This window comes from Pseudomonas sp. W5-01 (assembly GCF_046540435.1).
GTDB classification, from domain to species: domain Bacteria; phylum Pseudomonadota; class Gammaproteobacteria; order Pseudomonadales; family Pseudomonadaceae; genus Aquipseudomonas; species Aquipseudomonas graminis_B.
Genome location: NZ_JAXCIP010000005.1, coordinates 1 through 55,717, shown reverse-complemented (window position 1 = coordinate 55,717; position 55,717 = coordinate 1). Strand labels below are relative to the sequence as shown.

The window sequence follows — 55,717 nt, the reverse complement described above, 5'->3', positions numbered from 1 at the left end:
GCCGGGCCTTGCCGGAACGGTTCTGCTTGGCTTTGGCCTTTGCACGCTGGGCGCGTTTTTGCTGTTTGTCGGGGGAGGCCATGACGGCGGTTCCTTGTGCGGTGCAGCCATTCGCATGGCCCAGGATCATCGGGCGCGTATTGTATTCAGTCTTGCGCCGGTTCGTCGTGCTTGTTGCGGTCGATCCCCAGCATCTCCATCGTGGATTCCATCTCGATCTCGTCGAGAATCGCGCGGAAGGCCTCGTAGAAATCATCGTCGTGAATGCGCGCCCTGACGGTAGCCTCATCCAGTCCGTGGGCCCACATCAAGTAAGCGCCAAGCGTGTTCACCAGCACGTCGAGGTAGTCGTCGAAGTCGATGTCGTAGAAAGCGTGGGCGGCTATGGGACCTCTGGCAAAGGCATCGAGCAGATCGAGGAACCCTTGCTGCTCGGCAAGCTTGAGCACTTCGTAATGCGCGAGTCGCTGCTCCTGAGACGGCTCTGGCGCAGGGGAGTGATACACCTCCGCTATCAGCATTTCGTCCTCAGTGATCGACATCTCGTCGGACTCGCCTCTTATCACCGCCGCCATCGCCTCCCGCTCTTCTTCGTCCATGGTTTCAAGGATGTCCGGCTCTACGAAATTTCTTCAGCAGGGTATCGTCGTCCAGCAGCGCTGCGTCGTCGTCCGAGACGAAATCAGGCATGAAGTAATCCGGGACGATCGGGTTGGGAGTCTGCGGATGCTGGCGAGCGACACGCTGCTCTTTGGCTTTGGTCTTGGCGCGCTTGGCTCGTTTTTGTTGCTTGCTGACAGATGCCATCACGAAGCTTCCTTGGTTAGCTCAAGCCTGCGATGTTAATAAATTGCGCCCAATAAAAAACCCCTGAATCTTTCGATGCAGGGGTTTTTCGGTATTTATGGTGCCCAGAGACGGAATCGAACCGCCGACACGGGGATTTTCAATCCCCTGCTCTACCGACTGAGCTATCTGGGCAACGGGGCGCATTAAACGTGTTTTTCAGAAGGTCGTCAAGCGTGGTGTCGAAAAAAATCTGAATTATTTCCTCCGCTTACGACGACCACTGTCTGCGAAGGCTTATTCGGATGGGGGAACGTAGCCGTCGGCCTTGGCGTATTCCTCGCCGGACAGGTATTTGTCCATCTCGGTCTGCAGGAATTTGCGATCTTCGGCGTTCATCATGTTCAGACGACGCTCGTTGATCAGCAGGGTCTGGTGTTTCTGCCAGTCGCCCCAGGCTTTCTGCGAGACGTGGTTGTAGATGTCTTCACCTTTGGCGCCCGGATACGGCGGACGGTCCAGGCCAGGCAATTCTTCTTTGTATTTGCGGCACATCACGGTGCGGGTCATGAGGACTCTCCTGCATTCAATACGTCGGCTGCGTTTTTCAGCAGTTTCTTCACCGGGGCGGCAAGGCCCAGGCGCGGCGGGGTGGCGAGGTTATACCAGAGCCAGTCGTCCTCGGCCACGTGATGGGCGGACGCGCGGACCCGGACCAGCCAGGGTTCGATGCTCAGCTGAAAGTGGCTGAACGTGTGGATCAGGCCCGGCAAGGCTTGATGCTCGCCCAGCTCAAGGGCGTGCTGGTTGGCCAGATGCTGCATGTCGTTGAAGTCGTCCAGTTCCGGCAAGCTCCACAGCCCGCCCCACAGCCCGGTCGAAGGGCGGCGATACAGCAGAATCGCGCCTTCGTCGTTGGCAAAGATCGGCATCAAGGTGCGCTTCTGCGGCACGACCTTGCGCGGCTTAGGAATTGGATAACGGGTTTCCTGGCCCAGCATGTGGGCTTCGCAGCCACGCTCGAGGGGGCAGAGCAGGCAACTGGGTTTGGTCCGGGTGCAGAGCGTGGCACCCAGATCCATCATCGCCTGAGTGTAGTGATTGACTCTGCTGTGCGGCGTGTAGCGCTCGGCCGTGGTCCACATCTGCTTCGCCACTTTGGGCTCGCCGGGATAGCCTTCCTGGGCGGTGAAGCGGGCGAGTACGCGCTTGACGTTGCCATCAAGGATCGGCGCGCGCAGGCCCATGCTGATGCTGGCAATCGCTCCGGCCGTTGAGAGGCCGATACCCGGCAGCTCGACGAGCTTTTCCACGTCGCGGGGGAATTCTCCGCCGTGCTCGGCCACCACGATTTTCGCGGCCTTCTGCAGGTTGCGCGCGCGAGTGTAGTAACCCAGCCCGGTCCACAGATGCAGAACCTCATCTTCCGGCGCGTCGGCCAGAGCCTGCACGGTAGGCAGCGCTTCCATGAACGTGTCGAAATAGCCAAGCACCGTGCTGACCTGGGTTTGCTGCAGCATGATTTCCGACACCCACACGCGGTACGGGGTGATGTCGTGTTGCCAGGGTAGATCGTGACGGCCGTGGCGGTCGTACCAGTCGAGAACGGCGGAGGAGAACTGCTCGGGTTGCATCAAGGGTTCCGGTGATCAAAGAAGTTGGGTTGCTATATCCGCAGCCAGACGCCGCGCTGTCGGCGACCAGTCAAAATGAATGTGGGAGTGTGCTCACTCCCACCACTTAACTGCGCGGCGCCTGTTAGTCAGGCTTAACGCTTGAACAATCCCTTGATCGCGTCCTTAAGCTCGGGACTGACCTTGTCCCCCAGCTTTTCATCGATCTTGTCGCCAATCCGGTCGCCTGCCAGCTTTGCAGCGACCTTGCCCAGGCCGTCGTTATCCAGACGACAGGCCTTCGCGCCCATTTCGAGCGGGCCACGGCAGAGCACCGGCCATTCGATGCCGACAAAGCGCGGGTTCACTTCGCAGGCAGGGTCCGGCATATCGCTCTTGTCGCCTTCGATGATCACCCCGACGCGATAGTTCATGCCCATGACGCGCAGGTCGATGTCGCCATCGCCGTTGACGGTCAGGCCCGGGGTGCGGACTTTCAGGTCCGGGTTGCTGGCCACGCCGTTGCGGAACACCAGATTGCCATTCAACTGCTGGAAGGGCGTGTCCTTGCCACGCGGCTCGCCGCTCAAGCTCTTGCGGTTGAGCGTCGAGATGCCGCGGCAGAGCTGCTGCTCGAGGTTGGCGTTGACCAGCACGCCGTCGTTCAGCGCAAAACTGGCAGTACCGTTGAGGCTCTCGACCAGCGCCTTCTCGCTGTTGCCTTTGGCGGTCACATCGCTGTTGAGGTTGAGCAGGCCGCGCAGAGGCGGCGTGGTGCCCTGGCTCTGAATGAAGTGTTCCACCGGCACTTTGGCGATGTGCGTCTGCACGCTGGCCAACGGCACCTCGGGACGCGCGTCGAGATTGCCCTTGACCTCGAAATTACCGCTGTACAGATCGCCGCGCAGGCTGTTGACGGTTATCACGCCATCGAGCGCCGAGGTTTTCAGCGCCGCATTCTGGATCGGCAGTTTCTCCAGGGTCAGTTTGCCGAAGCTCAGATCGGCGTCGACATCCAGCTTGCGCAGGCGCTCAAGCGGCAGCAGCTTCGCGTCGCTCCAGGCGCCTTGGGTCGGCTGATTCGGCAGAGGCGAGGTGCCTGAGGCCACCATGGCTTCGGCCTCGGCGCCCTGAACTTCGGCTCTGCGAGCGGCGCCCGCGCTCTTCGCCTGCTCGCCTTCTGGCTTGCGATAGCGGTCGGCGTCGAACGTGTCGGCCTTGAGTTGCAGGCGCAGGGATTGCTTGGCGAAGTCCTCCACGGCGATGTGGCCGCTGATGGTGCTGTCGTCGAGTTTCACCGTGAGGTCGTCCAGCGCCACGCTGTTCGGCGTCGCCGCGATGCGGGTGACCAGTTCCAGTTTGTTCAGGCTGCCGTCACCAAGGGTCGGCGCAGGCTGGCCGATGTTGTCGAGGAAGTCGCGCAGGTTGAACTGCGCAATCGAAATGCCCCCCGTGATCTGCGGGGTCTTGTCCAGGTCACGCACATGCAGCTCGCCGATGGCGCGCAGCTGGTTGGCGGACAGCTTCAGGTTGGTCCATTCCGCGACGTTGGCGGACATGTCCGCCAGCAACTGGCCCTGGGCCGAGAACGTCAGCGTCTTGCCCTGAAGTGGATCGCCCGTCACATCACCCGAGAAACGCATGTCGTCGAGCTGATAACGCTTGAGGGCGCGATCAAAGCGCAGCTTGCCCGTCAGTTCGGTTTTGGTGCGCACGACGGGTTGATTGGTGCTGAGGAATGCGGTCAGTTTCAGCGGGATATCGGTCGCGTTGTGGATCGGGCCGGTGCTCAGCTGAATGCTCTCGGCGGTGAACTGCCGGGCCTTGGGAATATCGTTGAAATCGATCCGCGCGTTGTTCACGGTCAGGCTGTCGATGTCCAGCTTGAGCGGCTGCCACGGCTTGTCGGGCTTGGCCGACGCGGTATCAGTTGGCGCTTCCGGCGTGGCGGGGGGCTGGGCTGGATTGGCCGCGGTCGCGGGTACTTTGCCGATGTCTTCCCAGTTGCCGTGGCCGTTTTCATCGCGGGTCAGCGTCAGATTCAGGCCCTCGACGCGCACGTCGCTCATCTGAACTTCTTTGCGCAGCAGCGGCAGCACGCGCACGGACAGCCCGAGCATCTGCAAGTCGGCGAAGGGTTTGGTCGGCTCGCTCAAGGTGGCAACGCTGGCGTCGTGCAGCTCCAGGCCAAGCCATGGAAACAGGCTCCAGCCGATGTCGCCATTGAGCGTCAGCTCGACATGGGCGCGATCGCGAACCAGTTTTCGAATCTCGTCTTTGTAGTCGTTGGGATCAAAAAAGTGGGTCAGGGCAAAGCCAAGAGCCACGATGATCAGCAACAGCCCGAGAAGGGTGAGCCCCAGGATTTTGCCGAACGCTTTCATGGGCGAGTCCTTGTGTCGAGTCGTTCAAAATTTAGCCCGCGAGTATAGCGTTCTCACGCAAGCACCGGGTTTTGGATCGCCATAGACGTTGCCGATCAAGTTGGCGGCGACCTGCACAGTGACAGACGGCACTAAAAAGGTAGTAGCAGAATGCTTTCTTTTAGGCCGCAAATGGTAATCTCGCGCCATTCGCCAGCCGTGCTGCGTCGAATTGTCACGTAAAGAGATGTCCTGCCGATAAACCACCGAGGCCTGCGTGCTTTAAGAGTGGTGGTGGGGCTATGTCGCTGTTCTTGCGGGATACAACTATAAATTGGGGGCAACAATAAGATGACTACGAGCACTGCTCTGGGCGGTACTGCCGCTCAGCCTGCGTTCTTGTCCAAAGAGCGCATTATCGCCAAGCGCGGTTTCAACCGTTGGCTGGTTCCGCCAGCTGCATTGGCAATCCACTTGTGTATCGGCATGGCCTACGGCTTCTCGGTGTTCTGGCTGCCGCTGTCCAAGGCAATCGGCATCAAGACCGCTGTCGCCTGCCCGGCTGACATGGGTTTCTTCGAGCAAGTCATTTCGTCCAGCTGTGATTGGCCGATCTCCATGCTCGGCTGGATCTATACCCTGTTCTTCATTTTCCTGGGTTGCTCCGCAGCGATCTGGGGCGGCTGGCTGGAACACGCAGGCCCGCGCAAGGCCGGTGTTGTATCGGCACTGTGCTGGTGTGGTGGTCTGCTGATCTCGGCGCTGGGCGTTTATACGCACCAGATCTGGCTGATGTGGATCGGCTCGGGCGTGATCGGCGGTATCGGTCTGGGCCTGGGTTATATCTCGCCGGTCTCGACGCTGATCAAGTGGTTCCCGGACAAGCGCGGCATGGCGACCGGCATGGCGATCATGGGTTTCGGCGGTGGCGCGATGGTTGGCGCTCCGCTGGCAACCGCACTGATGAGCCACTTCGCCACGCCTGACAGCGTCGGTGTCTGGCAGAGCTTCGCGGTGATGGCGGTGATTTACTTCGTCTTCATGATCGGCGGTGCACTGTCCTATCGCGTTCCGCCGACCGGCTGGAAACCTGAAGGCTGGACCGCTCCTGCGAAGAAAGCCAACAGCGCGATGATCACCAACCGTCACGTGCACGTCAGCGTTGCGTGGAAGACTCCGCAGTTCCGTCTGGTCTGGCTGGTCCTGTGCCTGAACGTTTCGGCAGGCATTGGCATCCTCGGCATGGCTTCGCCCCTGCTGCAGGAAGTGTTCGGCGGCAAACTGCTGGGCAACGATCAGCCTTTCGGGCAGTTGGATGCCTCGCAACTGGCGGCCATCGCGGCCATCGCAGCCGGCTTCACCGGTCTGCTGAGCCTGTTCAACATCGGCGGACGTTTCTTCTGGGCATCGTTCTCGGACTACATTGGCCGTAAAGCCACCTACTTCGTGTTCTTCGCGCTGGGCTTTTTGCTCTACGCATCGGTACCGACACTGGGTCACCTGGGCAGCGTTGCGCTGTTCGTGGCGGCGTTCTGCGTCGTGCTGTCGATGTACGGCGGTGGTTTCGCAACCGTTCCGGCGTACCTGGCCGACCTGTTCGGTACGCAAATGGTCGGCGCGATCCACGGTCGTCTGCTGACCGCCTGGGCTGCCGCTGGCGTGCTCGGTCCGGTGCTGGTGAACTACCTGCGTGAGTATCAGCTGAGCCACGGCGTTGCACGCGCCGATGCTTACGACATCACCCTGTACATCCTCGCGGGTCTGCTGGTATTGGGCTTCATCTGCAACCTGCTGGTGCGTCCGGTGGCCGACAAGTACTTCATGACTGACGAGCAATTGAAGGCTGAGCAAGCTTTCGGTCACGATGTCGGCGCCGATCACAGCACTTCGCTGGAATGGAAAGCCGATCCAAGCACCAAGCCACTGGCGATTCTGGCCTGGCTGGCAGTGGGCATTCCGTTGGCGTGGGGCGTGTGGATCACTCTGCAGAAGACTGCGGTGTTGTTTCACTAAAAGCTGATCGAGGCAGCCTGAGATGTATCAGGCTGACCTGAAACCTGTGGGCGCGACCGGGGTGGCGATCCACCTTGCTCGCGAAGACGGTCTAACAGTCGACAGAGATGTTGAACGTCAGGGTCTATTCGCGAGCAAGCTCGCTCCCACATTTTTTTTTGCCTGAATGTATTCGCTTGTACACACATGTCTATCGCATGCGGCCGGCATTTCCCTCGGTCCGGCATTGCTCGCTTCATGTTTCTGTTTCCCCGCCACACGCCTATAATGGCCGCCTTTTCGCCCAATGATTTAGCGGAGCTGGTGATGGCCGAACGTATGGTGTTCGTCGAGCGCGACACCCTGGAAACCCAGATCAAAGCCTCGATCAACCTGGATGGCACCGGAAAGTCCCGATTTGATATCGGCGTTCCTTTTCTTGAACACATGCTCGACCAGATCGCCCGTCACGGGCTCATCGATCTGGACATCGAATGCAAAGGCGACCTGCATATCGACGATCACCACACCGTGGAAGATGTCGGCATCACGCTGGGTCAGGCGTTCAGCAAAGCCATCGGCGACAAAAAGGGCATCCGTCGCTACGGCCACGCCTACGTCCCGCTGGATGAAGCGCTGTCGCGCGTGGTCATCGACTTCTCCGGTCGGCCTGGCCTGCAGATGCACGTCCCGTACACCCGCGCCACCGTCGGCGGCTTCGATGTTGACCTGTTCCAGGAGTTCTTCCAGGGCTTCGTCAACCACGCCAATGTCACGCTGCACATCGACAACCTGCGCGGCCACAACACACACCACCAGATCGAAACCGTCTTCAAGGCGTTCGGCCGTGCATTGCGCATGGCAGTGGAGCTTGATGACCGCATGGCTGGCCAGATGCCGTCTACCAAAGGCGTGCTGTAATGCAGACCGTCGCTGTTATCGACTATGGCATGGGCAATCTGCACTCGGTGGCCAAGGCGCTGGAGCACGTTGGCGCCGGTCGAGTGCTGATCACCAGCGACGCCGACGTCATCCGTGAAGCCGACCGTGTCGTGTTTCCCGGGGTCGGCGCGATTCGCGACTGCATGGCTGAAATCCGTCGCCTGGGCTTCGATGCCCTGGTGCGTGAAGTCAGTCAGGACCGTCCGTTTCTCGGCATCTGCGTGGGCATGCAGGCGCTGATGGAGCGCAGCGAAGAGAGTGGCGGCGTCGATTGCATCGGCGTATTGCCCGGTCAGGTGCGCTTTTTCGGCAAGGATCTTCACGAAGACGGCCAGCATCTGAAAGTCCCGCACATGGGCTGGAACGAGGTGGCGCAGGCCGTGGATCATCCGCTCTGGGCCAACATTCCGGACATGGCGCGGTTCTATTTCGTACACAGTTACTACATCGAATCGCCCAACCCGCAGCAGATTGTCGGACGTGGCCATTATGGTCATGACTTCGCCGCTGCCTTGGCCGATGGCTCACGTTTCGCCGTGCAATTCCACCCCGAGAAGAGCCATACCCATGGCCTGCAGTTACTGCAGAACTTCGCGGCGTGGGACGGCAGCCGGTAATGAGCAAGAAGACCAAACCGCCGATCCTGACCCTCACTCCCGAGCAGGAGAGCGAGGCGTGCCACACGATCAAGCGGTTCATGGAAGACCGTTTCGAGCTGGACCTGGGTTCGTTCGAGGCGGCTGAGATTCTGGAATTGTTCACCCGCGAGATCGCACCGCATTACTACAACCGGGCGATCTTCGATGTTCAGACGCACCTCAAGGAGCGTTTCGAAAGCATCGAAAGCGACCTGTGGGCGTTGGAGAAGAGCAGCTAGAAGCGTCAAGCCTCAAGCTGCAAGAATTAGTAGAGATGCGACTTGCAGCTTATGGCGTGCGGTTCGCGGCTTTTAGACGAAGGAAAAGCTGATGCTCATTATTCCCGCGATCGACCTTAAAGACGGCGCATGTGTACGTCTGCGCCAGGGTCGGATGGAAGATTCCACGGTGTTCTCCGATGATCCGGTGAGCATGGCTGCCAAGTGGGTCGAGGGCGGTTGCCGTCGCTTGCACCTGGTTGACCTGAACGGCGCATTCGAAGGCCAGCCGGTCAATGGTGATGTCGTGACCGCGATTGCCCGCCGTTACCCGAACCTGCCGATCCAGATCGGCGGCGGTATCCGCTCGCTGGACACCATCGAGCACTACGTCAAAGCCGGCGTAAGTTACGTGATCATCGGCACCAAGGCGGTCAAGGACCCTGACTTCGTCGCCGAAGCCTGCCGCGCGTTCCCGGGCAAAGTGATCGTGGGCCTGGATGCCAAAGACGGCTTCGTCGCCACCGACGGCTGGGCTGAAGTCAGCACCGTGCAGGTGATCGACCTGGCCAAGCGCTTTGAAGCAGACGGCGTCTCGGCCATCGTTTATACCGACATCGCCAAAGACGGCATGATGCAGGGCTGCAATGTCCCGTTCACCGCCGCGCTGGCTGCCGCGACCCGCATTCCGGTGATCGCTTCGGGCGGCATTCATAACCTGGGCGACATCAAGGCGCTGCTCGACGCAAAAGCACCGGGCATCATCGGCGCAATCACCGGCCGTGCGATCTATGAAGGCACGCTGGATGTGGCCGAGGCTCAGGCGTTTTGTGACAGCTACGCAGTCAGCTCCGAGCAGTAAGCTTCAAGCTGCAAGCTGACCTCGATCCGCTTCTACTTGCAGCCTAAAGCTTGAAGCTTGCCACTTAAGGACTAACCATGGCCCTCGCCAAACGCATCATCCCTTGCCTGGACGTCGACAACGGCCGCGTGGTCAAGGGCGTGAAGTTCGAGAACATCCGCGACGCCGGTGATCCGGTCGAGATCGCCCGGCGTTATGACGAGCAGGGTGCCGATGAGATTACCTTCCTCGACATCACCGCCAGCGTCGACGGCCGCGACACCACGCTGCACACCGTCGAGCGCATGGCCAGTCAGGTGTTCATCCCACTGACCGTGGGTGGCGGCGTGCGCACGGTGCAGGACATCCGCAATCTGCTCAACGCCGGTGCCGACAAGGTCTCGATCAATACCGCTGCGGTGTTCAACCCCGAGTTCGTCGGTGAAGCTGCTGCGCGGTTCGGTTCGCAGTGCATCGTCGTGGCCATCGACGCCAAGAAGGTTTCGCTGCCCGGCGAAACACCACGCTGGGAAATCTTCACTCACGGCGGTCGCAAGCCGACCGGCTTGGACGCGGTGATGTGGGCGAAGAAGATGGAAGACCTCGGTGCCGGCGAAATCCTGCTGACCAGCATGGACCAGGACGGCATGAAGAGCGGCTTCGACCTGGGCGTGACCCGGGCGATCAGCGATGCCCTCGGCATCCCGGTCATTGCTTCCGGTGGCGTCGGCAATCTGCAGCATCTGGCAGATGGCGTGCTGGAAGGTCATGCCAGCGCGGTGCTGGCGGCGAGCATTTTCCACTTTGGCGAATACACCGTGCCAGAGGCCAAGGCGTTCATGGCCAGGCAAGGGATTGTGGTTCGCTGACCCTGATGCGCTGGCTGACCATAGCCTGGTCAGCCAGCGCCACTTCCGTGATCCAGCTTACCCGGCGACTCTCCGATCAGGGCAGCAACAGATCGGTGCGCGGCGACGATGCCTGACTGGCCATGTCGTAGGCCTTGGAGCACAGCTTCATCGGTGATGGTGTCGCCTCGATGATCATCACCTCGTCGAATTCAGGTCTGTATCCCTGCGGGTCATCGCACTGCACCGTGTCAGCCGGGCCGGATTTGAACGTGTACACCCAAAGCGTCGGGTTGGAGTAGTACGGCATCACTTTGTAGCCGCCATCGGCCATGTGCTCGATGGTCAGTTCCGGCATTCGGGTCGGACCCGGCGGCGCGATTTCCATTGCCACAATCACCGGCTTGTTCATCATCTCTTGCGCGGGTCGCTGGTCAGGGGAGTCCACACCGATGATGCACAGAAAATACAGGCCGGCCTCCGGGCCTACGCGATCATCGATCAACGCCTGCGTGGCGCCCTGGGCGTTGCTGTAGTGATGCGGGCTTTCACATTCCGTCGGCGTGCGAACGGCTTTGTAGCGGTAGAGAGGGGTGTCCAGCGAGAACGGCCACGACCACGTGGGCAAAACGGTACGGCCCTGATCGTCGAGGGTTACCCGGCTATAGGGGTTTGGCGAGTAGCTCGCCCCCAATGTCATCTTGAGCGTCGATTGCAACGTGCATTCAATGTCCAGCGGGTTGAATACGCCTTGGCTGAAGCAGGTCTTGAGGCCCAGCGCCGGGCTGGAATAAGAGGTGTCTGGGGATAGCACCGGTACCCCGTTGTTGATCTCGCAGGGCGCGTTCGGCTGGCAGCGATTTTCCTCTTTGACGCCCTTCGTGGACGTGCTGAGTACGCCAACGATCTGATTGGAAACCCGGTCCAGGACGGGGCTCCCCGAACTTCCCGGCGCCACACCCTGACAGCGATGTTTATGAAATCCGCGGAAGACATACACATCCTCCAGCAGGTCCGCGCTACCTTCCAGTGGGCATGCCGACAGGCGTAATGCAGGTGCGTCTTCGTGGCCTGAAGGGACGCCGACGATCACCAGATTCACGCCGTTGCCAGGTGCATGGGTACTGATGCTCAGTGGCTCGATGCCTTTGTCGAGCAGCGACTGCAGCGATGTGTCCAGCTCGATAATGGCCAGGTCTGCACCACGTGTGGTCGCTCGCACCAGTCTTTTCAACCGGGAACGCTCGGTGTTTTGCAGGTTGCCCAGGAAGTAATCGAAATCGATATGGCCATCCAAAGGGATGTCGCTCGAGATATTCATGGCATCCTGACTCACGCAATGGCCACTGGTGAGGATGTAAGCAGGCCCTGATGCAACCGGACTGCCGTTGCGTGAATCAATCAAGGACGCGCTGCAATGGATGTCGGGCCTCTCTTTGCTGGGTTGCAGACGGCCTACCGCCCTCCATGGGGCGTGACGGTTTTGCGCGTTATCGAGAGGGATGGCCGCCGAGTCATTCTCCAGTCCCTGGCCATAATCGTTTGCCTGGGTAACGCCTGCGCCCATGAGGCTGATGAGCGCGACGCTGCACACAGCATGTGTGAGATTTTTCATTGAATACCTGTCTGGTCTGTTGGCGCCCGCGTCTGGTGCGGGCGGTTGGAAAGAGGCCGTCAGGTAGTCAGATAAAATGCGCTCGGGTCACATACATATTTATGGCTTCAGCGACAAAGCACGGCTGCCGGCCGAAGCCTCTGGACAACGGTGCGGAGGGCCTGCACCCTGTGCGAAGTCATGGATAGAGATGAGTCAAATGCTGAGAATTTCAGCTTTTCTTTTTGCGCTGTTCGGTTGTGTTGCAAGCGCAGTGATTCATGCAGAAGAGCTGAACGGCTCTGCTGGCGGAAGCACGCGGGCGGACACCTCGTTTGTCCTGCTGACAGAGAACTTCCCGCCTTACAACATGGCCACGGACGGGAAAAACTTCGCCCAGGAAAGCAACATCAAGGGCATCGCCGTCGAGGTGGTGCGCGAGACCTTCAAGCGCGCCGGTATCGGCTACAACCTGACCCTGCGTTTCCCCTGGGATCGCATCTACAAACTGGCGATGGAAAATCCCGGCTACGGCGTGTTCGTGACCGCGCGATTGCCCGAGCGCGAAAAGCTCTTCAAGTGGGTCGGACCGATCGGCCCGGACGACTGGATTCTGCTGGCGCGGGCTGACAGCCCAATCCAGCTGAGCACGCTTGAAGCCGCGCGGTCTTATCGAATCGGCGCCTACAAGGGCGACGCCATTGCGATGGAGCTTGCGCGTCAGGGCATGAAGCCGATCACGGTGCTCAGCGACAAGGACAACGCCCGGAAGCTGGTCGACGGTCAGCTCGACCTGTGGGCCACCGGCGATCCGGCGGGCCGCTACCTGGCGCGGCAGGAAGGCATCACGGGATTGAAAACCGTGCTGCGCTTCAACAGCGCCGAACTGTTCCTGGCATTGAACAAAGACACCCCGGATGCAGTAGTCCAGCGGCTGCAACGTGCGCTGGATCAGCTGCGCAAGGAAGGTGTGGTCGATTCGATTTTCGCCGAATATCTCTAAGGACTGCCAGCACCTCTGGCGAAGCGCCTTCGGCCTAGCGATAACGCCCGTTCTTGCCATGGCCGGCCATCGCCTCATTTCCGCGCTCAGTGACCATGTGGCGGATCTCGATCAGCTCTATACCTTGGGATTTAAGCTTGGGCAGCTCGCGCTCAAGCACGTCGAGCGTCACCGGATAGGGGTGGCCGATCATCACGGCCGAGCCCTGCTTGTGCGCCAGTTTGATCGCCGTCTGGAGCTGGCCGCTAATGGCCTCTGCGGTGCGCTCGTCGTCCAGGAAGACGTCGCGGGACACGCTGGCGAGACCGATCTTCTGCGCCTCGGCAGCGGCAACGGTTTTGGCGCTGGTGCGGCTGTCGACCAGAAACAGATGGCGGCGCTGCAACTCCCCTACCAGCCAGCCCATGGCCACCGGCTCTGCCGTCATGCGGCTGCCCATGTGGTTGTTGATGCCAGCGGCAAAAGGGACTTTCAGCAGCGCTGCGTTCAGACGCGATTCGAGTTCGGGGAGTGGCAGTTCGGGATGCCAGGCGTACGGCCCGGTCGCGGGGTCCATGGGCATGTGCAGCATGACGGTCTTGCCAGCCTTGTGCGCCTGACGGGCAAACTCGGTGGCGTGGGGCGTGTCAGGCATGATTGCCAGCGTCACGGGGCCGGGAAGGGCCAGCGCGCGGCTGTCCCGATCAGGGTTCTGTCCGAGATCGTCGATGATCAAACTGAGATAGGCGACCTTCGGCGCTTTGCCGAAGGTAGCTGAGGACTCGGCGGGCGCCGCATGTGCAGCACCCGTTGTGAAGGCAAGGGCGCAGATCAGCCCGGTCAACCAGACGCGCATCTCAGTTGCCGCGCGTGACACTCAAACCCTTGAGCAAGCTGAGGGCCTGGTTCATCTGGTAGTCATCGTCCTGCGGACGCGCCTTGCCAGCCTTCGCCTTGGTGGTCGGCTTGTCCGCGCCGCCGTTGCCGTTGCCCAGGTGGCCGAGCAGATCAGCCTCTTTGTAGTTGTCGCCATCGGCTTCGGCGGTGAGCTTGGCGCGTTTGACTTCGATGTCCGGGTTGATCCCCTGCGCCTGAATCGAGCGACCGTTAGGCGTGTAATACAGCGCGGTGGTGATCTTCAGCGCACGGTCGTTGGCCAGCGGCAGAACGGTCTGCACCGAGCCTTTGCCGAACGTATCGGTACCCATCAGGATGCCGCGCTTCTGGTCTTGCAACGCGCCGGCGACGATTTCAGACGCCGAGGCGCTGCCGCCGTTGATCAGCACAACCAGAGGCACGCCCTCGCTGGCGTCGGCCGGGTCTGCCGAGAAGCGCAGTTCGGAATTGGCGATGCGGCCTTTGGTGTAGACGATCAGGCCCTTGGTCAGGAAGTGGTCAGCCACTTCAACTGCCGCCTGCAACACACCGCCCGGGTTGTTGCGCAGGTCGAGGATCAGGCCGCTCATCTTCTTGCCGTTGTCTTTGCGCAGCTTGGCCAGTGCCTTGCCGACTTCTTCACCCGTTTTGACTTGGAATTGGGTGATGCGGATATAGCCGTAACCCGGCTCCAGCATCTGCGCTTTCACGCTTTTGACCTGGATGGTGGCGCGCGCCAGTGTCACGTCGAACGGATTGCCGCCGTCACGCACCAGCGTCAGGGTGATTTTCTCGCCCAGCTTGCCGCGCATCTTGTCCACGGCTTCCTGCATCGTCTGGCCCTGGGTCGGCGTGCCGTTGATCTTCACGATCAAGTCTCCAGCCTCGATACCAGCCTTGGACGCAGGGGTGTCATCGATGGGGGAGACGACTTTTACAAAGCCGTCTTCGACGCCCACTTCGATACCCAGCCCGCCGAACTCGCCGCTGGTGCTTTCCTGCAGCTCCTGGAAGTCTTCCGGGCCCAGATAAGCGGAGTGCGGGTCGAGGTTGCTGAGCATGCCCTTGATGGCGTTTTCCAGCAGAGTCTTGTCATCAACGGGCTCGACGTAAGCCGCTTTGATCCGGTCCATGACCTCGGCGAAAGTGCGCAGCTCGTCGAGCGGCAGCGGCGCCTTGATATTCGCGGCGTTGGCGGGCGCAGTGGCGGCAGGCACAGCAGCCGGGGTGGCGCCGGCAGCCTGGGCCAGAGGAGCGCCGATAACCACGGCGATAGTCAGGGCCAGCGAGGTGAGGCGGGACGAAAACAGCATGTCTTACGAACTCCTGAGTGAGGTGTCGACTTATCCTTGAGTGCGACACCATTGGGCCGGATCACTGGGGCGACCCTGCTGACGAATAGCGAAATACAACGCCGGAGTGTCCTGACCGCCACCACTGTTACCGACAGTGGAGATCGCTTCTCCGGCTTTTACGACGTCACCGGCCTCTTTCAACAGGCTCTGGTTGTGACCGTACAGACTCAAATAACCATTGCCGTGGTCGAGGATGACCAGAAGCCCGGCGCCGCGCAACCAGTCGGCGAAGACCACCCGACCACCGTGCACCGCGCGGACCTGGCTGCCTGCAGCCGCACTGATCAACACACCGTCCCACTTGGTGCGCTCGTCATCGCCACGGCTTTCGCCGAATCGCGCCAACAATCGACCATCGACGGGCCAAGGAAGTTTTCCCCTTGCTTGCTCAAAAGCGCCGCCGTAAGACTGACCGGCACTGGAAACCATCGCGCCGGGCGCCTTGGTCGGGCGCCGAGGGGCCACATCGCTGTCGTCCTTCGCGTCGTCTTTCGCGCGGTTTTTCGCCAGCGCTTCCTGCTCGCGTTGCCGTTTCTCGGCTTCTTGCTGCGCCAACAGCGCTTTCTGACGCGCCTCTTCGGCTTCGCGGGCCTGACGGGCAAGGGTTTCTTCAATGGTCTTGAGGACCTTGGTCAGGTCGGCCTGATCCTGCTGCCGCGACTGCAGCTTCTGGTCGCGGGCTTTGTAATCCTGATTCAGCTTGGCCAGCGCCACTTGACGTTCCTGGCGTACGGTCTCGAGCTGGGCCTTCTGGTCATCCAGCGAACTCTTCTGCACCAGAAGCTGCGCTTGCTGCAGGTCGATGTCTTTCTCGACGCCGGCCAGCTGGCGCAGGGTTTCGTTGAAGCTGCGCAACTGCTCCAGGCGGGCCTTGCTCAGGTAATCGTAATAGGTGAGGGTGCGGGCAAATTTTTCGGGGTTCTGCTGATTGAGCAGCAGTTTGAGGTATTCCTGGCGGCCGCTCTGATAAGCAGCGCGGGCCTGGATGGCGATCAATCGTTGTTGTTCAACGCGTGCGCTCTGGAGTTTTTTTTTCTCCTGGTCGAGCCGTTGCAGCTCGCTTTCACTCTTTTTTAGTTCCTTTTGCAGGGCCTCCACCTGCTTTTCCAGCTTGCCCATCTCGGTTTCAGTGGAGCGCAGGTCTTTCTGGACCCCGGACTTTTCTTCTTGCAACTGGCCCAGCGCTTTCTTCAGTTCGGTGATGTCCTGACGCGTGGCATCCAGCTGTTTCTGCGTTTGTGCGCGATCATCGTCGGCGAAGGCCGGATTGAGCAGACAAATCAAGGCGAGGGTGATCAGGGCGCGAAGCATGAGGTTGGGCGATACCAGGAGTAAAGACGGGCCTAGTATGCCCGGCGGTGGCTGCAAAAAAAACGCTCGGACGACGTGGCCGTCAGACATTTCATACAAAACCGGCCCGCCAGCGACTGGCGGGCCGGTTCAAGAGGCTTACTTGGCGACCAGAATCGGGGTGCCGGTCATCTCTTGCGGGATTTCCATGCCGAGCAGCATCAGCATGGTCGGTGCCACGTCGGCCAACACGCCGCCTTCGCGCACCTTCAGGTCACGCTTGCCTACATAAACGAAAGGCACCGGCTCAGTGGTGTGAGCAGTGTGAGGCTGATGGGTCTCCTCGTTGGTCATCTGTTCGACGTTGCCGTGGTCGGCCGTGATCAGCGCTTCGCCGCCGACTTTTTCCAGCGCCTGGGTGATGCGCCCGACGCAGACGTCCAGGCACTCGACTGCCTTGACCGCTGCTTCCATGATCCCGCTGTGGCCAACCATGTCGCCGTTGGCGTAGTTGACGACGATCACGTCGTAACGCTGATGCTCGATGGCGTCGACGATTCGGTCGGTGACTTCCGGCGCGCTCATTTCCGGCTGCAGGTCGTAGGTCGCGACTTTCGGGGACGGGATCAGGATGCGTTCTTCGCCGGGGAAGGGTTCTTCACGGCCGCCCGAGAAAAAGAACGTCACGTGGGCGTACTTCTCGGTTTCGGCGATGCGCAGCTGCGTCTTGCCGTTGTTCGAGAGGTATTCGCCGAGCACGTTGTGCAGGCCGGCTTTTTCGAACGCCGCGGGTGCGTCGATGTTGGCGGCGTACTTGGTCAGCGTCACGAAGCCGGCCAGTCTGGCCTGACGACGACGGGCGAAGTCTGCGAAATCGTCTTCGACAAACACACGGGTCAATTCGCGGGCACGGTCGGAGCGGAAGTTCATGAACACCACCGCGTCGCCGTCCTCCACTGTCACCGGCGCGCCAATGCGGGTGGCTTTGACGAATTCGTCGTTTTCGCCGCGCTCATAGGCAGCGTCCAGCGCGGCCTTGGCGGTGTCGGCGTGGAATTCCGACGTGCCGTCAACGATCAGGTTATAGGCCGACTCGACACGGTCCCAGCGATTGTCGCGGTCCATGGCGAAGTAGCGGCCGATGATCGTGGCGGTGCGACCTTTGCCCAGGCGCGCGTAAGCGGCTTCCATGGTGGCGAGGTATTGATGGGCGCTGCGCGGTGGCGTGTCGCGGCCATCGAGGAAGGCGTGCAGGTAGATTTTGTCGGCGCCGCGCTGGGCAGCCAGCTCAACCATCGCCACCAGGTGATCTTCATGGCTGTGAACGCCGCCGTCGGACAACAGGCCGAGGATGTGTACGGCCTTGCCAGCGCCCACGGCCTGATCGACGGCTTTGCAGATGGCGGGATTTTCGAAGAACTCGCCGTCGCGGATCGCTTTGGTCACGCGGGTGAAGTCCTGATACACCACTCGGCCGGCGCCCAGGTTCATGTGGCCGACTTCGGAGTTGCCCATCTGCCCGTCAGGCAGACCGACATCCATGCCGGACCCGGAGATCAAGCCGTTTGGCATGGTCTGGTACAAGCGATCGAAGACCGGCATCTTCGCTGCGTAGACCGCATTGCCGTGGTGGCTGTCGCTGTGACCGAAGCCGTCCAGGATGATCAGAACCAAAGGTTTAGGCGTGGTAGTCATGAATCCCACTCTTGGCTAATAGGTGAAGTAGAAAAAAGATCGACAGTTTAGGGACAAGTTCAAATCAGCGACAAGCTAAACGGAGTGACTGCCGTACGGGCTTTGGCCCACCTTGGGGGCTGTGTATACTGGCCGACATTTTAACGCCCTGGAACCTGATGATGGTTGCTCACCTGATTGAATTTGCCACGAATCACTATTTGCTGACGGGTGCTTTCGTCATCCTGCTGGGCCTGCTGATCGCAACGGAGCTTAGCAAAGGTGGCCGCAGCCTGAGCACCGGTGAACTGACCGCCATGGTCAACCGCGATAAAGCCGTTGTTATCGACGTGCGCGCCAAGAAAGACTTCACGGCTGGCCACATCGTCGGTGCCGTGAATTTCCCTCAGGACAAAATCCTGACCCGCACTGCGGAGCTGGAGAAATTCAAGCCTAAAACCCTCATTATCGTTGATGCCGCTGGCCAGCACGCCGGCCACACTGCCCGTGAGCTGCTGAAAGCGGGCTTCAACGCCGCCAAGCTGTCCGGTGGTGTCTCATCATGGCGCGGCGACAACCTGCCGTTGGTGAAGTGACATGACCGACGTCGTCGTCTACTCCAGCGATTACTGCCCATATTGCTCCCGCGCCAAGTCGCTGCTGGCGGGCAAGGGCGTCGGCTTCCAAGAGATCAAGGTCGACGGCAAGCCACAGATTCGCGCTGAAATGACCAAAAAATCCGGGCGTACCTCGGTTCCGCAGATCTGGATCGGCTCGGTCCATGTGGGCGGTTGCGACGACCTGTTCGCCCTGGAGCGCGCCGGCAAGCTGGATAAGCTGCTGAGCGCCTGAATTCGAGCCGGGGTGTGGAAGCGATGGTTCGTCGCACAGCCCGGAAGCCTACAAGACCTCAATGTAAGGATTTGAGATGACTGATCAACCGAATAACGGCGCCATTTCCAACGAAGAAGAAGCACCGCAGTTTTCCCTGCAGCGCATCTATGTTCGCGACCTGTCGTTCGAAGCGCCAAAAAGCCCGGCGATCTTCCGTCAGGAATGGACCCCGAGCGTCAGCCTGGACCTGAACACCCGCCAGAAGCAGCTGGAAAATGACTTCTACGAAGTCGTGCTGACCCTGTCAGTCGAAGTGAAGAACGGCGAAGAAATCGCCTTCATCGCTGAAGTGCAGCAAGCCGGTATCTTCCTGATCAAGGGCCTGGATGCCAGCTCGATGAGCCACACCCTGGGCGCGTTCTGCCCGAACATCCTTTTCCCGTACGCTCGCGAAACCATCGACAGCCTGGTTGTCCGTGGCTCGTTCCCTGCGCTGATGCTGGCCCCGGTGAACTTCGACGCCCTGTATGCGCAAGAACTGCAACGCATGCAGGAAAGCGGCGAAACGCCAACGCCTACCGTTCAGTAAGCGTTGTCGCTGCAATGAAAAGCGCCCGTGAGGGCGCTTTTTTGTGGGCGTCTGTTCTGGGCTGGATGACGACGGCCTAGTTATCTATTTACCGGTATTCTCAGGTATTCGAATTAATTACCACGGTGTTTCCAGGTTTCTGGCTAGTCGCAATTACAGTTGACTTGTTTATTTCGATTTGGTCTTTAAGAACGCTTGTATTGTTGATGACCTCTTTTACTATTAGGCAGGGCACGATTTTCTGCCCTTTCCTAACAGTCACATGGATGAGTGGTTATGAACAGTGAGAAAGATGGCGCAGTTGATGCAGACGTGGAGGGGTGCAGTAATCCAGTTTTTCAGTTCTATACAAATACTGGCTATGTTAACTATCAAAGTTTACAGGAAGGAAAGCTAAGTTTTGGCTGGTCGAAGAGTGACTGGTTGGTTAATCATCCTCGAGGAAAAGTGAGCGTTGAGTTCCGTACACGCGCAAGCGGCAGCTTTTCTAGCGCCGCTGCTGGGTTCCAGAACGAAAACACAGATACAGCAACGAGTGTGCTCACCCAGGATATTGCACTTGAGCTCAGCAAAGAGGCGACTACCCCATTGATCAACGGATATATAACCTTCAACTCCAAGGTGCAGGGGGAGGAGGGTTATAAGGCTTACTCGGAAGAGAGGGTGCTATTCTTGATTGACGATCAACTGCCCGCGCTGAGCTGCGACAATATCGTTGCTGATAAAGCGGAGTTTGATCTTGATGCGACGCCTTCCGAGGATCTGGTTTTTAGACAGGCAACGCCTGATGGTAGATCAGGTACTGTGGCCCCAGTGGTGGTTTTCGGTAGTACGACTTTGTCGGTGATGCCCGTGGCTTTCAATGAGAAGTATGGAAGGATCCGGGGAGCGTTAAACATCACAATGGCTAAGAGATATTTGCGCTACTGGGTAGGTGAGGAAGTATTCGTTGGGTGCAAGTGGAGTTTTGGGCAAGGGAGCAAATACAAAGAGTACTATTCCGAAATGCAGAAGTTGAAAGTTACAGGCACCCCGGCCTGAGTGTTTATAGCTATCGTGCCGGCCCCCGGTGTTAGCCGGGGGCTTTAGCATTTACCGGAACCCCAACTGCCGCCAGCCCTCATACACCGCAACCGCGACAGTATTCGACAGATTCAGACTGCGGCAGCCTTCGCGCATCGGCAGGCGCAGGCGTTGATCGCTCGACAGCGGATCCAGCACCTCCGGTGGCAGGCCTCGGCTTTCCGGGCCGAAGAGAAAGGCATCACCCTCCTCAAATTGCGCATCGTGGAAAACCCGTGAGCCCTTTGTGGTAAAAGCGAACAACCGCGGATGGCCGATGCTTTCAAGGCAGCTCGGCAGGTCAGCGTGACGATGCAGCGTGGCGTATTCGTGGTAATCAAGGCCGGCTCGACGCAGGCGCTTGTCATCCAGCTCGAAGCCCAGCGGCTCGATCAAATGCAGGCTGCAGCCGCTGTTGGCGCAGAGCCTGATGATGTTGCCGGTATTCGGCGGAATTTCTGGTTGAAAAAGGATCACGTGAAACATGCACGGCTCCGAACGAAAGGACGGGATGCATTCTACCCCTGAAGAAGACCCCAGACCGAAGCTGTGGCCCAAGTTTCTGGGCTCGGTGGCGATCGTCGGCGTCATGGTCGGGCTGATGATCGGCCGCGTGACGACCCCGGACCCCATTCAGCTGCAAAGCATCGAAGTGTTACCCAGCGGCGTTGCCGTGTGGTTCAACCGCGAGCCGCAGCTCCACGGTGAACACATCGATGGCGCGGTGGCGTTGCTGTTCAACGCCCAGGGTCAGCCGCAGAAGGGCGAACTGAAGCTCAACGGCAAAGACGTGCGCTGGAGGGTGCAACGAAGCGATAAGGGATTGTTGCTGAACCTGCTGGCTGCCCGTCCTCTGCACGGCGACTGGCGCGGTGCAACCCAGGACGGGCGCTGGAGACTGGAGGTCAGTCTCCGAGAGGAATAAAAGAGGGGAATCCCCGGCCTGCCTGTACCAAGGTCCCCAAAACTGGTGATGTATAACCTATTGCAGCCTGCGTGCCAGTTTTGAGAAAAGTCTGTAGGAATATTCGTAATGTCCCGCAGGCGTCGGGTTTAGGGCCTTGGAGACCGTGCCTTTTCAATGCCTGCATCGAGCTAAGGTTCGAATCGGCTTTCGGAGTTGGACGTTTGATGAGCGTTTTTGCACGCTATTCGCGCATTTACCCGTGTCGAGTGACCAAAGTGATGCACGCCCTAAATCAGCCGCAAATCTATAGCGCACTCACCGGCCTCTTCCCGGCTGAAGCCGGTCCCGCTAAAAGCATCAGCGCATCTGCCGGCCTTTTATCAGAACGGCGCATCACCCAGGATCGTCGCACGGTGCATCACACGGCGCTGCGGGCGGTAATCGTCCACCGCGTAATGCTGGGTCACGCGGTTGTCCCACATGGCCACGTCGTTTGCCTGCCAGCGCCAGCGCAGGGTGAACTCCGGTCGCGTCCCATGGGCGAACAGCAACTTCAGAATCGCCTCGCTTTCAGCAGCTCCCAGTTCATTGATCCGGGTGGTGAAACCGTCGTTCACGAACAACGCCTTGCGACCGCTGACCGGGTGCGTGCGAATGACCGGGTGCGACAGCGGCGGGTTCTTACGGCGCGTCTCCTCCCAGCGCGCGAGGTCTTCAGCCGTGTTGCCAAAACGCTCCAGCGGAAATGACCGGGTGAAGTCATGGGTCGCGGTCAAGCCGTCGAGCAAGGTCTGCATCGGCCCGGACAGCGCTTCGAACGCGGCGATGCCGCTCGCCCACAACGTATCCCCACCGTAAGCCGGCACCTGCTTGGCGCTGAGCACCGCACCCAGCGCAGGCGTTGGCAGAAAGGTGACATCGGTGTGCCAGATGGCGTTGTCGCGCACGTCGGTGACCGCGGTGTCGAGAACCAGCACTTCAGGCTGTTCCGGCACGTTCGGGTAGATCGGATGAATGTGCAGGTCACCAAAGTTGGCGGCGAAGCGCGCTTGCTGCTGCGGCGTGATCGGCTGGTCGCGGAAGAACAGCACCTGATGATCAAGCAGCGCCTGTTCGATAGCGTTGCGTTGTTCGCCGGTCAGGTCGTGGCTGAGGTCAACGCTGCTGATCTGTGCGCCCAGTGCCGGGCTGAGCGGGTGGATGTCGATGCTCATGATGGTCTCGAGTGTGCTCGTGTGTTCGGCGCCTAGGTGTCGGCGTAGTCAGTCATAAGGTTGTCGATTCAGTGGTTCTGGCCATGCCAGGGCACGAGCTTGCGTTGCAGCGCGCGCAGGCCCATTTCCAGCGCGAAAGCGATCAGCGCGATGACCAGAATCCCCAGCACTACCACGTCGGTCACCAGAAATTGCGCGGCTGACTGGACCATGAAACCCAGGCCACTGGTGGCGGCGATCAGCTCGGCGGCCACCAGCGTCGACCATCCCACGCCGAGGCCGATGCGCACGCCGGTGAGGATGTCGGGCAGGGCGCTGGGCAGAATGACGTAGCGAATGAGCTGCCAGCGGGTGGCACCCAGGGATTGAGCCGCGCGCAGTTTTGCGCTGTCGACCGTGCGCACACCGGTCGCGGTGGCAATGGCGATCGGCGCGAAGATCGCCAGATAAATCAGCAGGACTTTGGAGAATTCGCCAATGCCGCACCAGATCACGATCAACGGCAGGTAGGCCAGCGGCGGCACCGGACGATAGAACTCGATCAGCGGGTCGAAAATGCCTCGCGCGATTCGGTTGTGACCAATGGCGATGCCGATGGGGATGGCCGTCAGCACGGCGAAAAAAAGCGCCAGGCCGATGCGCTGCAAACTCGCGCCCAAGTGCTGCCAGAGCGTGGAGTCCATATAGCCCTTGGTCATCAGCAACCAGGCTTTTTCCAGCACAGCGGCGGGCGGCGGCAGAAACAGCGGTTCGACCCACTCAAAGGCTGTGACCACCCACCAGCCGCCCAGCAGGACGGCGAGGGTAAGGGCGCTGATGGTGCGCGTGCTCAGATAAAAAGAAGAGGGCTGATGGCGCGCGTTGTTTGTCGGCGCGCGGGTGAGCGCCGGCTCCGGCGATTGATAAAGACTCATGCCCGTTGCTCCCGAACGCTCTGCCGCTGGGAAAATACCCGCGCCAACACGTGCTCGCGGGTTTCGATGAAGCGTGGGTCGGACTTGATGGCGCGGGCCGATTCACCTGCGCTGTAACGCTGACCGAAGTCGAGCTTCAGGTGCTCGAAGATGTGACCGGGGTTAGGCGCAAGCAGAATCAGATCGGTCGACAGGAACACCGCTTCCTCAATGTCGTGGGTGATAAGGAAGACCGGCTTGGCGCTGCGTTGCCAGACCTGCAGCAGCAGCTCTTGCATCTGTTCACGGGTAAAGGCGTCCAGCGCGCCGAAAGGCTCGTCCATCAGCAGCACACGTGGGTCGGCCGCCAATGCGCGGGCGAGGCCCACACGTTGCTTCTGCCCGCCTGACAATTCCCAGATACGCCGCTTCTCGAAGCCGGCGAGATCGACCAGCGCCAGCATATCGCGCGCTTTGGCCTCGCGTTTTTCACGGGCGATGCCCGCCAGCTCCAGCCCGAATGCGACGTTGGCCAGTACATCCTGCCAAGGCAGCAGAGCGTCATCCTGAAACACGACGCCACGCTCGGCGCTCGGCCCGCTCATCGGCACGCCATCGAGGGTAATGCGGCCTGCGCTTGGCGCGACGAACCCGGCAATCAGGTTCAGCAACGAAGTCTTGCCGCTGCCGGATGGGCCCAGGGCAACCAGCAGTTGCTGCGGACCGAGGGTCAGGGAAATATCCGACAGCACCGGCGAGGCCGCACCGGGATACTGTGCGCTGATGCGCTCCAGTTGTAACAGGGCCATGGCATGGACTCCGCTTCTGATAGATGTGCATGAACGGCCATGGCTGTCGAAGCCGGCGCGGTACCCGGATGACGCTTGCGCTTACGGGGTGACGAACTTCGCGCTCACATAAGGGCTGTAATCGGCCAGCACGGCGTCGACCTTGCCCTGTTCCTTGAGAAACGCGGCGGTCTTGGTGATCGCGTCGGTGGTTGGCGCGCCCAGCTCACTGACCTGATCGGCCGCCAGTGGGTAGACGTTGCCCTGCAACAGGCCGGGGATGTCGCCCGGTTTGGCGCCGGACAGCTTCACCAGCTTGTCGACGTTGCTCGCGTTGGCCAGCCAGGCCGCTGGATCCTTGCGGTAGGCGGCGTAGGCGTCCAGGGTGGTTTTGGCGAAGGCTTTGACGACCTCAGGATGCTTGTCGGCGAAGTCTTTGCGCACGATCCACGCATCAAAGGTCGGCGCGCCGACCTTCGCCAGCTCGCCCGACGTGATCAGCACTTTGCCTGTCTCCTTGGCGACGCCGAGTGCCGGGTCCCAGACGTAAGTGGCGTCGATGTCACCGCGTTTCCACGCCGCCGCAATGGCCGGTGGGGCGAGGTTGAGAATGGTCACTTTTGCCGGGTCGATCTTCCAGTGCTTCAGGGCGGCGAGCAGGCTGTAGTGGCCGGTCGACACGAACGGCACGGCGATCTTCTTGCCGATCAAATCCTGTGGGCTGTTGATGCCGGAGCCATTACGCGCAACCAGCGCCTCGGCAGCGCCGATCTGGGTGGCAATCAGGAACGTCTCCACGGGTACTTTACGCGTTGCCGCTGCGGTGAGAGGGCTGGAGCCGAGATAGCCGATCTGTACGTCACCCGACGCGATCGCGGTGATCACGTCCGCCCCGTTATCGAATTTACGCCATGAAATCTTTGAGCCCGTCGCCTTTTCATAGGCGCCATCGGCCTGGGCGACCTTTGCTGGGTCCACGGTGGTCTGGTAGGCGACCGTAAAGTCGGCGGCCTGAACGAACAGCGCCGAGCCGGCGAGCGATAAGGCCGCGAGGACGCGTAGGGGCTTGAGCAGTTTCATGGTGACGCTCCGTGGCAAGGCACACCGCCTTCGAATGGCGCAGAGCGTAAATGATCTAAGAAACTCGAAATAAATAACCTTTTGGAATGTGCTTAGCGTTTATTTCCATACGGGTAGGTGTCTTCCCCCGCATGGAGTCCTTGAGAAAGCGCCTGCTGGGATGGGAGGTCATCGAATCGTCACAATTTGTAAATACGATCGCGACGCCTGTTTAAGGATGTGCTGCGGGGATGTGTGGTCGTCTTGTGAGCAGATTTAGACGGCTGATCAGCGCAATGGGTGAATGAGCGGGCTGAATGACGCGCTTTATCCATTTTTCTGCGGCGTCAGCGGAAAAGTGACGGACAGCAGGGTGACAACTGCAATGTTTGCGTCTACTGCACATGAAATCTGATTGTTTTCAGTAAGTTAGGAAGGCAGTTCTCATCCAGTTTCGCAGGCGGACCGTGACTTGCCGGTCAAGTTCCGGTTGTACGACAGCACTAAACGTATCGATCTGACGAACGGCACCGAAATATGTTTTGGGAATTAGGGATTCGGGCCGATACACTCCGCAACGGACGGCTGAAACGGCTTGTGACATATAACTGCTTGGCATAAAAGCAGGTCTAACAAGTCTTTTTGGGTTTAAAGGATTTACCTTACCTTGCAGCCAGCTGTAACGCGGTCTAGTCAATTAGTCTTGGGGCCATTGACTCGCCGAGTCAGGTCCGGCGCTAATCGCGCATCCTCGGCTTTGAGCCTTACGCTCGGGCCCGGGAACTACAAAAATTAGATTCATGAGGAGCGATACACAATGAAGAAGTCCACCCTGGCCTTGGCCGTATACGCAGGTGTCTTGGCTACTCAGGCTGGTGCAGCTGGTTTCCTGGATGACAGCAAAGCGACACTCAGTTCCCGTACCCTTTATTTCGAACAAGATCCGCGCGAGAACCCGGCTACCGGTAAAGCGCAGGATCAGCGTCAGACCGCCCAGGGTTTCCTGTTCAACTTCATCTCGGGTTACACCCCGGGCACTGTTGGTTTCGGTCTTGACGTTCAAGGCATGTACGGCATCAACCTGGGCGGCGGTATCGATAACCGCAACCCTAACGGCAGCACGGCAAACACTGTTTCCCCGACTTCTTCCGACGGTACGCCGGTGGCTGACTGGGCTCGCGCTGGCGCCAACGCCAAGGTCAAACTGTCCAAGACCGAGCTGAAAGTGGGTAACGCTCTGCAGCCTAACCTGCCGATTCTGGTCTCGAACGACGGTCGTCTGCTGCCGCAGACCTTCCAGGGTGGCATCGTTACCTCCAAGGAACTCGACGGTCTGACACTGACTGCCGGTAAGCTGACTCAGGCAGCAGGTCGTGCATCCAGCAACTACGCTGACATGTCCCTGGCCGGTGGCTACAAAGGTTCGAATAACTTCCAGTTCGCTGGCGGCGATTACAAAGTCACCAAAGACCTGACTGTTCAGTACTACTACGCGAACCTGGAAGACTACTACAAGCAGCACTTCCTGGGCCTGGTGCACATTCTGCCGATCGCGGAAGACCAATCGTTCAAGACTGACCTGCGTTACTTCCACAGCACTTCTGATGGCAAAAACGCCCACCAGGAAGTCAACAGCGGTTACCGCTTCGCCAACGGCTACAGCAAAGATGGTCAGGGCGAAGTTGATAACGACACCTGGACTGCCATGTTCACCTATACCCTGGGTGGCAACGCATTCCTGTTGGGTTACCAGTCTGTGAGCGATGACGGCGGCATGCCGATCATGAGCAACGGCAACGTCACCCGTAATAACCTCTCCAACGGTCGTAACGAAGGTGAAGGCGGTAACAGCGTTTACCTGTTCACCGACAGCATGATCACCAACTTCACCCGTGCCGGTGAGCAGACCAAGTTCGGTCAGTACTCGTACGACTTCGCACGCCTGGGCGTGCCTGGTCTGAAAGCTGCCATTGCTTATCTGTATGGCGATCAGATTCGTCTGCAGAACGCATCGCTGGGTCGTGGCTCCGAGTGGGAACGTGACATGCGCGTCGACTACGTGTTCCAGGACGGTCCTATGAAAGGCTTTGGTGTGACTCTGCGTCGCGCCAACCTGCGTTCTGACTCCGACCTCTACGCCAGCCAGCAAGACACCGACCAGACTCGTCTGATCTTCAACTACACCTACGCCTTCAAATAAGCGTGATGTGTTGAAAAGAGCCCCGCCTCGGCGGGGCTTTTTTATGCCCGAAATAATGTTATCCAGCACCAATCGTTCCTTTTGTTTTCAGATGCTGGGATGCACAGTGATTGATAACTCATTATCCAAGGAGCACGACTCAATGGGCCTTAAACTCGGCGACATCGCACCCGACTTCGAACAGAACTCCAGCGAAGGACCGATCAGGTTTCACGAATGGCTGGACGGCAAATGGGCGGTACTGTTTTCGCACCCCGCCGACTTCACGCCTGTCTGCACCACCGAGCTTGGCTTCACCGCAAAACTCAAAGACGAATTCGACAAGCGCAACGTCAAGGCGATTGCCCTGTCCGTTGACTCGGCCGAATCCCACACCAAGTGGATCGGTGACATCAACACCACACAGAACACCCTTGTGAATTTCCCGATACTGGCGGACGAAGATCGCAAGGTTTCCGAGCTTTACGACCTGATTCACCCGAATGCCAGCGAAACCCTGACCGTGCGCTCGCTGTTCGTGATCGACCCGAACAAGAAGGTCCGCCTGACCATCACCTACCCGGCCAGCACCGGGCGCAATTTTCACGAGATCCTGCGGGTGATCGATTCGCTGCAGCTGACCGACAACTACAAAGTCGCCACGCCGGCAAACTGGAAGGACGGTGAAGACGTCGTGATCGTGCCGTCGATCAAGGACGAAGCGGAGATCAAGGAGCGTTTCCCCAAAGGCTATACAGCCGTTACGCCGTACCTGCGCCTGACGCCACAGCCGAATCGCTGATACACCCGCTTTGAGCACTACACGAGGGCCGATTTATCGGCCCTTTTTTTATGCTGTGAACGCCATCCACGAAGGAATTCCCACCTATGTGGGAGTGAGCTTGCTCACGAAGGGGCCGGGGCATGCAGCCACTTTCTCTGGAGAATGAAAGTCAGTCTTCGCGAGCAAGCTCGCTCCCACAATTCCGTTCATCGCCAGAGTCCAAGCTAAATACATATATTCCTTTTGGTGCTAACCAAATGAATAAATATGATTTTAGAGAATAACAATCCCCTGTTATGGTCTCTCCGTTCTGGCGAGATTGCCGGCCATGAATCCCTTTCTGCCTTACTGGTCCGCCATCGGACGAGCAGGTGCCACCTCTTAGCTACACACCAAAGGAGCGTGCCATGGGCACCGTTATTTTGCGTCGAGGCCTGGTCGCTCTGTTTGCTGCGGCGGTTTCTTTCGGCGTCGTTACTCAGGCCCAGGCCGATACCTTGCGCATCGGTTACCAGAAATACGGCAAGCTGGTGCTGCTCAAGGCCAAAGGCTCGCTCGAGAAAAAACTCGCCGATCAAGGCGTGCAAGTCCAGTGGACCGAATTTCCCGGTGGCCCGCAGTTGCTTGAAGGCCTGAACGTGGGCTCGATCGACTTCGGTGTGACGGGCGAAACCCCGCCCGTGTTTGCCCAAGCCGCTGGCGCTGATCTGCTGTATGTCGCCTCCGAACCGCCAGCGCCGACCAGCGAAGCGATTCTGGTGCCCAAGGATTCGCCGATCTCTTCGGTCAAAGACCTCAAGGGCAAGAAAGTCGTTCTCAATAAGGGCTCGAACGTGCATTACCTGCTGGTGCGCGCGCTGGAAGAAGCCGGCTTGAAGTACACCGATATCCAGACCGTTTTCCTGCCGCCCGCCGATGCCCGTGCCGCTTTCGAGCGTGGCAGCGTCGATGCCTGGGTGATCTGGGATCCGTACCAGGCCGCCGCCGAACAGCAATTGCAGGCGAGAACCCTGCGCGACGGCAAAGGCATCGTCGACAACAACCAGTTCTACCTGGCGACCAAACCCTATGCGCAGCAGCACCCCAAGGTGATCCAGACCCTGGTGGAAGAAGTGCGCGCTGTCGGCGAATGGTCCAAGGCCAACCCGGAAGAGGTCACCAAACAGGTCGCGCCGCTGCTCGGCCTGCCAGAAGACATCACCCGCCTGTCGGTGAAGCGTCAGGGCTATGGGGCGTTGTTCATCACGCCTGAAACCGTCGCTGCGCAACAGAAAATCGCCGACACCTTCTACCAGCTCAAGCTGATCCCTAAACCATTGCGCATTGCTGATGTGATCTGGACGCCACCCGCTGCTGTCGCGAAAGCCCAGTAAGCCCGGCATTGGAAGGAGACAACTCCATGAGCGTGGAAAGAATCACCCACAGACTGGCGCCCTGGTTGCTACCGGTCCTGCTGTTGGCGATATGGCAACTGGCGGTCAGCGCGGGCTGGCTGTCAACCCGCATTCTGCCGGCGCCTAGCGCTGTGATTGAGGCCGGCGTTACGTTGGTACGCAGCGGCGAAATCTGGACCCATCTGGCGATCAGTGGCTGGCGTGCCGGTATCGGCTTTGCCATCGGCGGCGGGATTGGTTTGGCGCTCGGCTTCATCACCGGGCTGTCGAAATGGGGCGAGCGCCTGCTCGACAGCTCTGTGCAGATGATCCGCAACGTGCCCCATCTGGCGCTGATTCCGCTGGTCATCCTGTGGTTCGGCATCGACGAGACCGCGAAGATATTTTTGGTCGCGCTGGGCACGCTGTTTCCGATTTACCTGAACACCTATCACGGCATTCGCAACATCGACCCGGCGCTGGTGGAAATGTCCCGCAGCTACGGTTTGAGCGGCTTCGGGCTGTTCCGCCACGTGATTCTGCCGGGCGCGATGCCTTCGATTCTGGTCGGTGTGCGGTTTGCCCTGGGCTTCATGTGGCTGACCCTGATCGTCGCGGAAACCATTTCCGCCAGCTCCGGCATTGGCTATCTGGCGATGAACGCCCGGGAGTTTCTGCAGACCGACGTCGTAGTGCTGGCAATCGTGCTTTATGCCGTCCTCGGCAAACTGGCAGACCTCGCGGCGCGTGGTCTGGAACGGGTCTGCCTGCGTTGGCACCCGGCGTATCAAGTGGCTAAAGGTGGCGCGCAATGAGCAATCTCCAACAACCGGCAAACCTGTTGCGCGGGATTCCCTTGCAGGTCCGCAAGCTGAAGAAAACCTTCGGCTCGCGGGAGGTATTGAAAGACATCGATCTGCACATCCCGGCCGGGCAGTTCGTCGCCGTCGTGGGCCGAAGCGGTTGCGGCAAGAGCACCTTGCTGCGCCTGCTGGCGGGCCTCGATCAGCCATCGAGCGGCCAATTGCTGGCCGGTAACGGCTCGCTGTCGGATGCGCGGGAAGACACGCGACTGATGTTCCAGGAGGCGCGCTTGCTGCCCTGGAAAAAGATCATCGACAACGTGGGCCTTGGCCTCACCGGCGACTGGCGCGGCAAAGCACTGGAAGCGCTGGAGGCAGTGGGTTTGGTGGAGCGCGCCAATGAATGGCCGGCGGCGTTATCGGGTGGGCAAAAACAACGTGTGGCGCTGGCCCGTGCGCTGATTCACCAGCCACGCTTGTTGCTGCTCGACGAGCCCCTTGGTGCGCTGGATGCCCTGACCCGAATCGAGATGCAGCAGCTGATCGAAAACCTGTGGAAGAAGCACGGCTTCACCGTACTGCTGGTGACCCACGACGTCAGCGAAGCGGTCGCCATTGCCGACCGGGTCTTGCTGATCGAAGAAGGCCGCATCGGTCTTGATTTACAGGTTGATCTGGCCCGTCCAAGGGCGCGTGGCTCCTACCGACTGGCCGCGCTGGAAACCGAAGTGCTCAACCGCGTGTTGTCGCTGCCCGGCAACCCGCCCGACCCCGAACCGACTTCACCGCTGCCCACGCAATTGCGTTGGGCCAACTAACTCCAGAGGCAATCACGCCCCCGGAACTGATCTCACAAAGGAAGCCTTACCATGACTATCAAAGCCATCAACGTGCGTAACCAGTTCAAAGGCACCATCAAGGAAATCGTCACCGGCGACGTGCTGTCCGAGATCGACGTGCAAACCGCTTCGGGCGTCGTCACTTCCGTCATCACCACCCGCTCCGTGAAAGAGCTGGAACTGGTGGTCGGCAGCGAAGTGATCGCTTTCGTGAAGTCCACCGAGGTGTCGATCGCCAAGTTGTGATCGATGCTGAATCGCAAGCGCGCTCCTACGCAGCGCTCAATGGATGCACGTTATTGCTCTATTGAGCGCTTCGGCAAATACGGCGGCAGGTACAAACCCAGATACGCATCAAACACCCGCAATCCTTCCTCGGCCATGCGCGGGGTAATCGCGTTGTGCAGTTGCACCGAGCGCGCGTACACCCGATCTGCAAGTTCCAGCGCCAGGGCAAACACTTCGACATCATCGGGCAGCGTCGGCAGTTGAAAATGCCGGGCGAACAGCTCATGCATGAGGTTGCCCAGTTCAATGTCGTGCTGACGATCCGCCTGGGTGACTTCGGTCAGACCGTGCTGGGCGAGGATCAACTGCCGCGCGGCGGCGTCGTCGCTGTAGATCGCGAGCATGCGCGATTCCACCACGTGCGACAGGTCACGCCACTGATTCAACCGATCATGATCGATGGGCTGCTGCAGGCTTTCGCGAAACGCTTCGTGGACATCGGCCGTCAGCGCTTCGAGCAGCGCCGGGACGCTGGCGAAGAAGTGATACACCGAAGAGGGCGGGATCTCGGCGCGCTCGGCGACGCTGTAGATGGAGAGGCTCGCCACGCCGTCCGAGGCCAGCAGCGCACGTGCGGCATCGAGGATCGAGTCGATCCGCGCCTGACTGCGTGCACGAGGTTTGCGGGGCGGGGCAAGGCGGGTCATCAGTGCTCTCTCGGTCGGGGCCGACGGCATTCTACAGTGGCAGCCGGGAGATTGCCTTCCCGGCTGAAGCCGGTCCCACAGGGTGTCCGCGCAGCTCATGAATGAAAAACGCCACCGATTCTCTCGAAAAGGTGGCGTTTTCTTAACCCGTGCAGCCATCACACCGTGTGCAGATACCAGTTGTACTCGAGGTCAGAGATGGAGTGCTCGAACTCCTCCAGCTCACTTTCCTTGCACGCAACGAAGATATCGATGTACTTCGGATCGATGTACTTGGCCATGACTTCGCTGTCGTCCAGCTCGCGCAGTGCATCACGCAGGTTGTTCGGCAGGCTTTGCTCGTTCTGCTCGTAGGAGTTGCCTTCCACGGGAGGGCCGGGCTCGATCTGGTTGGTCAGGCCGTGGTGAATGCCTGCCAGCACCGATGCCATCAGCAGATACGGGTTGGCATCCGCACCGGCAACCCGGTGTTCAATACGTACCGAATCGGCGGTACCGGTCGGTACGCGCACGGCCACGGTCCGGTTGTCCAGACCCCAGCACGGCGAGTTCGGAACGTAGAATTGAGCACCAAACCGGCGGTACGAATTGACGTTCGGGCAAAGGAACGCCATCTGCGCGGGTAGGGTCTCGAGCACACCGCCGATCGCATGACGCAATGCGGCGTTCTGCTCGGGATCCTCACTGGTGAAGATGTTTTTGCCATCACGATCAAGGATCGAAATGTGCACGTGCAAACCGTTGCCTGCCTGGCCTGGATAAGGCTTGGCCATGAAGGTGGTGTCCATCTCATGGTCGTAGGCGATGTTCTTGATCAGGCGCTTGAGCAGCACCGCGTAATCACAGGCTTTCAGCGCGTCGGCGGTGTGGTGCAGGTTCACTTCGAACTGCGCCGGAGCACTTTCCTTGACGATCGCGTCGGCAGGGATGCCTTGCTCTTTCGCACCTTCCAGAATGTCCTGGAGGCAGTCGACGTACTCGTCCAGATCGTCGATCAGGTAAACCTGTGTCGAGTGCGGACGTTTGCCGGAAATAGGCGAGCGCGGCGGTTGCGGGCGGCCGTTCACGTTTTCCTGATCGATCAGGTAGAACTCAAGCTCGAATGCAGCGCAGATGGTCAGGCCCATCTCGTCGAACTTGCTGACAACCTGGCGCAGCACTTCGCGCGGATCGGCAAAGAAGGGCGTGCCTTCCAGCTCGTGCATGGTCATCAGAAGTTGTGCGGTAGGACGCTTCTGCCAGGGCTCATTGCAGAGAGTGTCGGGGATTGGATAGCAGATTCGGTCAGCGTCACCGATGTCCAGACCCAGACCGGTGCTTTCCACCGTCGAGCCGTTGATATCCAGTGCGAATAGGGAAGCTGGGAGGTTGATGCCTTTCTCGTAAACCTTATGAAGGCTGGTGCGTTCGATGCGCTTGCCGCGCACCACTCCATTCATATCTGCAATCAGAAGGTCAACGTATAGAACCTCAGGATGTTCCTTAAGGAACGCGTTCGCTTCGTTGAGCTGAACGGCACGCGGGGGTACCGACATGATGCAACACCTTTGTTGTTGAAAATATCAATCATCGAGCATTACGGGTTTCAGTCAATCCGAAAGGCCAGACGAAGTCAAGGGAGCCCTGATTTGCCCTAAAAGGGCGCCAAAAAGCCATTTTCGCCGCACTTTAGGGCAAATGTGAGGCACCTAACGTGATGCAAACTGCGGGTTTGAGCAGGGCGTGTTTTATTTTTTACGGGCGTGTTGTGGAAAAAAATGAACAACGCTAAGCTCGATTGCAACCCATAACAGCAATAATACCGGGGGTCCCATGCTTCGCCTTCCGCTGATCGGCCTTACCGCCTGCACTCAGCCATTCGGGCACCGGCTTTTCACTTCACACGCTTTCAGTGTAGCGGTCCAGCCAGCGCGGCGGGCGCTGCGCATGTCTCTGCGTGGCACCTCGACACCTTACTCTTTATCCACGCCCCCATTCCACCGGGCGCGTCTTTTGCTTCGGCTGACTGACCCGGCCCAGGCTGTCTGCGGCATCCGCGACCGCGCGTTTTGCACAAGCACGACTATCTTTGAGTCTTCCAGGCATGTGGCGATGCCTGAATTCAACATGCGACACCCTGACGCCAGCGCTTCAAAGAACGCCTGACCGCCATGACGGCGACCAGGAATTAAAACCCTGAGGTATTTATGAGTACCAACCTCGACCAGCTCACCGATTGGTTGAAAGAACACAGGATTACCGAAGTCGAGTGCATGATCGCCGACCTCACCGGTATCACACGGGGCAAGATTTCACCGACCAACAAGTTCATTGCCGAGAAGGGCATGCGCTTGCCGGAAAGCGTATTGCTTCAGACCGTGACGGGCGATTACGTCGAAGACGACATCTACTACGAATTGCTGGACCCCGCAGACATCGACATGTTTTGCCGTCCTGACCAGAGCGCGGTGTTTCTGGTGCCCTGGGCCATCGAGCCGACTGCGCAGGTGATTCACGACACCTACGACAAGCAAGGCAACCCCATCGAGCTGTCCCCGCGCAACGTCCTCAAGAAAGTGCTCAAGCTCTATGCCGACCAAGGCTGGCAGCCGATCGTTGCGCCGGAGATGGAGTTCTATCTGACCAAGCGCAGCGACGACCCCGACTACCCGCTACAGCCACCGGTGGGTCGCTCGGGTCGTCCGGAAACCGGTCGTCAGTCGTTCTCGATCGAGGCCGCCAACGAATTCGACCCCCTGTTCGAAGACGTCTACGACTGGTGTGAACTGCAGAACCTCGACCTGGACACGCTGATTCACGAGGACGGCACGGCACAGATGGAGATCAACTTCCGTCACGGCGACGCGCTGTCTCTGGCGGACCAGATTCTGGTGTTCAAACGCACCATGCGCGAAGCCGCCCTCAAGCACGATGTGGCCGCGACCTTTATGGCCAAGCCCATGACCGGCGAGCCCGGCAGCGCCATGCACTTGCACCAGAGCATCATCGACATCGAGACCGGCAAAAACATCTTCTCCAATGAAGACGGCACGATGAGTCAGCTGTTCCTGCAGCACATCGGTGGACTGCAGAAGCTGATCCCCGAGCTGTTGCCGCTCTTCGCGCCCAACGTCAACTCTTTCCGCCGCTTCCTGCCGGACACCTCTGCGCCGGTAAACGTGGAGTGGGGCGAAGAAAACCGCACCGTTGGCCTGCGTGTGCCTGATGCCGGCCCGCAGAACCGTCGCGTGGAAAACCGTCTGCCCGGCGCCGATGCCAATCCCTATCTGGCCATCGCTGCCAGCCTGTTGTGCGGTTTCATCGGCATGGTCGAGGGCCTCAACCCCAGTGCTCCCGTGGTCGGTCGTGGTTACGAACGCCGCAACCTGCGCTTGCCGTTGACCATCGAAGACGCGCTGGAGCGCATGGAAAACAGCAAGACGGTCGAGAAGTACCTCGGCAAGAAATTCATCACCGGCTATGTCGCGGTCAAGCGCGCCGAGCACGAGAACTTCAAGCGTGTGATCAGTTCGTGGGAGCGGGAATTCCTGCTCTTTGCCGTCTGACGTCCCGGGGCGTCGCCGGACTCCCAGTGAGTCGACGGCGCTCCACACGCGATACCACAATGGAGTGATTCATGAGTTCCAACAACCCGCAAACCCGCGAATGGCAAGCCCTCAGCAGTGATCATCACCTGGCGCCGTTCAGCGATTTCAAGCAGTTGAAAGAGAAAGGCCCGCGCATCATCACCCACGCCAAGGGCGTTTACCTCTGGGACAGCGAAGGCAACAAGATCCTCGACGGCATGGCCGGGCTCTGGTGTGTTGCTATCGGGTACGGTCGCGAAGAACTGGCGGATGCTGCCAGCAAGCAGATGCGCGAACTGCCCTATTACAACCTGTTCTTCCAGACCGCTCACCCGCCGGCACTGCAACTGGCCAAGGCCATTTCCGACATTGCCCCCGAGGGCATGAACCACGTGTTCTTCACCGGTTCAGGCTCCGAAGGCAACGACACGGTGCTGCGTCTGGTGCGTCACTACTGGGCGATCAAGGGCCAGCCGAGCAAGAAGGTCATCATCAGCCGCGTCAACGGTTACCACGGCTCGACCGTCGCCGGCGCGAGCCTGGGCGGCATGACCTACATGCACGAGCAGGGCGATTTGCCGATTCCGGGCATCGTGCACATTCCGCAGCCTTACTGGTTCGGTGAAGGCGGCGACATGACCCCCGACGAGTTCGGCGTCTGGGCGGCCGAACAGCTGGAGAAGAAGATTCTCGAACTGGGCGTGGACAATGTCGGCGCATTTATCGCCGAGCCGATTCAGGGCGCCGGCGGAGTCATCGTTCCGCCCGACACCTACTGGCCGAAGATCAAAGAGATCCTGGCCAAATACGACATCCTCTTTGTGGCCGACGAAGTCATCTGTGGCTTTGGCCGCACCGGCGAATGGTTCGGCAGCGACTTCTACGACCTCAAGCCTGACCTCATGACCATTGCCAAGGGCCTGACCTCCGGCTACATCCCCATGGGTGGCGTCATCGTGCGCGACGAAGTGGTCAAGGTGCTGAACGAGGGCGGCGACTTCAACCACGGTTTCACCTACTCCGGTCACCCGGTGGCAGCAGCCGTGGGGCTGGAGAACATTCGCATTCTGAGTGAAGAAAAGATCGTCGAACGGGTGAAGTCTCAAACGGCACCCTATTTGCAAAAGCGTCTGCGCGAGCTGAGCGATCACCCGCTGGTGGGTGAGGTGCGGGGCGTCGGCATGCTGGGCGCTATCGAACTGGTGAAGGATAAGGCGACTCGGGAGCGCTATGTCGGCAAAGGAGCAGGCATGATTTGCCGCACTTTTTGCTTCAACAATGGCCTGATCATGCGGGCCGTGGGCGACACCATGATCATCTCGCCGCCGCTGGTGATTACCTCCGCCGAGATCGACGAGCTGATTGAAAAGGCGCGCAAGTGCCTGGACCTGACGCTTGAGTCATTGCAGGGCTGAATTTTTATCGGGAAATTGCCAGACTGTCCGCCGTCTAGACGCCGCTTACATAAAAAACACTGGAGCCGTACGAATGAAGAAATTTGGCAAAACCCTCCTGGCCTTGTCCCTCATGGGCGCAGTGGCCGCCGCTGCACACGCCGATGACAAAGTCCTGCACGTCTATAACTGGTCCGATTACATCGCACCCAACACCATCGCCGATTTCGAGAAAGAGTCGGGCATCAAAGTGGTGTACGACGTGTTTGACAGCAACGAGACCCTGGAAGCCAAGTTGCTGGCCGGTAAGTCGGGTTACGACATCGTCGTACCGTCGAACAACTTCCTGGCCAAGCAGATCAAGGCCGGCGTCTACCAGGAGCTGGACAAGTCCAAGCTGCCAAATTACAAAAACCTCGACCCTGCCTTGTTGAAAGCTGTGTCGATCAGCGACCCGGACAACAAGCACGCATTCCCGTACATGTGGGGCTCGATCGGCATCGGCTACAACGCTGAAAAGGTCAAAGCCGCCCTGGGCGCTGATGCACCGGTCAACTCGTGGGACCTGCTGTTCAAGCCAGAAAACGCTGCCAAGCTGAAAGGCTGCGGGATCAGCTTCCTGGACTCGCCAACCGAAATGCTGCCAGTGGCGCTGCATTACCTGGGCCTGCCGACCGACAGTCAGAAGAAGGAAGACCTGCAGAAGGCCGAGGATCTGTTCAAGAAGATTCGTCCTTCGATCACCTACTTCCACTCGTCCAAGTACATCTCGGACCTGGCCAACGGCAACATCTGCGTCGCCGTGGGTTACTCGGGTGACATCTACCAGGCCAAGGCGCGCGCTGAAGAAGCGGGCGGCAAGGTCAAAGTCAGCTACAACATTCCGAAAGAAGGTGCAGGCAGCTTCTACGACATGGTCGCCATCCCGAAAGATGCCGAAAACGTCGAAGGCGCCTACAAGTTCATGAACTTCATCCTGCAACCGAAGGTAATGGCTGAAATCACCAACTCCGTTCACTTCCCGAACGGCAACAAGGCGGCCACCGAGTTCGTCGACAAGGACATCACGTCTGACCCGGGCGTATACCCGCCAGCGGACGTTCTGGCCAAGTTGTACGCGATCGCCGACTTGCCGGCGGCGACTCAACGCCTGATGACCCGCAGCTGGACCAACATCAAATCGGGTAAATAAGCCTGACCGGGTGCGTCGTCCTGTACGGCGCACCCGTGGGAGCGAGCTTGCTCGCAAATGCTGACTGCTTCAAATGAATGCAGGACTGACACACCGCAATCGCGAGCAAGTTCACTCCTACAGGTTTTGCGTCAGCCGTCATGACACCCGCGTCACAAAAAGTTTTTTTGCGAGAAGGGTTTATCGAAGGTAAGTTGCGCGCCGGATGTGTCACAGGCAGTCGTCACTGTCATCGGTACGGGCAACAGGCCCACCTACTAAAAAAGGACTGCACACGTGTCTATTTCTTTATTTTCAAAAGGCTTGCTACTCGGGGCCGGGCTTACGCTCGCCGCCGGTGCCTACGCGGATTCCACCGTTCGCATTTATAACTGGTCCGATTACATCGGCACCACAACGCTGGAGGACTTCACGTCCAGCACCGGGATCAAGACCAAGTACGACGTCTTCGACTCCAACGAAACCCTGGAAGGCAAGCTGCTGGCGGGCCACACCGGGTATGACGTGGTTGTGCCGTCCAATCACTTCCTCGGCAAACAGATCAAGGCCGGGGCGTTTCAGAAGCTCGACAAATCGCAGCTGCCCAATTACGCCAACCTCGACCCGGAACTGCTCAAGCGCCTGGAGAAGAACGACCCGGGCAACCAGTACGCCGTGCCGTACCTGTGGGGCACCAACGGCATCGGCTACAACGTCGACAAGATCAAGGAAGTGCTGGGCGTCGACACCATCGATTCCTGGGCCACGCTGTTCGAGCCCGAGAACATCAAGAAGCTGCAGAAATGTGGCGTCGCGTTCCTCGACTCGGCTGACGAGATGCTGCCCGCAGTCCTCAACTACATGGGGATGAATCCGAACAGCACCGACGAGAAAGACTACAAGGCGGCCGAAGCCAAGCTGCTCAAGGTCCGCCCGTACGTGACCTATTTCAACTCGTCCAAGTACATTACTGACCTGGCCAACGGCGACATCTGCATCGCGGCCGGTTTCTCCGGTGACGTCTTCCAGGCCAAGGCCCGTGCCGCAGAAGCCGGCAAGGGCGTCAAGATTGCCTACTCGATCCCGAAAGAGGGCGGCAACCTGTGGTTCGACATGCTCGCCATTCCTTCGGATGCGCCGGACGTGAAGGCCGCTCATGCGTTTATCAACTACATCCTCAAACCCGACGTGATCGCCAAGGTCAGTGACCAGGTGGGTTACGCCAACCCGAACCCGGCTTCGGGCGCTTTGATGGATCAGGACATTCGCAACGACGAGGCGGTTTATCCTTCGAAGGACATACAGGCGCGCCTGTACGTCAACTCCGAGCTGCCGCCCAAGATCCAGCGCATCATGACGCGCAGCTGGACGAAGATCAAAACCGGTAAATAAAGACCTTGGCGCCCGACCCCATTGGCCGGGCGCAAAAACAGTTGGGAGTTTCACCCATGGCAGTTGCCTCCGGCGCCTACAAGAAATCCCTTGAGGGTGGTCAGCAACCGAAACAGGTGCTGGTCAAAATCGATCGGGTCACGAAGAAGTTCGATGAGACGATTGCTGTGGACGACGTGTCTCTGCAGATCAACAAGGGTGAAATTTTCGCCCTGCTCGGCGGCTCCGGCTCGGGGAAATCGACCCTGCTGCGCATGCTTGCCGGCTTCGAACGCCCGACCGAAGGGCGCATTTACCTCGACGGCGTCGACATCACCGACATGCCGCCGTACGAACGTCCGATCAACATGATGTTCCAGTCCTACGCGTTGTTTCCGCACATGACTGTGGCACAGAACATCGCTTTCGGTCTGCAGCAGGACAAACTGCCCAAGGCCGAGATCGAAGCGCGGGTCGCCGAGATGCTCAAACTGGTGCAGATGACCCAGTACGCCAAGCGCAAGCCGCATCAGTTGTCCGGCGGTCAGCGTCAGCGTGTGGCACTGGCGCGTTCGCTGGCGAAGAAGCCGAAACTGCTGCTGCTCGACGAGCCCATGGGCGCGCTGGACAAAAAACTGCGTTCGCAGATGCAGCTGGAGTTGGTGGAAATCATCGAGCGCGTCGGCGTGACCTGCGTGATGGTGACCCACGACCAGGAAGAGGCCATGACCATGGCCGAGCGCATCGCGATCATGCACCTGGGCTGGATCGCGCAGATCGGCAGCCCAATTGATATCTACGAAACGCCGACCAGCCGCCTGGTGTGCGAGTTCATCGGTAACGTCAACCTGTTCGACGGTGAAGTCATCGAAGACATGGAAGGCCACGCCCTGATCAGCAGCCCTGAGCTGGAGCGCAAGATCTATGTCGGCCACGGCGTCACCACGTCAGTGGAAGACAAGCGCATTACCTACGCGCTGCGCCCTGAAAAGCTGCTGGTGACCACCGAACAGCCGTCATTCGAGCACAACTGGTCCCGGGGCAAGGTACACGACATCGCCTATCTGGGCGGTCACTCGGTGTTCTATGTGAAGCTGCCGTCGGGCAAGCTGGTGCAGTCGTTTGTCGCCAACGCCGAGCGCCAGGGCACACGGCCGACCTGGGACGACGAAGTCTTCGTCTGGTGGGAAGACGACAGCGGCGTGGTGTTGCGCTCATGAAAATCCGAAAGATAAAACGGGCTTTCAATCGAATAAAACCCACCGGGCGCCAGGCCGTTATCGGCGTGCCGTTCCTTTGGCTGTTTCTGTTTTTCGCGCTGCCGTTTCTGATCGTTATCAAGATCAGCTTCGCTGAAGCCGATGTAGCGATTCCGCCGTACACCGAGATCTTCACCTTCGTCGAGCAGAAGCTCGACATCGTGCTCAACTTCGCCAACTACGCGCTGTTGACCAGTGACGACCTGTACATCTCGGCGTATCTCGGCTCGTTGAAGATGGCGTTCATCAGCACGGTGTTGTGCCTGTTGATCGGCTATCCGATGGCGTACGGCATCTCCATCGCCCGCAAAGAAATACAGACGGTGTTGCTGCTGTTGATCATGATGCCGACCTGGACCGCGATCCTGATCCGCGTCTACGCATGGATGGGCATCCTCAGCAACAACGGCCTGCTCAACGCTTTCCTGATGTGGCTGGGCGTGATCAGCGAGCCGTTGCAGATCCTGAACACCAATCTCGCGGTGTACATCGGCGTGGTGTATTCGTATCTGCCGTTCATGATCCTGCCGCTGTACGCGAATCTGGTGAAGCACGATCAAAGTCTGCTGGAAGCCGCATCGGACCTGGGTTCGAGCACCTTCAACAGCTTCTGGAAGATCACCGTACCCCTGTCCAAGAACGGCATCATCGCTGGCTGCATGTTGGTGTTCATTCCGGTGGTGGGCGAGTTCGTCATCCCCGAACTGCTGGGCGGCCCCGAGACGCTGATGATCGGTAAAGTGCTGTGGCAGGAATTCTTCAACAACCGTGACTGGCCGGTAGCGTCGTCGCTGGCGGTGGTGATGCTGTTGATCCTCATCGTCCCGATCATTCTGTTCAACCGCAGTCAGGCCAAAGAGCTGGAGGGCAAGGCATGAGAGGCTTCCGATTCTCGAACCTGATGTTGTTGCTGGGCCTGATCTTCATCTACGCGCCCATGGTCATTCTGGTGATCTACTCGTTCAACGCCTCCAAGCTGGTAACAGTCTGGGGTGGCTGGTCGGTGAAGTGGTATGTCGGGCTGCTCGACAACACGCAATTGATGAGCGCGGTCATGCGCTCGCTGGAAATCGCCCTCTACACGTCAATCGCTGCCGTGGCGCTGGGCACCATGGCGGCGTTCGTGCTGACGCGCATCACCCGCTTCAAGGGCAAGACGTTCTTTGGCGGCCTGGTCACCGCGCCACTGGTGATGCCGGAAGTGATTACCGGTCTGTCGCTGTTGCTGCTGTTCGTGGCGATGGCGCAGTTGCTCGGCTGGCCCGAGGAGCGTGGCATCGTCACCATCTGGATCGCTCACACGACGTTCTGTGCGGCGTATGTGGCGGTGGTGGTGTCGGCGCGTCTGCGTGAGCTGGACATGTCCATCGAAGAAGCGGCAATGGACCTGGGTGCACGGCCATGGAAGGTGTTCTTTTTGATCACCATTCCCATGATCGCGCCATCGCTGGCAGCCGGGGCGATGATGTCCTTCGCGCTGTCGCTGGACGACCTGGTGCTGGCGAGCTTCGTCTCCGGCCCGGGCTCGACGACCCTGCCGATGGAAGTGTTCTCGGCAGTGCGCCTGGGCGTGAAGCCTGAGATCAACGCGATTGCCAGCTTGATTCTGCTGGCGGTGTCGATTGCGACCTTCCTGGTCTGGTTCTTCAGCCGCCGCGCGGAAAACAACCGCAAACGCGCGATCCAGCAAGCCATTGAAGAAGCCGCAGCAGACGGCTGGAAACAGCCGGACATACGCCGTGCGAAGGTGGTCGAGTCGGTTTGATAGTAGGACCGGCTTCAGCCGGGAAGAGGCCAGTGCGTGCGCTATGGATCTGCGGCGTAACGCACTACGCCTTCCCGGCTAAAGCCGGTCCTACAGTCGGTGTGCCAGGCAGTCAATGATCGTTCCCACGCTCTGCGTGGGAATGCATCTCCTGACGCTCCGCGTCACAGCGATGGACGCGGAGCGTCCCGGGCGGCATCCCCACGCGGAGCGTGGGGACGATCATCACTCACACGGGGTTAACGCCCCGGCACTAACCTCAATACCTCTTTGCTGTTGCCCGCCACATCCCCTTCACTGAACCGCTCCGGCACGTACTCGCCGTTGACGTAGCGTTGCGCCTGGTCGGCGTAGTGCTGGTCGAACAGCACGCCGCTCTGGCCCACCGGGTTAATGCCCAGAGCATGGGCCGGGTCGGCGAAGTCGATGAGGCGGCGCGTCGATGGCCCGTACGTCACCGGCCACGGCGCGGGGCCCAGGCTCGCTGACAGGTTGTTCGGCACCTCATGGGTACCGGGCGCCGCGAACGGCCCGACATTGAACAGCATGTCCAGCGGCGGCTGTTTGCCCAGCAGATGTTCGTGGGTCAGCGTGTGCGCCTTGCCCCACGTCCACTCATCCGGGTTCTGCCCGTACAGCGATTTCAAATGCGAGACCGCGGCATGCCAGGCGACCTTCACCGTGTTGTCGCGGCTCTCGGGCTCTCGAGAATGGCGATTGTTCCACCACGGCGAATTCGCGTCGGCCGCCAGTCGCGGCAGCGCCAGGTCAATGAGGCGGGTCGACAGCAGCGTGGTGAACAGCCCGTCGCTCAGCTCGTCATGGAAAGCCTCATCGGTCAGGTTGAACAGGAACTGATTGAACAGCGTCGCCCCCACCGAATCCACTGAGTAGTCACCGTTCCACGCCGCCATGCGCTCCAGCAAGTCGTGCTCCTCCGGCTCGCTCACCACCCGGCGCAGCACCGGAATCAACGGCGTGAGCATCTGTGCGGCGTAATCCGTCCGGGTGCCGAGCTGCAGCGCTTTGCTGTTCTCCAGATTCCATTTCACCTTGTCGTTGCTCAGTTGGTTATTCAGCTGACGACCGCGTTCGGGGAGATTGTAATAGCCCGGAATCTCCATCCCCGTAGTTGACACCGGCTGGAAGTTCGCCGAGACGATATAACCCCGTGTCGGGTTCTCTTCCTACGGGTTTGCGCTGAAAGGGTAGAAGCCATTCTTGTCAGCCTGCTCGGAGGCGCCGTCGAGAATGAACGTCGGATTGACCCCCGCAGGCCGCCTGGGCAACTGTGCCGCAGCCCACCAGCCGATATCACCCCTGGCGTTGGCGTAAACGACGTTCAGGCCCGGCGACTGAATCTTCTCGGCGGCGCTGCGCATCTTGTCCAGCGTGTCGGCGCGGTTGGCTTCATAGAAGCCCTGGAGGATCGGGTTGTCCGACTCGAGGAACGACCACCACATCGCAATCGGCGTACCGCTCGGCTGTTGCGCAGCAGGGGCGCCCAGCGCGTCATTGACGATCGGGCCGTGGGGTGACTGCCGCAGGGTCAGGGTGACGGGAGGTTCGCCCTTGACCTCGATCTGTTCGGTGCGGGACGTCATGTCCACCCAGGCGCCGTGATACCAGACTTGATCGGGATTGTCGGGGTTGGTTTTCTCGGCGATCAGGTCCAGATCATCGTTCTGGAACATGGTCAGGCTCCAGCCGAAGTCCAGGTTGCGGCCGAGCAGGGCGAAGGGGTTGAGCGCCTGAAAATGCCCGTATAGCTCAAAACCCGGAGCGGTGAGCTGCGCTTCGTACCAGACCGCCGGTACCGAGAAACGAATGTGCGGATCACCCGCCAGCAGCGGTTTGCCACTCTGGGTGCGGCTGCCGGAGACCGCCCAGGCATTGCTGCCCTCGAACTGCGGCAGGCCGGCTTTCTCCAGTGCCTGCTGGCTGAGCAGCGCCAAGTCATTTAGGCCTTTCCAGTCGTTGCCGGTCAGCACAGGCGTTTGATTGCCCCCGGAAGACTGCCCAAGCGCGCCTTTGGGCTGCCAGTCCAGATCGAAGATTTTCAGGTATTCCGGGCCCAGTTGATCCCGCACATAGGTCATCAATGGCTCGGTGCGAAAAGCGGCCGCGAAGCTGTACGCCAGATACCCGCCGACGCTGAGGGTGTCTTGCGCCGTGAACGGCCGCTCGCGAATGCCCAGCACGTCGAACTCGATCGGTTTGGGATGTGTCGCCTGATATTGGTTGATGCCGTCCAGATACGCCTGCAGCGCCTTCCACGCCGGCGTGTTTTTGTCCTGGCGGGCGACGTAGGCATCGGCGTGTTCGCGGATACGCAGGCTGCGGAACAGCTTGTCGGTGTTGACCAGCTTGGGGCCAAGGACTTCAGCGAGCTCCCCGCGCGCCAGCCTGCGCAGGATTTCCATCTGGAACAGGCGGTCCTGAGCGTGGACGTAGCCCAGCGCGCGGTACAGATCGTCCTGATTGTCGGCGCGAATATGCGGCACGCCCCGCTCGTCGTAACGCACGGTGACCGGGGCCTGCAGCCCGGTGAGGCTCATCTTGCCATCGCGGACCGGCTGCTTGCCGTGGATGTACCACGCGCCTGCGCCCCCGATGAGCACCAACAATGCGACGACGACGTAAAGGCTGCGTTTCATCCGGGGGCTCAAATGAGAATCGGGAAGGTTTTGCAGGCTACAGATTTGTCTCGCGACTGGGTAGACGGAGCGCCCATGGATTTAAGTGGCGCAACTTGCCACGCCGCTGCGGACAGATGACACTTCCGTGCGGCCGCTTCCTACACTCCCTCATCTGGAATTCCGATGTCCGACACGTTCGACCCCGACCATTTGCGTGCTGAGCTCTTGCCGCTGAGCACGTTGCAGGCGCCATCTGAAGAGGCCCAGGCTTATCAGCGTTTCTACGGTTTGAATGCGCTCGGGCCCAATGGCGCGACCAGTAGCCGGATCGGGCGCGTTGAAGTGGGCGGCTACGACATCGTCACGCAGCTGTGGGTGCCTGATCAGCCGGTCGGGACGCTGGTGCTGATGCACGGCTTTTACGATCACGTCGGGCTGTACCGTCACGTCATCGACTGGGCGTTGGGGCTTGGGCTGGCGGTGATTGCCTGCGACTTGCCGGGCCATGGACTGTCCAGTGGGGCGCGGGCGAGCATTACCGACTTCGCAGAGTATCAGGCGGTGCTGGATCGGCTGTTTGTCGAAGCCGAGCGCCTCACGCTGCCCAAGCCGTGGCACCTGTGCGGGCAAAGCACTGGCGGCGCGATTGTCATCGACCACTTGCTTCATCATGGCGATGCCAGCCCGGCGCAGGGTCAGATCATCCTGCTGGCGCCGCTGGTGAGACCCCGTGGCTGGGCCTTGTCGAAACTCAGCTATTACCTGCTGCGCGGCTTCGTCAAAGCCATCGACCGGCGCTTCAGCGAAAACTCAAATGCCCCGACCTTTCTGCCTTTTCTGCTGGCGGACCCGTTGCAGCCGCGACGCTTGCCAACGGTGTGGGTGGGCGCGCTGGCGAAATGGATAGAGCGCATCGAACGCGCGCCGCGCAGCCGCCGCAGCCCGCTGATCGTGCAGGGCGAGTCAGACATGACAGTGGACTGGAAACACAATCTGCCGGTGCTCAAGGACAAGTTCGCCGAGCCGCAGATCTTCATGCTGCACGACGCGCGTCACCATCTGGTCAACGAGTCACCGGAGCTGCGCGCGCGGTTTTTTGAGTTTCTGACCCAAAGGATGGGGTAGGGCGCCAAGAGCAGCCTTGCCGGCTGACATGGCGAATGCAGGACCGGCTTTAGCCGGGAAGGCTTGAGTCGTCACACCGGAGGATGGAGGGTGTGCCAACAGTCACCTTCCCGGCTGAAGCCGGTCCTACCAACGTCATTTGACCGTCTGCCCGACCGCCAATCCCGCGCGAACGGCTGCCAGCGCCGCCTTGTAATAGGCCTTGCCTTCGTTGGACTCGGCAAAGGTCGCGAACTCGTCCAGCTCGCCGTCCGACAGGTCGCGGTACACATAAAGCAGCGTGTTGTTCACGTCCTTGCCGATCTGCCCCATGAGCCGCTGACGCTGACTGTCGAGCATCGCCTGGGTCGTTCCGCCGCCCATCAGGCCTGGAATCATCGAACTCAGACTGTCGGCAGCGACGCCTGCAATCGCCATGCTGACCTCAGCGCCGGCTTCCTTGGCGGGAAGGGCGTTGGCCAGGTGGCCGATGATCAGCAGACGATTGTCATCCGCCTGGATGTGCGGCAGGCCTTGGGCGTTTTTGGCCAGTTGGTCCGGGCGCGTGGCGGTGAGCTCGGCATTGACGATCTTGCGGCCAAGGGGCGACTGGAAAAACTGCAGCGCCGGGTTCGGGTCCTGCAGCGTCTGGCGCAGCATTTGCTCCCCGCGCTGGTCCATCGCCTGCGGCGCGAAACGCTGATTGCTGTTGCTCACCAGAGCGTCGAACACGGCCGGTGGAAGGCTGTTGCGGTAACGCTGCTGGGCGGCTTTGAGGGCATCGACAAAATGAGCGCGTTGTTCCGGCCAGCCGGCGAGCGTGTACAGCTGATCGTGGCCGTCTGCCCAGGCGGGCAAAGTGCAGAACATCAACAGCAGGAAAAACAGACGGCGCATTAGAGACTCCTGTCGGCAGGCCGCCATTCTCGGTGGGGCAGCGGGGATTTGTCGAGTTAACACTTGCCAGACTCCGCTAAAAACCTCAGGTTCGATCAGCGGTAGGGCAAAACCGCCGGGCGTATTCAAACCCGTAAAAATATTCCTCATTCGCCGGACTGCAGGCCCTGTCGGATTAATCGGCGTATGGATACTATGCGCGCCATGCGCATATCCCCTGATCACCCGCTGCTGTTGCGAATCGTCGACGACCTGGCCGAGCGTGGCTGGTCGCAGCAGAACATCTTCCTGCCCGACACCCTGACCCGCGAGCTGGCGCTTGAATGCCGCACGCGTGCCGTTCAAGGCGAGCTGGCGCCTGCTGCTGTGGGGCGCGGGCCGGCGCAGGAAGTTCGCGAGGGGATTCGCGGCGATCACATTCAGTGGCTGGAAGCGGGGCAGGCCGAGCCGTGCGATCGCTATCTGGACCTGATGGAGAGCCTGCGTCAGGCGCTGAACCGAGGCCTGTTTCTGGGCCTGGAGGATTACGAAAGTCACTTCGCGCTGTATCCGCCGGGGGCCTTCTATCTCAAGCACGTGGACCGTTTTCGCGATGACGACAAACGCATGGTCTCGGCGGTTGTTTATCTCAACGACGGCTGGTTGCCGGAGCACGGCGGCCAGTTGCGGATGTACCTCAAGGACGGCGTCGAGTATGACGTGCAGCCTACCGGCGGCTGTCTGGTTGTGTTCCTCTCGGGCGACATGCCCCACGAAGTCATGCCGTCCACCCGTGAGCGGCTGTCGCTGACCGGCTGGTTCAGGCGGCGCGGGAACGAGCCGTTCGAGTTGTAACTGGCTTGCTGTCCGTCTGCATCCGCCCAACATGAAATCTTCTACATCCAGCCACTCAGCGAAATACTTCGCGTCCAACCGCAGCTAAGGTAAAGGTCGTTCCTGAGCGGTTGGCTGTCGGATGAAGAGGCTTCAATCCCCGAACCCGCCAATCGCACATCGATAAAAACGGAGAGATCATGAAGACGTTATTCGCGAGAACTGCCCTGACTGGACTGCTGTTGGGGGCGAGCTTGCTGGCCCAGGCCGCCGACATGCCGCGCACTGCCTCCCCAGCGGGCGCAGAGGTTTACATCATCTCGCCGAAGGACGGCGCGACCGTCAACGGCGCATTCAAGGTGCAATTCGGTCTCAAGGGCATGGGCGTCGCGCCGGCCGGTGTGGACGTCCCGGACACCGGTCATCACCACCTGCTGATCGACGTCAAGGATCAGCCCGACATGACCGCGCCGCTGCCGACCACCGACAACATCCGCCACTTCGGCAAAGGCCAGACCGAAACCGAGCTGAACCTCACGCCGGGCCAGCACACCCTGCAACTGCTGGTCGGCGACAAGAACCACGTTCCGCTGAATCCACCGGTCGAGTCGCAGAAGATCACCATCACGGTGAAATGACACGCTGCAGAAGGGTGTCTTGCGCACAGCCGGCGTGTTGCCTGATTCGCGCACAAAAAAAGGAGACCCGAAGGTCTCCTTTTTTATCACCTTGGAACCAACGTCCTAGAACAGAACGCGGCTACGGATGGTGCCGTTGATGTGCTGCAGTTTCTCTTGCGCCAGATCGGAGTACTCGGCGTCGACGTCGATGACCACGTAACCGACTTTCTCGTTGGTCTGCAGGAACTGACCGGAGATGTTGATGCCGTTTTCCGCGAAGACCTTGTTGATCTCCATTAGTACGCCCGGGATGTTCTGGTGGATGTGCAGCAGGCGGTGCTTGCCCGGGTGAGCCGGCAGGGCCACTTCCGGGAAGTTGACGGAAGAAACCGACGTACCGTTGTCGCTGTACTTGACCAGTTTCTCTGCCACTTCCAGACCGATGTTGGCCTGGGCCTCAGCGGTCGAGCCGCCGATGTGCGGGGTCAGGATCACGTTGTCCAGGCCGCGCAGCGGGCTTTCGAACACGTCGTCGTTGGAGCGGGGCTCGACCGGGAACACGTCGATGGCCGCGCCGATCAGGTGCTGATCCTTGATCGCTTCAGCCAGGGCGTCGAGCTCGACCACCGTGCCGCGCGCTGCGTTGATCAGGATGGCGCCCTTCTTCATCGTGCGAATTTCTTTCTCGCCGATCATCCACTGGGTTTCGTTGGTTTCCGGAACGTGCAGGGTGACGATGTCGGACATGCCCAGCAGCTCGTTCAGGCTGGATACCTGAGTGGCGTTGCCCAGCGGCAGCTTGGTCAGGGTGTCGTAGAAGTACACCTGCATGCCCAGGCCTTCAGCCAGGACCGACAGCTGAGTGCCGATCGAGCCGTAGCCGATGATGCCGAGCTTTTTGCCACGAATCTCGAACGAATTGGCCGCGCTCTTGATCCAGCCACCGCGATGGCAGGAAGCGTTCTTCTCCGGGATACCGCGCAGCAACAGGATGGCCTCGGCCAGCACCAGCTCCGCCACCGAACGGGTGTTGGAGTAGGGGGCGTTGAACACAGCGATGCCGCGTTCGCGGGCTGCGTTCAGATCAACCTGGTTGGTACCGATGCAGAAGCAGCCGACCGCGACCAGTTTCTTGGCGCTGTCGAACAGTTCTTCAGTCAGTTGGGTGCGGGAACGAATACCGATGAAATGAGCGTCGGCAATCTTTTCCTTCAGTTCGGCTTCCGGCAGAGACTTGGTGTGGTACTCAATGCTGGTGTAACCGGCGGCCTTGAGGACGTCGACCGCGGACTGGTGGACGCCTTCGAGAAGAAGGAACTTGATCTTGCTCTTGTCGAGGGAAGTCTTGCTCATCTGCGTAAACCTGTGTCCCGGAGAGAAATGGCAGTAAGTGAAGCGCGCGCAAATCGGCCGAAAGCTCGATTGGCGGGGGGCGTATGCTAGCATATGCACCCCGCGAAACACCCCATTCCTGGACGTGAGCCGTTCTCAGGATGACCATGAATTGTTCGAGAGTTCTGTTGATGACCCATCCTGCGCTGATAGATGAGCTGAAGACCCTGGTTGAGCCCGGCAAGGTCCTGACCGACGCCGATTCCCTCGAAACCTACGGCAAGGACTGGACCAAACATTTCGCCCCGGCGCCCACCGCCATCGTCTTTCCCAAGACCACCGAACAGGTGCAGGCGATCGTCCGCTGGGCCAACGAACGCAAGGTTGCGCTGGTGCCGTCGGGTGGTCGCACCGGGTTGTCCGCCGCCGCCGTTGCCGCCAACGGTGAGGTGGTCGTCAACTTCGATTACATGAATCAGGTGCTCGAACTCAACCTGACAGACCGCACTGCCATCTGCCAGCCAGGCGTGGTCACCAAGCAGCTGCAGAATCTCGCCGAAGAAAACGGCTTGTATTACCCGGTGGACTTCGCGTCTTCAGGCTCCAGTAATATCGGCGGCAACATAGGCACCAACGCCGGCGGGATCAAAGTGATTCGCTACGGCATGACCCGCAACTGGGTCGCGGGCCTCAAAGTCGTCACCGGCAAGGGCGACCTTCTCGAGCTGAACAAAGACCTCATCAAAAACGCCACCGGCTACGACATGCGTCAGCTGTTCATTGGCGCCGAAGGCACGCTGGGGTTTGTGGTCGAAGCGACCATGCGGCTGGACCGCGCGCCGAAAAACCTTACCGCGATGGTTCTCGGTACCACCGATTTCAACGCCATCATGCCGGTGCTGCACGCGTTCCAGAGCAAGCTGGACCTGACCGCATTCGAGTTCTTCTCGGACAAGGCGCTGGCCAAGGTCATGGCGCGCGGTGACGTGCCGTCCCCGTTCGAAACCGATTGCCCGTTCTACGCACTGCTGGAATTCGAAGCGACCACCGAAGAAGTGGCCAACCACGCGCTGGAAACCTTCGAGCACTGTGTTGAGCAGGGCTGGGTGCTGGATGGCGTGATGAGCCAGAGCGAGCAGCAACTGCAGAATCTGTGGAAGCTGCGCGAATACATTTCTGAAACCATCTCCCACTTCACGCCGTACAAGAACGACATCTCGGTCACCGTTTCGAAGGTCCCGGCGTTTCTCACTGAAGTGGACGCGATCGTTGGCCAGCATTACCCGGATTTCGAAATCGTATGGTTCGGCCATATCGGCGACGGCAATCTGCACCTGAACATCCTCAAACCGGAAAACCTGAGCAAGGACGAGTTCTTTGCCAAGTGCGCAACGGTGAACAAGTGGGTGTTCGAGATCGTCCAGAAGTACAACGGCTCGATCTCCGCAGAACACGGCGTCGGTATGACCAAGCGTGACTACCTGCACTACAGCCGTTCGCCGGTGGAAATCGAATACATGAAGGCCGTCAAAGCGGTGTTCGACCCGAACGGCATCATGAACCCCGGTAAAATCTTCGCGGTGTAAGCGGTTCCCCCATTACAACAAGCTTCTCAGGAGCGCTCATGAGCTATCAGCACAAGTACGTCGACGGCACCAAGGTTCACTTTCCGCTCGGTAAAGTCGTCTGCATCGGCCGAAATTACGCCGAGCACGCCAAGGAACTGGACAACCCGGTACCGACCGAGCCATTGCTGTTCATCAAACCGGGCAGCTGCGTGGTCGGTATCGAGGGGGGCTTCAGCATTCCTCAGGACCGGGGTTCGGTGCACTACGAAGCCGAGATCGTCGTGCTGATCGGCAAGCCGCTGAGCAAGAACCCGAGCCGCGAAGAAGTCCTCGATGCGATCTCCGGCTTCGCTCCGGGCCTGGACCTGACGCTGCGCGACGTGCAGTCGAAGCTGAAAGAGAAAGGCCTGCCCTGGGAAATCGCCAAGTCGTTCGACGGCGCGGCGGTCATTGCGCCGTTCGTATCCGCTGACGCCTACCCCGATCTGACCGACATCGCGATTCGCCTGACCATCAACGGCGAAGTCCGTCAGGACGGCAACAGCAGCCACATGCTCAACCCGATCGTGCCGATGATCCAGCACATGGCCTCGCAGTTCTCGCTGCAGGCCGGCGACCTGATCATGACCGGCACGCCCGCAGGCGTAGGACCGTTCACTGTTGGCGATGAGATCGTGCTGGAGCTGACTGGCCAGAGCCGTTTCGAAAGCGACGTGCGCGGATGACACAGCGTAAAAGCCGTGCGCGTTTCCGCTGGTGGTGGTTGTTCGTTGCAGCGCTGGTAATTTTAGCCGGTCTGTCTTATGCGTGGCACTGGGACGATCGCGGCCTGTTGTGGCTGCGCGAGCGCAACGTCACGCAGGCCGAGCGCGCAGCGGGCATCTGGCTGCCGGATTACAAGGTCGACATCGACGCCAAGCCGCTGCCCGGCATGGAAGAGGACGAGGCCTCGGACCTGTCCTACGACCCGGCGACCAAAACCCTGTATTCGGTGATGGGCAAAAACCCTTTCCTTTCCGAGATCACGCTGACCGGCGACGTCATTCGCAAAATCCCGCTTGTAGGCTGGGGCAACCCCGAGGGTGTAGCCGTTCTTGGCGACGGCCTGATTGCCATCGTCGATGAGCGTCAGCACCTGATGACCATCGTCCACGTCACGCCTGAAACCAAAACCCTCAACATCGCCGACTTCCCCAAGTACGACCTGGGTCCCTCGAAGGATCAGAACAAAGCCTTCGAAGGCATCGCCTGGGACCCTCGGGATCAGCAGTTCCTGTTTGGCGAAGAGCGTCCGCCGGCGTTGTACAGCTGGAAGGCCGACGGCAGCAGCGAAGTGAAGGGCGAGAAGCGCAAGCTGATCAACGACAACCTGATCGTGCGCAATCTGTCGTCCCTGTACGCGGACCAGAGGACCGGGCATTTGCTGGTGCTGTCCGCCGAGTCGCACATGCTGCTGGAACTGGACGGCAAGGGGAATCAGGTCAGCTTCATGACGCTGCTGCATGGTTTCAACGGGCTGAGCCAGACCATCCCGCGCGCCGAAGGGGTGGCGATGGACGAGAACGGCACCATTTACATGGTCAGCGAGCCCAACCTGTTTTACACCTTCAAGCGGCAGTGACGCCGGGCCGGTTTCGACTTGATGGTCTGCCCACTTTCGCTTGAGCTCTGAAAAGGTGGAACGAGATGTCACATCGCTTTCAGTTTGGCTTCAGAATACGGTGATATTAAAGCCGCCCCACTGAAGTCGAGCCCCCTGCATGCGTCGTGTGTCCCCGTTCCAGAGCGTCCTGCTCACGTTACTTGTCCTGTTGATACTGACCGCGTCCTTTTTCGTGGCGCGCGAATACCGGGTCATCGAGCGGCTCTGGTTCAACTGGTACGTGTTCTGGCAATCCAGCGACGCGCAAGCGCTGGGCCTCGACGCCTATGAGGTCGAGATTGAGGCGCGGGCCATCGACGGCCTGACGGCTAACGTCTCGGCCCTCAGCTTCGATCCGCAACGCAAGACCCTCTTTACCGTGACCAACAAAAATCCCGAGCTGGTCGAGCTGAGCCTGGAAGGGCGGATTCTCAGACGAATTCCCCTGACCGGGTTCGGAGACGCTGAAGCGGTCGAATACATCAGCCCCGGGATTTACGTCATCAGTGACGAGCACAGTCAGCGGCTGATCAAGGTTCACGTGGATGACGACACGACATTCCTCGACGCCGCCGATGCCGAGCAGTTGACCCTGGGCATGGATGCCGGCGGCAATAACGGCTTCGAAGGCCTGGCCTACGATAATCAGGGCCGCCGCCTGTTCGTCGCCAAAGAGCGGCGGCCGGTGCAGATCATCGAAGTGCGCGGCTTTCCTGACGCCGGAACCCATTCCCCGAACATCCTGGAAGTGACGTCCAGCAAGCAGCGGGATGCCGGCCTGTTCGTCCGTGACCTTTCCAGTCTGCAGTTCGATGAGCGCAGCGGGCACTTGCTGGCGCTGTCGGATGAGTCGCGGCAGATTCTCGAGCTGGACACTGAGGGCAAGCCCGTCGCTAACGTGTCACTGACCAAGGGCAGCATGGGCCTGAGCAAAAGCGTGCCCCAGGCTGAAGGCATCGCCATGGGGGACGACGGCACGTTGTACGTTGTCAGTGAGCCGAACCTGTTTTATGTGTTCAAGAAACGCTAACCCGGCGCTGGATGTGGCGAGGTTGGGAGAGCTGCGCATCACGGGTGGGCGTGACCGAGATCCCCAGCCCACCGCTGTCCAGCAAAATCAGCCTTGCCCCGCAACAATCAGCGCTTGAGGGTTTTTACGCCTTCCTGGGTGCCCAGCAGCAGCAGATCCGCCGGGCGCGCGGCGAACAGGCCGTTGGTGACGACGCCGACGATGTTGTTGATCTGCGCTTCCGCTTCCACCGGGTTGGTGATGTTCATGTTGTGCACATCGAGGATGATGTTGCCGTTGTCCGTCAGCACGCCCTCGCGGTAGACCGGGTCGCCGCCCAGCTTCACCAGTTCTCGGGCCACGTGGCTGCGGGCCATCGGGATCACTTCAACCGGCAGGGGAAACGCGCCCAGCACCGGCACCAGCTTGCTGGCGTCGGCGATGCAGATGAAGGTTTTGGCCACAGCGGCGACGATCTTCTCGCGGGTCAGGGCTGCGCCGCCGCCTTTGATCAGGTTCAGGTGCTCGTCGCTTTCGTCGGCGCCGTCGACGTAAAACTCCAGGTCGCTGACCGTGTTCAGCTCATACACCGGAATGCCGTGGCCCTTGAGGCGTGCGGCCGTTGCGTCGGAGCTCGCGACCGCGCCGTCGAACGCGCCTTTGTGGAGGGCCAGCGCGTCGATGAAGCAATTGGCGGTAGAGCCGGTGCCCACGCCCACGACGCTTTTGTCGTCGAGCTTCGGAAGGATGAAATCGACGGCGGCCTGGGCAACGGCCTGTTTGAGTTGATCCTGGGTCATGCGAGGTGGGCTCCGGTTACAGGGAATAGCGATAGGTCCGAGGGCCGGCAGTATAACGACATGCCGTGGTCAAAGCCTGAGTCTTGATATGGTCGTGCGCCGGGCCGAGGGGTAGACTTCCGGGTCTTGCCCCTTCGCCAGCGATTCTTCCCCGATGCTCGAGCACTACGTCAAAAAGATCCTTAACTCCCGCGTGTACGACGTTGCCGTGGAAACCCCGCTGCACGCCGCTCGCCAGCTCTCCGAGCGCCTTGGCAACAACGTGCTGCTCAAGCGCGAGGACCTCCAGCCCGTTTACTCCTTCAAGATTCGTGGCGCCTACAACAAGCTGGCGCAGCTGAGCCCGGAAGAACTGGCGCGGGGCGTGGTGACGGCGTCGGCGGGCAACCATGCCCAAGGCCTGGCGCTGGCGGCGAAGACCTTGGGCGTGTCGGCCACCATCGTGATGCCGAAGACCACGCCGGAGATCAAGGTCGAAGGCGTGCGCTCCCGGGGC

General features: G+C 59.9%; 54 protein-coding genes, 1 tRNA gene and 1 pseudogene (1 of these 56 cut by a window edge). 33 read left to right on the top strand and 23 right to left on the bottom strand.

The window, feature by feature from the left end; translation table 11 throughout:
• The 7 genes from SLW75_RS16915 to SLW75_RS16885 all read right to left on the bottom strand — a co-directional run.
• On the bottom strand, positions 1-82 hold the 5' end (the start) of the coding sequence (locus tag SLW75_RS16915) for a hypothetical protein (protein WP_065987396.1). It extends 413 nt beyond the left edge of the window; only the first 82 of its 495 coding nucleotides appear in the window; it begins with the start codon at positions 80-82; the stop codon falls past the left edge of the window.
• Positions 83-146: 64 nt separating this feature from the next.
• Positions 147-599, bottom strand: a complete 453-nt coding sequence (locus SLW75_RS16910; RefSeq protein WP_410934979.1) for a hypothetical protein — start codon at positions 597-599, stop codon at positions 147-149.
• Positions 600-603: 4 nt separating this feature from the next.
• Positions 604-807, bottom strand: coding sequence for a hypothetical protein (locus SLW75_RS16905; RefSeq protein WP_410934978.1), 204 nt, complete (start codon positions 805-807; stop codon positions 604-606).
• 98 nt (positions 808-905) lie between these two features.
• Positions 906-981: transfer RNA gene (locus SLW75_RS16900), tRNA-Phe, on the bottom strand.
• Positions 982-1,083: 102 nt separating this feature from the next.
• Positions 1,084-1,356 carry an oxidative damage protection protein gene (locus SLW75_RS16895; protein ID WP_331104089.1) on the bottom strand — a complete coding sequence of 91 codons (273 nt, stop codon included), beginning with the start codon at positions 1,354-1,356 and terminating at the stop codon, positions 1,084-1,086.
• On the bottom strand, positions 1,353-2,420 hold the full coding sequence (gene mutY / locus SLW75_RS16890; protein WP_410928176.1) for an A/G-specific adenine glycosylase: 1,068 nt from the start codon (positions 2,418-2,420) through the stop codon (positions 1,353-1,355). Before mutY ends, SLW75_RS16895 begins: the two co-directional genes overlap by 4 nt.
• A 134-nt stretch (positions 2,421-2,554) precedes the next feature.
• Positions 2,555-4,783, bottom strand: a complete 2,229-nt coding sequence (locus SLW75_RS16885; protein WP_410934977.1) for an AsmA family protein — start codon at positions 4,781-4,783, stop codon at positions 2,555-2,557.
• A gap of 330 nt (positions 4,784-5,113) precedes the next feature.
• Between SLW75_RS16885 and SLW75_RS16880 the strand changes: the two genes are divergently transcribed.
• The 6 genes from SLW75_RS16880 (at position 5,114) to hisF (ending at position 10,262) form a co-directional block, all read left to right on the top strand.
• Positions 5,114-6,775: an OFA family MFS transporter gene (locus SLW75_RS16880; protein ID WP_065987389.1), complete on the top strand. Its 1,662-nt coding sequence runs from the start codon at positions 5,114-5,116 to the stop codon at positions 6,773-6,775.
• A gap of 306 nt (positions 6,776-7,081) precedes the next feature.
• Complete coding sequence (gene hisB, locus SLW75_RS16875; protein ID WP_065987388.1) at positions 7,082-7,675, top strand: imidazoleglycerol-phosphate dehydratase HisB; 594 nt, start codon at positions 7,082-7,084, stop codon at positions 7,673-7,675.
• On the top strand, positions 7,675-8,313 hold the full coding sequence (gene hisH / locus SLW75_RS16870) for an imidazole glycerol phosphate synthase subunit HisH (protein WP_065987387.1): 639 nt from the start codon (positions 7,675-7,677) through the stop codon (positions 8,311-8,313). The genes hisB and hisH overlap by 1 nt, the downstream gene beginning before the upstream one ends.
• Positions 8,313-8,573 (top strand): DUF2164 domain-containing protein, encoded by a 261-nt coding sequence (locus tag SLW75_RS16865; RefSeq protein WP_037016295.1) that lies wholly within the window; start codon positions 8,313-8,315, stop codon positions 8,571-8,573. Before hisH ends, SLW75_RS16865 begins: the two co-directional genes overlap by 1 nt.
• A 91-nt stretch (positions 8,574-8,664) precedes the next feature.
• Positions 8,665-9,414, top strand: a complete 750-nt coding sequence (gene hisA / locus SLW75_RS16860) for a 1-(5-phosphoribosyl)-5-[(5-phosphoribosylamino)methylideneamino]imidazole-4-carboxamide isomerase (RefSeq protein WP_192130810.1) — start codon at positions 8,665-8,667, stop codon at positions 9,412-9,414.
• A 77-nt stretch (positions 9,415-9,491) separates the two neighbouring features.
• Positions 9,492-10,262 carry an imidazole glycerol phosphate synthase subunit HisF gene (hisF, locus tag SLW75_RS16855; protein ID WP_065987385.1) on the top strand — a complete coding sequence of 257 codons (771 nt, stop codon included), beginning with the start codon at positions 9,492-9,494 and terminating at the stop codon, positions 10,260-10,262.
• A 76-nt stretch (positions 10,263-10,338) separates the two neighbouring features.
• Here hisF and SLW75_RS16850 read toward each other — a convergent pair whose 3' ends face one another.
• A complete protein-coding gene (locus SLW75_RS16850; protein ID WP_410934976.1) occupies positions 10,339-11,856 on the bottom strand; it encodes a trypsin-like serine peptidase in 1,518 nt (505 codons plus the stop codon).
• Between the two features lie 199 nt (positions 11,857-12,055).
• Here SLW75_RS16850 and SLW75_RS16845 point away from each other — a divergent pair, with 199 nt between their 5' ends.
• Positions 12,056-12,838 (top strand): substrate-binding periplasmic protein, encoded by a 783-nt coding sequence (locus SLW75_RS16845; RefSeq protein WP_065987513.1) that lies wholly within the window; start codon positions 12,056-12,058, stop codon positions 12,836-12,838.
• A 34-nt stretch (positions 12,839-12,872) separates the two neighbouring features.
• Here the strand turns inward: SLW75_RS16845 and SLW75_RS16840 are convergent, their stop codons facing one another.
• From SLW75_RS16840 to gpmI, 4 genes are all read right to left on the bottom strand, one after another.
• Positions 12,873-13,673, bottom strand: a complete 801-nt coding sequence (locus SLW75_RS16840) for a divergent polysaccharide deacetylase family protein (RefSeq protein WP_410934975.1) — start codon at positions 13,671-13,673, stop codon at positions 12,873-12,875.
• 1 nt (position 13,674) lies between these two features.
• Positions 13,675-15,006: a S41 family peptidase gene (locus tag SLW75_RS16835; protein ID WP_065987381.1), complete on the bottom strand. Its 1,332-nt coding sequence runs from the start codon at positions 15,004-15,006 to the stop codon at positions 13,675-13,677.
• A gap of 30 nt (positions 15,007-15,036) precedes the next feature.
• Entirely contained in the window at positions 15,037-16,359 is a 1,323-nt protein-coding gene (locus SLW75_RS16830) for a murein hydrolase activator EnvC family protein (RefSeq protein ID WP_410934974.1), read from the bottom strand.
• Positions 16,360-16,497: 138 nt separating this feature from the next.
• Positions 16,498-18,033, bottom strand: coding sequence for a 2,3-bisphosphoglycerate-independent phosphoglycerate mutase (gene gpmI / locus SLW75_RS16825; RefSeq protein WP_065987379.1), 1,536 nt, complete (start codon positions 18,031-18,033; stop codon positions 16,498-16,500).
• A 161-nt stretch (positions 18,034-18,194) separates the two neighbouring features.
• Here gpmI and SLW75_RS16820 point away from each other — a divergent pair, with 161 nt between their 5' ends.
• The 4 genes from SLW75_RS16820 (at position 18,195) to SLW75_RS16805 (ending at position 20,476) form a co-directional block, all read left to right on the top strand.
• Positions 18,195-18,608: a rhodanese-like domain-containing protein gene (locus SLW75_RS16820; protein ID WP_410935179.1), complete on the top strand. Its 414-nt coding sequence runs from the start codon at positions 18,195-18,197 to the stop codon at positions 18,606-18,608.
• 1 nt (position 18,609) lies between these two features.
• A complete protein-coding gene (grxC, locus tag SLW75_RS16815) occupies positions 18,610-18,864 on the top strand; it encodes a glutaredoxin 3 (RefSeq protein ID WP_065987377.1) in 255 nt (84 codons plus the stop codon).
• 76 nt (positions 18,865-18,940) lie between these two features.
• A complete protein-coding gene (secB, locus tag SLW75_RS16810) occupies positions 18,941-19,435 on the top strand; it encodes a protein-export chaperone SecB (RefSeq protein ID WP_065987376.1) in 495 nt (164 codons plus the stop codon).
• A gap of 276 nt (positions 19,436-19,711) precedes the next feature.
• Positions 19,712-20,476, top strand: a complete 765-nt coding sequence (locus SLW75_RS16805; RefSeq protein WP_410934973.1) for a hypothetical protein — start codon at positions 19,712-19,714, stop codon at positions 20,474-20,476.
• 51 nt (positions 20,477-20,527) lie between these two features.
• Here SLW75_RS16805 and SLW75_RS16800 read toward each other — a convergent pair whose 3' ends face one another.
• Positions 20,528-20,983, bottom strand: coding sequence for a tRNA (cytidine(34)-2'-O)-methyltransferase (locus SLW75_RS16800; protein ID WP_065987374.1), 456 nt, complete (start codon positions 20,981-20,983; stop codon positions 20,528-20,530).
• Between SLW75_RS16800 and SLW75_RS16795 the strand changes: the two genes are divergently transcribed.
• Positions 20,982-21,422 (top strand): hypothetical protein, encoded by a 441-nt coding sequence (locus tag SLW75_RS16795; RefSeq protein ID WP_192130818.1) that lies wholly within the window; start codon positions 20,982-20,984, stop codon positions 21,420-21,422. The genes SLW75_RS16800 and SLW75_RS16795 overlap by 2 nt on opposite strands.
• A gap of 362 nt (positions 21,423-21,784) precedes the next feature.
• On the opposite strand, the gene tauD is transcribed toward SLW75_RS16795, so the two are convergent.
• From tauD to tauA, 4 genes are all read right to left on the bottom strand, one after another.
• Positions 21,785-22,618, bottom strand: a complete 834-nt coding sequence (tauD, locus tag SLW75_RS16790) for a taurine dioxygenase (RefSeq protein ID WP_410934972.1) — start codon at positions 22,616-22,618, stop codon at positions 21,785-21,787.
• A 68-nt stretch (positions 22,619-22,686) separates the two neighbouring features.
• Entirely contained in the window at positions 22,687-23,532 is an 846-nt protein-coding gene (gene tauC / locus SLW75_RS16785) for a taurine ABC transporter permease TauC (protein WP_410934971.1), read from the bottom strand.
• Entirely contained in the window at positions 23,529-24,320 is a 792-nt protein-coding gene (tauB, locus tag SLW75_RS16780; RefSeq protein WP_410934970.1) for a taurine ABC transporter ATP-binding subunit, read from the bottom strand. The genes tauC and tauB overlap by 4 nt, the downstream gene beginning before the upstream one ends.
• 81 nt (positions 24,321-24,401) lie before the next feature.
• A complete protein-coding gene (gene tauA / locus SLW75_RS16775) occupies positions 24,402-25,379 on the bottom strand; it encodes a taurine ABC transporter substrate-binding protein (protein WP_410928170.1) in 978 nt (325 codons plus the stop codon).
• Between the two features lie 796 nt (positions 25,380-26,175).
• On the opposite strand from tauA, the gene SLW75_RS16770 reads away from it, so the two are divergent.
• The 6 genes from SLW75_RS16770 (at position 26,176) to SLW75_RS16745 (ending at position 31,582) form a co-directional block, all read left to right on the top strand.
• Positions 26,176-27,558 (top strand): OprD family porin, encoded by a 1,383-nt coding sequence (locus SLW75_RS16770; RefSeq protein ID WP_065987368.1) that lies wholly within the window; start codon positions 26,176-26,178, stop codon positions 27,556-27,558.
• A 142-nt stretch (positions 27,559-27,700) separates the two neighbouring features.
• Positions 27,701-28,339 carry a peroxiredoxin gene (locus SLW75_RS16765; RefSeq protein WP_065987367.1) on the top strand — a complete coding sequence of 213 codons (639 nt, stop codon included), beginning with the start codon at positions 27,701-27,703 and terminating at the stop codon, positions 28,337-28,339.
• 389 nt (positions 28,340-28,728) lie between these two features.
• Positions 28,729-29,694, top strand: a complete 966-nt coding sequence (locus tag SLW75_RS16760) for a sulfonate ABC transporter substrate-binding protein (RefSeq protein WP_410934969.1) — start codon at positions 28,729-28,731, stop codon at positions 29,692-29,694.
• A 26-nt stretch (positions 29,695-29,720) separates the two neighbouring features.
• Positions 29,721-30,509: an aliphatic sulfonate ABC transporter permease SsuC gene (gene ssuC / locus SLW75_RS16755; protein WP_122533999.1), complete on the top strand. Its 789-nt coding sequence runs from the start codon at positions 29,721-29,723 to the stop codon at positions 30,507-30,509.
• Complete coding sequence (gene ssuB / locus SLW75_RS16750; protein ID WP_296313783.1) at positions 30,506-31,315, top strand: aliphatic sulfonates ABC transporter ATP-binding protein; 810 nt, start codon at positions 30,506-30,508, stop codon at positions 31,313-31,315. The genes ssuC and ssuB overlap by 4 nt, the downstream gene beginning before the upstream one ends.
• 51 nt (positions 31,316-31,366) lie before the next feature.
• Entirely contained in the window at positions 31,367-31,582 is a 216-nt protein-coding gene (locus tag SLW75_RS16745; RefSeq protein WP_037016233.1) for a molybdopterin-binding protein, read from the top strand.
• A gap of 50 nt (positions 31,583-31,632) precedes the next feature.
• On the opposite strand, the gene SLW75_RS16740 is transcribed toward SLW75_RS16745, so the two are convergent.
• Together SLW75_RS16740 and SLW75_RS16735 are read right to left on the bottom strand one after the other, a co-directional pair.
• On the bottom strand, positions 31,633-32,271 hold the full coding sequence (locus SLW75_RS16740; protein ID WP_296313786.1) for a TetR/AcrR family transcriptional regulator: 639 nt from the start codon (positions 32,269-32,271) through the stop codon (positions 31,633-31,635).
• A 158-nt stretch (positions 32,272-32,429) separates the two neighbouring features.
• Positions 32,430-33,806, bottom strand: a complete 1,377-nt coding sequence (locus SLW75_RS16735) for a glutamine synthetase family protein (protein ID WP_065987362.1) — start codon at positions 33,804-33,806, stop codon at positions 32,430-32,432.
• 651 nt (positions 33,807-34,457) lie between these two features.
• On the opposite strand from SLW75_RS16735, the gene SLW75_RS16730 reads away from it, so the two are divergent.
• The 7 genes from SLW75_RS16730 (at position 34,458) to SLW75_RS16700 (ending at position 42,797) form a co-directional block, all read left to right on the top strand.
• Positions 34,458-35,816 (top strand): glutamine synthetase family protein, encoded by a 1,359-nt coding sequence (locus SLW75_RS16730; protein ID WP_037016227.1) that lies wholly within the window; start codon positions 34,458-34,460, stop codon positions 35,814-35,816.
• Positions 35,817-35,887: 71 nt separating this feature from the next.
• Positions 35,888-37,252 carry an aspartate aminotransferase family protein gene (locus SLW75_RS16725; RefSeq protein ID WP_410928165.1) on the top strand — a complete coding sequence of 455 codons (1,365 nt, stop codon included), beginning with the start codon at positions 35,888-35,890 and terminating at the stop codon, positions 37,250-37,252.
• Positions 37,253-37,325: 73 nt separating this feature from the next.
• Positions 37,326-38,423: a polyamine ABC transporter substrate-binding protein gene (locus SLW75_RS16720; RefSeq protein ID WP_065987360.1), complete on the top strand. Its 1,098-nt coding sequence runs from the start codon at positions 37,326-37,328 to the stop codon at positions 38,421-38,423.
• A gap of 276 nt (positions 38,424-38,699) precedes the next feature.
• On the top strand, positions 38,700-39,794 hold the full coding sequence (locus SLW75_RS16715) for a polyamine ABC transporter substrate-binding protein (RefSeq protein ID WP_065987359.1): 1,095 nt from the start codon (positions 38,700-38,702) through the stop codon (positions 39,792-39,794).
• A 56-nt stretch (positions 39,795-39,850) separates the two neighbouring features.
• Positions 39,851-40,993: a polyamine ABC transporter ATP-binding protein gene (gene potA, locus SLW75_RS16710; protein WP_065987358.1), complete on the top strand. Its 1,143-nt coding sequence runs from the start codon at positions 39,851-39,853 to the stop codon at positions 40,991-40,993.
• Entirely contained in the window at positions 40,990-41,910 is a 921-nt protein-coding gene (locus tag SLW75_RS16705) for an ABC transporter permease subunit (protein ID WP_065987357.1), read from the top strand. Before potA ends, SLW75_RS16705 begins: the two co-directional genes overlap by 4 nt.
• Positions 41,907-42,797, top strand: a complete 891-nt coding sequence (locus SLW75_RS16700) for an ABC transporter permease subunit (protein WP_410934968.1) — start codon at positions 41,907-41,909, stop codon at positions 42,795-42,797. Before SLW75_RS16705 ends, SLW75_RS16700 begins: the two co-directional genes overlap by 4 nt.
• 239 nt (positions 42,798-43,036) lie before the next feature.
• Here SLW75_RS16700 and SLW75_RS16695 read toward each other — a convergent pair.
• A pseudogene (locus SLW75_RS16695) lies at positions 43,037-45,454 on the bottom strand (penicillin acylase family protein).
• A 165-nt stretch (positions 45,455-45,619) separates the two neighbouring features.
• On the opposite strand from SLW75_RS16695, the gene SLW75_RS16690 reads away from it, so the two are divergent.
• Positions 45,620-46,561: an alpha/beta hydrolase gene (locus SLW75_RS16690; RefSeq protein WP_410934967.1), complete on the top strand. Its 942-nt coding sequence runs from the start codon at positions 45,620-45,622 to the stop codon at positions 46,559-46,561.
• A 135-nt stretch (positions 46,562-46,696) separates the two neighbouring features.
• Here SLW75_RS16690 and SLW75_RS16685 read toward each other — a convergent pair whose 3' ends face one another.
• Complete coding sequence (locus SLW75_RS16685; RefSeq protein ID WP_065987353.1) at positions 46,697-47,437, bottom strand: DUF2059 domain-containing protein; 741 nt, start codon at positions 47,435-47,437, stop codon at positions 46,697-46,699.
• Positions 47,438-47,632: 195 nt separating this feature from the next.
• On the opposite strand from SLW75_RS16685, the gene SLW75_RS16680 reads away from it, so the two are divergent.
• Positions 47,633-48,271: a 2OG-Fe(II) oxygenase gene (locus SLW75_RS16680; RefSeq protein WP_065987352.1), complete on the top strand. Its 639-nt coding sequence runs from the start codon at positions 47,633-47,635 to the stop codon at positions 48,269-48,271.
• Between the two features lie 179 nt (positions 48,272-48,450).
• Complete coding sequence (locus tag SLW75_RS16675; RefSeq protein ID WP_122622878.1) at positions 48,451-48,888, top strand: DUF4399 domain-containing protein; 438 nt, start codon at positions 48,451-48,453, stop codon at positions 48,886-48,888.
• Between the two features lie 105 nt (positions 48,889-48,993).
• Here the strand turns inward: SLW75_RS16675 and serA are convergent, their stop codons facing one another.
• Complete coding sequence (serA, locus tag SLW75_RS16670) at positions 48,994-50,223, bottom strand: phosphoglycerate dehydrogenase (protein WP_065987350.1); 1,230 nt, start codon at positions 50,221-50,223, stop codon at positions 48,994-48,996.
• A 170-nt stretch (positions 50,224-50,393) separates the two neighbouring features.
• Here serA and SLW75_RS16665 point away from each other — a divergent pair, with 170 nt between their 5' ends.
• The 4 genes from SLW75_RS16665 to SLW75_RS16650 all read left to right on the top strand — a co-directional run bounded on the left by SLW75_RS16665 (position 50,394) and on the right by SLW75_RS16650 (position 54,442).
• Entirely contained in the window at positions 50,394-51,788 is a 1,395-nt protein-coding gene (locus tag SLW75_RS16665; protein WP_410935178.1) for an FAD-binding oxidoreductase, read from the top strand.
• A gap of 38 nt (positions 51,789-51,826) precedes the next feature.
• Positions 51,827-52,495, top strand: a complete 669-nt coding sequence (locus tag SLW75_RS16660) for a fumarylacetoacetate hydrolase family protein (RefSeq protein WP_065987348.1) — start codon at positions 51,827-51,829, stop codon at positions 52,493-52,495.
• A complete protein-coding gene (locus tag SLW75_RS16655; protein ID WP_410934966.1) occupies positions 52,492-53,391 on the top strand; it encodes an SdiA-regulated domain-containing protein in 900 nt (299 codons plus the stop codon). The genes SLW75_RS16660 and SLW75_RS16655 overlap by 4 nt, the downstream gene beginning before the upstream one ends.
• A 139-nt stretch (positions 53,392-53,530) precedes the next feature.
• Entirely contained in the window at positions 53,531-54,442 is a 912-nt protein-coding gene (locus SLW75_RS16650) for an SdiA-regulated domain-containing protein (RefSeq protein WP_296311403.1), read from the top strand.
• 107 nt (positions 54,443-54,549) lie between these two features.
• On the opposite strand, the gene rpiA is transcribed toward SLW75_RS16650, so the two are convergent.
• Positions 54,550-55,221, bottom strand: a complete 672-nt coding sequence (rpiA, locus tag SLW75_RS16645) for a ribose-5-phosphate isomerase RpiA (RefSeq protein WP_192130844.1) — start codon at positions 55,219-55,221, stop codon at positions 54,550-54,552.
• A 154-nt stretch (positions 55,222-55,375) separates the two neighbouring features.
• Between rpiA and SLW75_RS16640 the strand changes: the two genes are divergently transcribed.
• On the top strand, positions 55,376-55,717 hold a 342-nt coding region (locus SLW75_RS16640), incomplete at its 3' end, for a pyridoxal-phosphate dependent enzyme (RefSeq protein ID WP_410934965.1).

Bases quoted from the DNA above. Each gene is read 5' to 3' on its own strand.
- SLW75_RS16910 (WP_410934979.1), bottom strand. From the start codon at position 599: ATGGACGAAGAAGAGCGGGAGGCGATGGCGGCGGTGATAAGAGGCGAG.
- SLW75_RS16905 (WP_410934978.1), bottom strand. From the start codon at position 807: ATGGCATCTGTCAGCAAGCAACAAAAACGAGCCAAGCGCGCCAAGACC.
- SLW75_RS16895 (WP_331104089.1), bottom strand. From the start codon at position 1,356: ATGACCCGCACCGTGATGTGCCGCAAATACAAAGAAGAATTGCCTGGC.
- mutY (WP_410928176.1), bottom strand. From the start codon at position 2,420: ATGCAACCCGAGCAGTTCTCCTCCGCCGTTCTCGACTGGTACGACCGC.
- SLW75_RS16885 (WP_410934977.1), bottom strand. From the start codon at position 4,783: ATGAAAGCGTTCGGCAAAATCCTGGGGCTCACCCTTCTCGGGCTGTTG.
- SLW75_RS16880 (WP_065987389.1), top strand. From the start codon at position 5,114: ATGACTACGAGCACTGCTCTGGGCGGTACTGCCGCTCAGCCTGCGTTC.
- hisB (WP_065987388.1), top strand. From the start codon at position 7,082: ATGGCCGAACGTATGGTGTTCGTCGAGCGCGACACCCTGGAAACCCAG.
- hisH (WP_065987387.1), top strand. From the start codon at position 7,675: ATGCAGACCGTCGCTGTTATCGACTATGGCATGGGCAATCTGCACTCG.
- SLW75_RS16865 (WP_037016295.1), top strand. From the start codon at position 8,313: ATGAGCAAGAAGACCAAACCGCCGATCCTGACCCTCACTCCCGAGCAG.
- hisA (WP_192130810.1), top strand. From the start codon at position 8,665: ATGCTCATTATTCCCGCGATCGACCTTAAAGACGGCGCATGTGTACGT.
- hisF (WP_065987385.1), top strand. From the start codon at position 9,492: ATGGCCCTCGCCAAACGCATCATCCCTTGCCTGGACGTCGACAACGGC.
- SLW75_RS16850 (WP_410934976.1), bottom strand. From the start codon at position 11,856: ATGAAAAATCTCACACATGCTGTGTGCAGCGTCGCGCTCATCAGCCTC.
- SLW75_RS16845 (WP_065987513.1), top strand. From the start codon at position 12,056: ATGCTGAGAATTTCAGCTTTTCTTTTTGCGCTGTTCGGTTGTGTTGCA.
- SLW75_RS16840 (WP_410934975.1), bottom strand. From the start codon at position 13,673: ATGCGCGTCTGGTTGACCGGGCTGATCTGCGCCCTTGCCTTCACAACG.
- SLW75_RS16835 (WP_065987381.1), bottom strand. From the start codon at position 15,006: ATGCTGTTTTCGTCCCGCCTCACCTCGCTGGCCCTGACTATCGCCGTG.
- SLW75_RS16830 (WP_410934974.1), bottom strand. From the start codon at position 16,359: ATGCTTCGCGCCCTGATCACCCTCGCCTTGATTTGTCTGCTCAATCCG.
- gpmI (WP_065987379.1), bottom strand. From the start codon at position 18,033: ATGACTACCACGCCTAAACCTTTGGTTCTGATCATCCTGGACGGCTTC.
- SLW75_RS16820 (WP_410935179.1), top strand. From the start codon at position 18,195: ATGGTTGCTCACCTGATTGAATTTGCCACGAATCACTATTTGCTGACG.
- grxC (WP_065987377.1), top strand. From the start codon at position 18,610: ATGACCGACGTCGTCGTCTACTCCAGCGATTACTGCCCATATTGCTCC.
- secB (WP_065987376.1), top strand. From the start codon at position 18,941: ATGACTGATCAACCGAATAACGGCGCCATTTCCAACGAAGAAGAAGCA.
- SLW75_RS16805 (WP_410934973.1), top strand. From the start codon at position 19,712: ATGAACAGTGAGAAAGATGGCGCAGTTGATGCAGACGTGGAGGGGTGC.
- SLW75_RS16795 (WP_192130818.1), top strand. From the start codon at position 20,982: ATGCACGGCTCCGAACGAAAGGACGGGATGCATTCTACCCCTGAAGAA.
- SLW75_RS16800 (WP_065987374.1), bottom strand. From the start codon at position 20,983: ATGTTTCACGTGATCCTTTTTCAACCAGAAATTCCGCCGAATACCGGC.
- tauD (WP_410934972.1), bottom strand. From the start codon at position 22,618: ATGAGCATCGACATCCACCCGCTCAGCCCGGCACTGGGCGCACAGATC.
- tauC (WP_410934971.1), bottom strand. From the start codon at position 23,532: ATGAGTCTTTATCAATCGCCGGAGCCGGCGCTCACCCGCGCGCCGACA.
- tauB (WP_410934970.1), bottom strand. From the start codon at position 24,320: ATGGCCCTGTTACAACTGGAGCGCATCAGCGCACAGTATCCCGGTGCG.
- tauA (WP_410928170.1), bottom strand. From the start codon at position 25,379: ATGAAACTGCTCAAGCCCCTACGCGTCCTCGCGGCCTTATCGCTCGCC.
- SLW75_RS16770 (WP_065987368.1), top strand. From the start codon at position 26,176: ATGAAGAAGTCCACCCTGGCCTTGGCCGTATACGCAGGTGTCTTGGCT.
- SLW75_RS16765 (WP_065987367.1), top strand. From the start codon at position 27,701: ATGGGCCTTAAACTCGGCGACATCGCACCCGACTTCGAACAGAACTCC.
- SLW75_RS16760 (WP_410934969.1), top strand. From the start codon at position 28,729: ATGGGCACCGTTATTTTGCGTCGAGGCCTGGTCGCTCTGTTTGCTGCG.
- ssuC (WP_122533999.1), top strand. From the start codon at position 29,721: ATGAGCGTGGAAAGAATCACCCACAGACTGGCGCCCTGGTTGCTACCG.
- ssuB (WP_296313783.1), top strand. From the start codon at position 30,506: ATGAGCAATCTCCAACAACCGGCAAACCTGTTGCGCGGGATTCCCTTG.
- SLW75_RS16745 (WP_037016233.1), top strand. From the start codon at position 31,367: ATGACTATCAAAGCCATCAACGTGCGTAACCAGTTCAAAGGCACCATC.
- SLW75_RS16740 (WP_296313786.1), bottom strand. From the start codon at position 32,271: ATGACCCGCCTTGCCCCGCCCCGCAAACCTCGTGCACGCAGTCAGGCG.
- SLW75_RS16735 (WP_065987362.1), bottom strand. From the start codon at position 33,806: ATGTCGGTACCCCCGCGTGCCGTTCAGCTCAACGAAGCGAACGCGTTC.
- SLW75_RS16730 (WP_037016227.1), top strand. From the start codon at position 34,458: ATGAGTACCAACCTCGACCAGCTCACCGATTGGTTGAAAGAACACAGG.
- SLW75_RS16725 (WP_410928165.1), top strand. From the start codon at position 35,888: ATGAGTTCCAACAACCCGCAAACCCGCGAATGGCAAGCCCTCAGCAGT.
- SLW75_RS16720 (WP_065987360.1), top strand. From the start codon at position 37,326: ATGAAGAAATTTGGCAAAACCCTCCTGGCCTTGTCCCTCATGGGCGCA.
- potA (WP_065987358.1), top strand. From the start codon at position 39,851: ATGGCAGTTGCCTCCGGCGCCTACAAGAAATCCCTTGAGGGTGGTCAG.
- SLW75_RS16705 (WP_065987357.1), top strand. From the start codon at position 40,990: ATGAAAATCCGAAAGATAAAACGGGCTTTCAATCGAATAAAACCCACC.
- SLW75_RS16700 (WP_410934968.1), top strand. From the start codon at position 41,907: ATGAGAGGCTTCCGATTCTCGAACCTGATGTTGTTGCTGGGCCTGATC.
- SLW75_RS16690 (WP_410934967.1), top strand. From the start codon at position 45,620: ATGTCCGACACGTTCGACCCCGACCATTTGCGTGCTGAGCTCTTGCCG.
- SLW75_RS16685 (WP_065987353.1), bottom strand. From the start codon at position 47,437: ATGCGCCGTCTGTTTTTCCTGCTGTTGATGTTCTGCACTTTGCCCGCC.
- SLW75_RS16680 (WP_065987352.1), top strand. From the start codon at position 47,633: ATGCGCGCCATGCGCATATCCCCTGATCACCCGCTGCTGTTGCGAATC.
- SLW75_RS16675 (WP_122622878.1), top strand. From the start codon at position 48,451: ATGAAGACGTTATTCGCGAGAACTGCCCTGACTGGACTGCTGTTGGGG.
- serA (WP_065987350.1), bottom strand. From the start codon at position 50,223: ATGAGCAAGACTTCCCTCGACAAGAGCAAGATCAAGTTCCTTCTTCTC.
- SLW75_RS16665 (WP_410935178.1), top strand. From the start codon at position 50,394: ATGACCCATCCTGCGCTGATAGATGAGCTGAAGACCCTGGTTGAGCCC.
- SLW75_RS16660 (WP_065987348.1), top strand. From the start codon at position 51,827: ATGAGCTATCAGCACAAGTACGTCGACGGCACCAAGGTTCACTTTCCG.
- SLW75_RS16655 (WP_410934966.1), top strand. From the start codon at position 52,492: ATGACACAGCGTAAAAGCCGTGCGCGTTTCCGCTGGTGGTGGTTGTTC.
- SLW75_RS16650 (WP_296311403.1), top strand. From the start codon at position 53,531: ATGCGTCGTGTGTCCCCGTTCCAGAGCGTCCTGCTCACGTTACTTGTC.
- rpiA (WP_192130844.1), bottom strand. From the start codon at position 55,221: ATGACCCAGGATCAACTCAAACAGGCCGTTGCCCAGGCCGCCGTCGAT.